Annotated in this window: 38 protein-coding genes, 1 CRISPR repeat array and 1 riboswitch (1 of these 40 running past the window's edge); of the genes, 20 read left to right on the top strand and 18 right to left on the bottom strand. The window is 57.8% G+C overall.

The features are described from left to right. The 9 genes from ABD819_RS13580 to ABD819_RS13540 all read left to right on the top strand — a co-directional run. A partial coding sequence (locus ABD819_RS13580; RefSeq protein WP_345125211.1) for an RHS repeat-associated core domain-containing protein occupies nt 1-1,134 on the top strand: 1,134 nt, incomplete at its 5' end. A gap of 1 nt (nt 1,135) precedes the next feature. Next, entirely contained in the window at nt 1,136-1,651 is a 516-nt protein-coding gene (locus ABD819_RS13575) for a HEAT repeat domain-containing protein (RefSeq protein ID WP_345125208.1), read from the top strand. A gap of 110 nt (nt 1,652-1,761) precedes the next feature. Continuing rightward, nucleotides 1,762-4,134 carry an RHS repeat-associated core domain-containing protein gene (locus ABD819_RS13570; RefSeq protein WP_345125206.1) on the top strand — a complete coding sequence of 791 codons (2,373 nt, stop codon included), beginning with the start codon at nt 1,762-1,764 and terminating at the stop codon, nt 4,132-4,134. After that, a complete protein-coding gene (locus tag ABD819_RS13565) occupies nt 4,131-4,529 on the top strand; it encodes a hypothetical protein (protein WP_345125205.1) in 399 nt (132 codons plus the stop codon). Before ABD819_RS13570 ends, ABD819_RS13565 begins: the two co-directional genes overlap by 4 nt. Before the next feature lie 13 nt (nt 4,530-4,542). Beyond that, nucleotides 4,543-5,091, top strand: a complete 549-nt coding sequence (locus ABD819_RS13560) for a hypothetical protein (RefSeq protein WP_345125204.1) — start codon at nt 4,543-4,545, stop codon at nt 5,089-5,091. 82 nt (nt 5,092-5,173) lie between these two features. Continuing rightward, a complete protein-coding gene (locus ABD819_RS13555) occupies nt 5,174-5,452 on the top strand; it encodes a DEAD/DEAH box helicase family protein (protein WP_345125202.1) in 279 nt (92 codons plus the stop codon). A gap of 118 nt (nt 5,453-5,570) precedes the next feature. Further along, nucleotides 5,571-6,455: an ATP-dependent DNA helicase gene (locus ABD819_RS13550; RefSeq protein ID WP_345125200.1), complete on the top strand. Its 885-nt coding sequence runs from the start codon at nt 5,571-5,573 to the stop codon at nt 6,453-6,455. 96 nt (nt 6,456-6,551) lie between these two features. Beyond that, entirely contained in the window at nt 6,552-7,703 is a 1,152-nt protein-coding gene (locus tag ABD819_RS13545) for a hypothetical protein (RefSeq protein ID WP_345125199.1), read from the top strand. Between the two features lie 526 nt (nt 7,704-8,229). Next, entirely contained in the window at nt 8,230-9,282 is a 1,053-nt protein-coding gene (locus tag ABD819_RS13540) for a tyrosine-type recombinase/integrase (RefSeq protein WP_345125198.1), read from the top strand. A gap of 136 nt (nt 9,283-9,418) precedes the next feature. Further along, a CRISPR array of direct repeats spans nt 9,419-15,681; the repeat unit is 37 nt; unit sequence GTTTCAATCCGTCTTCTTGTCGGAATAGCTCAGGAGC. A 197-nt stretch (nt 15,682-15,878) separates the two neighbouring features. Here ABD819_RS13540 and cas4 read toward each other — a convergent pair. From cas4 to ABD819_RS13495, 9 genes are all read right to left on the bottom strand, one after another. Beyond that, nucleotides 15,879-16,451 (bottom strand): CRISPR-associated protein Cas4, encoded by a 573-nt coding sequence (cas4, locus tag ABD819_RS13535; protein ID WP_345125196.1) that lies wholly within the window; start codon nt 16,449-16,451, stop codon nt 15,879-15,881. A 26-nt stretch (nt 16,452-16,477) separates the two neighbouring features. Continuing rightward, nucleotides 16,478-16,768 (bottom strand): CRISPR-associated endonuclease Cas2, encoded by a 291-nt coding sequence (gene cas2, locus ABD819_RS13530; protein ID WP_345125194.1) that lies wholly within the window; start codon nt 16,766-16,768, stop codon nt 16,478-16,480. Between the two features lie 3 nt (nt 16,769-16,771). Next, a complete protein-coding gene (cas1, locus tag ABD819_RS13525) occupies nt 16,772-17,785 on the bottom strand; it encodes a CRISPR-associated endonuclease Cas1 (protein ID WP_345125193.1) in 1,014 nt (337 codons plus the stop codon). 55 nt (nt 17,786-17,840) lie between these two features. Then, nucleotides 17,841-18,518 carry a CRISPR-associated endonuclease Cas6 gene (locus tag ABD819_RS13520; protein ID WP_345125191.1) on the bottom strand — a complete coding sequence of 226 codons (678 nt, stop codon included), beginning with the start codon at nt 18,516-18,518 and terminating at the stop codon, nt 17,841-17,843. Then, on the bottom strand, nt 18,508-20,961 hold the full coding sequence (cas3, locus tag ABD819_RS13515) for a CRISPR-associated helicase Cas3' (protein WP_345125189.1): 2,454 nt from the start codon (nt 20,959-20,961) through the stop codon (nt 18,508-18,510). Before cas3 ends, ABD819_RS13520 begins: the two co-directional genes overlap by 11 nt. Then, complete coding sequence (gene cas5, locus ABD819_RS13510) at nt 20,958-21,725, bottom strand: CRISPR-associated protein Cas5 (protein WP_345125188.1); 768 nt, start codon at nt 21,723-21,725, stop codon at nt 20,958-20,960. The genes cas3 and cas5 overlap by 4 nt, the downstream gene beginning before the upstream one ends. After that, a complete protein-coding gene (gene cas7b, locus ABD819_RS13505) occupies nt 21,725-22,723 on the bottom strand; it encodes a type I-B CRISPR-associated protein Cas7/Csh2 (RefSeq protein WP_345125186.1) in 999 nt (332 codons plus the stop codon). Before cas7b ends, cas5 begins: the two co-directional genes overlap by 1 nt. 27 nt (nt 22,724-22,750) lie before the next feature. Beyond that, entirely contained in the window at nt 22,751-24,697 is a 1,947-nt protein-coding gene (locus ABD819_RS13500; RefSeq protein ID WP_345125185.1) for a TM1802 family CRISPR-associated protein, read from the bottom strand. Between the two features lie 61 nt (nt 24,698-24,758). Then, the gene (locus ABD819_RS13495) at nt 24,759-25,652 is read right to left on the bottom strand and encodes a helix-turn-helix transcriptional regulator (protein ID WP_345125183.1); all 894 of its coding nucleotides are present in this window, start codon (nt 25,650-25,652) and stop codon (nt 24,759-24,761) included. 361 nt (nt 25,653-26,013) lie between these two features. Between ABD819_RS13495 and ABD819_RS13490 the strand changes: the two genes are divergently transcribed. The 11 genes from ABD819_RS13490 to moeB all read left to right on the top strand — a co-directional run bounded on the left by ABD819_RS13490 (nt 26,014) and on the right by moeB (nt 37,180). Continuing rightward, nucleotides 26,014-26,964: an Abi family protein gene (locus ABD819_RS13490; protein WP_345125182.1), complete on the top strand. Its 951-nt coding sequence runs from the start codon at nt 26,014-26,016 to the stop codon at nt 26,962-26,964. Nucleotides 26,965-27,032: 68 nt separating this feature from the next. Continuing rightward, nucleotides 27,033-27,431 (top strand): hypothetical protein, encoded by a 399-nt coding sequence (locus ABD819_RS13485; RefSeq protein ID WP_345125181.1) that lies wholly within the window; start codon nt 27,033-27,035, stop codon nt 27,429-27,431. A 206-nt stretch (nt 27,432-27,637) separates the two neighbouring features. After that, nucleotides 27,638-28,177, top strand: a complete 540-nt coding sequence (locus tag ABD819_RS13480) for a hypothetical protein (RefSeq protein ID WP_345125179.1) — start codon at nt 27,638-27,640, stop codon at nt 28,175-28,177. 863 nt (nt 28,178-29,040) lie between these two features. Then, entirely contained in the window at nt 29,041-30,045 is a 1,005-nt protein-coding gene (locus ABD819_RS13475; protein ID WP_345125178.1) for a replication initiation protein, read from the top strand. 255 nt (nt 30,046-30,300) lie between these two features. Beyond that, nucleotides 30,301-30,397: riboswitch (TPP riboswitch) on the top strand. Nucleotides 30,398-30,474: 77 nt separating this feature from the next. After that, nucleotides 30,475-30,678 (top strand): sulfur carrier protein ThiS, encoded by a 204-nt coding sequence (gene thiS / locus ABD819_RS13470; protein ID WP_345125177.1) that lies wholly within the window; start codon nt 30,475-30,477, stop codon nt 30,676-30,678. A 22-nt stretch (nt 30,679-30,700) separates the two neighbouring features. After that, entirely contained in the window at nt 30,701-32,575 is a 1,875-nt protein-coding gene (gene thiC / locus ABD819_RS13465) for a phosphomethylpyrimidine synthase ThiC (RefSeq protein WP_345125175.1), read from the top strand. A gap of 128 nt (nt 32,576-32,703) precedes the next feature. Then, nucleotides 32,704-33,459: a bifunctional hydroxymethylpyrimidine kinase/phosphomethylpyrimidine kinase gene (gene thiD, locus ABD819_RS13460; protein WP_345125174.1), complete on the top strand. Its 756-nt coding sequence runs from the start codon at nt 32,704-32,706 to the stop codon at nt 33,457-33,459. Between the two features lie 10 nt (nt 33,460-33,469). Next, entirely contained in the window at nt 33,470-34,093 is a 624-nt protein-coding gene (locus tag ABD819_RS13455; RefSeq protein WP_345125171.1) for a thiamine phosphate synthase, read from the top strand. A 9-nt stretch (nt 34,094-34,102) separates the two neighbouring features. Next, a complete protein-coding gene (locus tag ABD819_RS13450; RefSeq protein ID WP_345125169.1) occupies nt 34,103-34,885 on the top strand; it encodes a thiazole synthase in 783 nt (260 codons plus the stop codon). A 79-nt stretch (nt 34,886-34,964) separates the two neighbouring features. Further along, complete coding sequence (gene thiH / locus ABD819_RS13445; RefSeq protein ID WP_345125167.1) at nt 34,965-36,086, top strand: 2-iminoacetate synthase ThiH; 1,122 nt, start codon at nt 34,965-34,967, stop codon at nt 36,084-36,086. Beyond that, nucleotides 36,053-37,180 (top strand): molybdopterin-synthase adenylyltransferase MoeB, encoded by a 1,128-nt coding sequence (moeB, locus tag ABD819_RS13440; protein WP_345125166.1) that lies wholly within the window; start codon nt 36,053-36,055, stop codon nt 37,178-37,180. Before thiH ends, moeB begins: the two co-directional genes overlap by 34 nt. Here the strand turns inward: moeB and ABD819_RS13435 are convergent. From ABD819_RS13435 to ABD819_RS13395, 9 genes are all read right to left on the bottom strand, one after another. Next, entirely contained in the window at nt 37,166-37,774 is a 609-nt protein-coding gene (locus tag ABD819_RS13435; RefSeq protein WP_345125164.1) for a thiamine phosphate synthase, read from the bottom strand. The genes moeB and ABD819_RS13435 overlap by 15 nt on opposite strands. A gap of 423 nt (nt 37,775-38,197) precedes the next feature. Further along, nucleotides 38,198-39,988 (bottom strand): DUF885 domain-containing protein, encoded by a 1,791-nt coding sequence (locus ABD819_RS13430; protein WP_345125162.1) that lies wholly within the window; start codon nt 39,986-39,988, stop codon nt 38,198-38,200. 153 nt (nt 39,989-40,141) lie between these two features. Then, entirely contained in the window at nt 40,142-40,459 is a 318-nt protein-coding gene (locus ABD819_RS13425; RefSeq protein ID WP_345125160.1) for a hypothetical protein, read from the bottom strand. A gap of 60 nt (nt 40,460-40,519) precedes the next feature. Then, nucleotides 40,520-41,134 (bottom strand): hypothetical protein, encoded by a 615-nt coding sequence (locus ABD819_RS13420; RefSeq protein ID WP_345125157.1) that lies wholly within the window; start codon nt 41,132-41,134, stop codon nt 40,520-40,522. A 51-nt stretch (nt 41,135-41,185) separates the two neighbouring features. Further along, nucleotides 41,186-41,587: a hypothetical protein gene (locus ABD819_RS13415; RefSeq protein WP_345125155.1), complete on the bottom strand. Its 402-nt coding sequence runs from the start codon at nt 41,585-41,587 to the stop codon at nt 41,186-41,188. A gap of 44 nt (nt 41,588-41,631) precedes the next feature. Then, nucleotides 41,632-41,769, bottom strand: coding sequence for a hypothetical protein (locus ABD819_RS13410; protein WP_345125154.1), 138 nt, complete (start codon nt 41,767-41,769; stop codon nt 41,632-41,634). Nucleotides 41,770-41,925: 156 nt separating this feature from the next. Next, nucleotides 41,926-42,315, bottom strand: coding sequence for a hypothetical protein (locus ABD819_RS13405; protein WP_345125153.1), 390 nt, complete (start codon nt 42,313-42,315; stop codon nt 41,926-41,928). A gap of 18 nt (nt 42,316-42,333) precedes the next feature. After that, nucleotides 42,334-42,618, bottom strand: a complete 285-nt coding sequence (locus ABD819_RS13400) for a hypothetical protein (protein WP_345125150.1) — start codon at nt 42,616-42,618, stop codon at nt 42,334-42,336. 422 nt (nt 42,619-43,040) lie between these two features. Then, nucleotides 43,041-43,240, bottom strand: the 3' portion of a protein-coding gene (locus tag ABD819_RS13395) for a hypothetical protein (protein ID WP_345125148.1). Its footprint extends 157 nt past the window's final position; only the last 200 of its 357 coding nucleotides appear in the window; its start codon lies beyond the right edge, outside the window; it ends in the stop codon at nt 43,041-43,043.

Here is a 43,240-nt window from a genome sequence, read left to right as displayed (position 1 = left end):
GTGCTCTCCTTCAACGAGGATTCGGTGCTGGTGGACCAGCGCACGGTGCAGCTGAGCGCCGCCGCGCTCAACAACTACGAGCCGCTGCAAACCGGGCCGCTGGTGGTGCAGCAGAACGGCTACGTGAGCGTGTACGTGGGCAACGAGAGCGCCGTGGACGTGTACTTCGACGACGTGCGCGTCGAGCACCGCCAGGGCCTGCAGGTGCAGGAAAACCAGTACGACCCCTTCGGCCAGGACCTGGCCGGGGTGAGCGGGGCCGCCCCCGGCCTGCGCCTGAAAAACTTCTACCAGTTCAACGGCAAGGAAAACCAACTTGACCTGGGACTGAACTGGAACCATCAGGATTGGCGCTTCTACGACTACCAGATTGGAAGATGGCACGTCGTGGACCCGGAGATTGAGAACGCACAAGAAAGTTGGACGCCCTATTCATTTGGATTCGACAATGCCGTGCGGTATGCCGACGCGGATGGCCGGTGGCCAGGACCGGGAGGGGTAACAAAAGAGCAAGTAAGCACGGGTGTCCACACGGCCCTTGACGTGGTTGGGTTGGTTCCCGGCTTGGGCGAAGTTGCGGACGGACTCAATGCAGTCGGTTATTTGCTAGAGGGCAACAAAACCGACGCCGCTCTTAGCGCGGCGGCAATGATTCCTTTTGCGGGCATGGCCGCCACCGGGGCCAAATTTCTACGTACCGCCGATAAGATTGCCACTGCTGCAAATCATGCTGATGAGGCAGTTGCTCTTGCAAAAAAAGGAGAGGATTTGTTTGTCGGAAGTTATAGCCAATCTTCCAAAGCAAATAGAGTTTCAGGATTAAATAAAACGCACACTCCTCATCACGCTGTCCAAAACGCAGTTAGTCCGTCTAGTCGTGGTAGTGGTCCTACTATCAACCTGAAACATGACATTCACGCCAAAACTGCGACTAATGGTAAGCCAAGAAGGGATGTTAGTGGTGCACTGAAGCAAAATTCAAACAACACAAATAGTCTTCGTGTGCACTTAGCCGCCGACGTTCGGGAATTACGCGGGCTGCTGAAAGAAGCGGGGTATGAAACTAAAACCGTAAATGCTCAATTAACAGAACTGATTAGACAAAATAAAGCAACTGGTAATTTTGCTAAGTGACATGACCAATGCAGTAGCTCTTGATTTTCTACGGCAACATCAACCAATGCCGGACGACGATAGTTTAGAAAAAAATCCTCAGTTGATGAAGGATTTTGAAGAGGTTAGGAGGTATTTTCTTGATTACCCTGACCCTCGTTGTGTCAAACTGTTCTTAAATGCATTTGGTGGCTGGAATGGTTTTGGTATGTACCAAACAGTAGAACAAGTCTTTTATAAGATGAATGAACAGTTCGTTATAGACGAGCTACAAAAAAATTTAAGAAATGTATCGAGATTGAAAGACTGCACGTTGTATTGGAATATTCAACAATGCATAGTCTTTCCTGACCGTGCTCTTTTTGACCCTTTGACACAATTTATTAAACATCCACTTCCTGAAATTCGTCATGCGTTGGTTTACGCACTTAGTCAAATTGAAGGAGACGATGTTACCAAACACCTCAAAGAGTGGTTGGCAATTGAGGACGACGATGGCGTCACAGAGGCTTTGGAAGAAGTGATAAACGAGCTTTAACTTCTGTTTATAGATATTATCGCTCTGAAAGGCCATTCCCCGCAAACAAGTGCTCAGTGGTTCCTTGATTTCTTACCACCCCCCGGCAGACCTGGCGCGGGCGCGACGGGGTGCAGCGGGCCTACGGCTACGCCTACGACCCGCTCAACCGCCTGCTGCAGGGCGACTTCGTGGCCCGGGCCGGCGGGGCGCCGAGCACCACGGGCGCGTGGACGGCCGAGCTGGACAACTACCGGATGGCGTTCGTTTCCTACGACGACAACGGCAATATCACTACCCTGCGCCGCCGGGGCCTGCTGGCTAATGCCACCCACGCCACGGCCAAGCAGTTCGGGCCGGTCGACCAGCTCACGTATGCCTACGCCGGCAACCGGCTGCAAGCCGTGGACGACGCGGTGCGCACCAACCAGCTGCCGCGCCCGTTGAATTACAACGGCGCGCCGGCCTCGCTGGCGGGCGACTTCCAGGAAGGCGGCACGCACCTCAACCAGGAATACCTGTACGACGCCAACGGCAACCTGACCCAGGACCGCAACAAGGGCATCACGGGCATCGCCTACAACCACCTGAACCTGCCCCGGCTCATTCACTTCGGCATCGGGGCGGACTCGCTGGTGTTCCGCTACACGGCCGGCGGGCAGAAAGTGGCCAAGCTGGTGTACCAGACCGGCAAGCCGACGCAGCGCACCGACTACCTCGGGCCGTTCCAGTACGAGGGCGACTCGCTGCGCTTCTTCCCCCACGCCGAGGGCCGGGTGCTGCGCTTCGTCAGCTACGACGGGGCGCGGCAGCCGACCACGCGCTACGAGCGCGAGTTCACCTTCAAGGACCATTTGGGTAACCTGCGCCTGGCCTACCGCCTGGGGCAGGTGCGCACCTACCGGGCCGGCCTCGAACCGGCCGATGCGCCGCGCGAAACCCAGCAGTTTGATTCGCTGAGCGTGAGCGCGCCCATTGCCTTTGCCACGGCCCGGGCGCACACGAGCGGCTACGTGGCCCGGCTCACGGCCGGCGGGGCGGCCCCGCAGCCGCTGGGGCCGCTCACGCAGTTTGCCGTGCAGAAGGGCGACACGGTGCGCGCCACGGCCTTCGGGCTCTACCCGCAGGCGACCAGCAACCAGTCGTTCGCCTTCTCGCTGGCCGGCTTCATCGCCTCGCTGCTCCAACCGGCCCCGGCCGGCACGCCCCCGGGCCGGGACGGCGCGCGGCGCGGCGGGCTGCCGCTGCTGCAGGTGGGGCTGAGCTCGGCCACGCTGCTGGCGCTGAACCAGCTGCCGGGCGGGGTGCCCAAGGGCTACCTGCGGGTGCTCTCCTTCAACGAGGATTCGGTGCTGGTGGACCAGCGCACGGTGCAGCTGAGCGCCGCCGCGCTCAACAACTACGAGCCGCTGCAAACCGGGCCGCTGGTGGTGCAGCAGAACGGCTACGTGACGGCCTACGTGGGCAACGAGAGCAACGCCGACGTCTTCTTCGACGACGTGAGCATCGAGCACCGCCAGGGCCTGCAGGTGCAGGAAAACCAGTACGACCCCTTCGGCCTGGACCTGGCCGGGGTGAGCGGGGCTGCGCCCGGCCTGCGGCTGAAGAACTTCTACCAGTTCAACGGCAAGGAAAACCAAAGTGATTTAGGACTTAATTGGAACGACCACGGCTGGCGTAATTATGACCCAGCCTTAGGAAGATGGCACGTTGTAGACTGGTTGGCTGAAAAAGCTACTAACCTCACTCCCTATCGTTTCGGTTTTAATAATCCTGTGCGATTCTTCGACCCCCTAGGTCTATGGGAAACCACCGAAGGAGGATATACAACCAATGACAGAAAAGATATTGAGCGGTTTACGACTTATTTACAAGCCGAAAATGCTATTGGGGGAAAGCCGACTATTGACCAAACTAACGGTTTTGTGGAAGAAGAAATGGGAGGTGGCACGGGCCGGCTTAGTAACGGCAGTGTGCTCGCTGGCGGCTTCGGCATGGTGAGCTACCGTTCCGGGTACAAGCACGGAGAGTGGATGGCAGACGGGAAATCTCTGTTTAAATCGTGGAAGGGCATCCAAAACGAGTTGACTCCGGCTGCAAAAGAGGGTGAAGCGTTGAACAATTGGAGCGCAGGTCTTAATGCTGCCGGAATGTCGGTGGACGTGCACGAGGGCTTGTGGAAAAGCGCAGCCAACGCGGGCGGGTTGGCCAGTCAAACCGAGCAGGCCCTGCGCCTAGTCAAATGGGCTGGGTACGTAGGCAAAGGATTAGGTGGATTAAGTGCCACTATCTCAGGAACAAAGTACCTAAGGAAGCGCACTGTTGGTAACTTTCTTATTTTCGCAGTTGATATGGCATTGATAGGTGCTGGGCCAATTGGTGGAATAGCGAGTGGTCTACTTGAAGCCTCAGGTGCAAAGGATGCTGTAGGCGCTGCTTTGGATGAGCGGTTAGAATATGACAGCTTCATGTCTCAAATCAGTCAAAATAAGGCAAAGCCATGACCGTCAAAAACTACATAGAGTTGATATTGTCGGCTTCTTATTGGCGATACCGCCGGCAACATGAAGACCACACGATAAGTATTTTTTGGGTTAAACTGGTATTTGCTTTTCTTTTTCCAATGTGGGGCCTGTTACTCACCAGCTTACTTTTTCAAAAAGTAGATGTTATGCAATCTTTCCGGGAAGAGATGTCGCAGATACAGACTGCTTTTTTTATTATATTATGGCTGGCAGGGTGGTGGGTTTTACATAGATTTATACAAGCTAACCCATCCATTTACACCTTAGAACTAGAACCAGAAAACTATCGCACGGGTAACATATACGCGATTCTGCTGCTGACCTCCAGCGTTGGGATGTTCGGCTATACCCTTACGACTTTAGGCAATATGTGACGAACGAGAGATAATGAGAGAACTTCTGGTACTCAGACTCTCGGCCTCGTATTGGTGCTTTCGCCGATACAACCACACCGGGCACCTGCTGAGCACCCACCAGCAGCTGCCGGGCGAGGCCCAGCTCGCCCCCATTGCCGCGCTCGCCTACAACGAGCTGGGGCAGCTCACGCGCAAGACTCTGGGGGCGGGCGCCCTGGCCCAGCAGGTGGACTACGGCTACAACGTGCGCGGCTGGCTCACGCACCTAAACGACGCGGCCCTGAGCCAAGCCGGGGACCTGTTCGGGCTGGAGCTGTGCTACGAGCAGGGCTTCACCGGCGGCTACGGGCAGCACAACGGCAACCTGACGGGGCAGCGGTGGCGCAGCCGGCGCGACGGCACGGAGCGGGACTACGGCTACGCCTACGACCCGTTGAGCCGGTTGTTGCAGGGCGACTACGTGGCCCGCGCCGGCACGGGCCCGGGCGGGGCGTGGACGGCAGAGGGCGGCAACTACCGCCTCCGGCTCCATCCCGGAAAGCCTCAAAAAGGATGGAACAGTCGGTCACCCGGTTCTTGACGACTGTTGGCAGAACGCCTGCCGCCAGTAAAGTAATCCGACTGCCACACATTTAGTAATGACTTCCTGATTTCATCTGACCATGATTGACTTTCGCAAACGCCTCGATGCCAAGCAGCTCGAAAAGAAGCTGCACCCGGTTGAAATCTACGAGTCGCTGGACCGCAAGAGCGACAAAGGCCCGTTGCGGCCGGCCCAGCACGCGGTGCTTAGCACGTGGTTTGAGACGTTGCGCGAGCAGCGCGACCTTATCGTGAAGTTGCACACGGGGCAGGGCAAGACCTTGGTGGGTCTGTTGCTGCTGCAATCGCGCCTGAACGAAGGCAAGGGCCCGGCCCTCTACCTGTGCCCCAATAGTTAACCTGGCCGAGCAGACCCGGGAGCAAGCCGGCGAATTTGGTTTCAAGCACTGCGACATTGGGCCGGACAACGTCATCCCCGCCGATTTCTGGGACGGCAAGGCCGTCCTGATTACCCACGTGCAGCGCCTCTTCAACGGCCGCTCCCTCTTCGGGCTGGGCCGGCAGGCCGCCGCCATCGGGGCCATCGTGCTCGACGATTCCCACGCCTGCATCGAAACCATCCGGCAAGCCTTCACCGTGCTGGTGAAGCGGGACAAAGCGGAAAAGCTCTACCAGGAACTGTTTGCTCTGTTTGAGGAGGATTTGCAGGACCAGGGCCTGGCGCGGGTGGCCGAAATCCGCAACGGCGATGCCGAGGTGCTGCTGGCCGTGCCCTACTGGGCCTGGCAAGACCGACTGGAGCAGGTGGCCACGCTGCTGGCCGGCCACAAAGACGACGCCGAGCTCAGGTTCACCTGGAGCCTGCTGCGCGACGCCCTCCGGGACTGCCAGTGCCTGGTGTCGGGCACGGCCATCGAAATCGTGCCCCACCACCCGCCCATGGATGTATTCGGCTCGTTCGACCGCGCCAAGCTGCGCGTATTCATGTCGGCCACGACCAACGACGACTCCTTCTTCATCAAGGGGCTGGGTCTGGCCATCGGCACGGTCACCCACCCGCTGCTGTACGCCAAGGAGAAATGGTCGGGCGAGAAGATGTTACTCGACCCCTACCAACTCGACGACCGGCTAAGCCGCGCTAACCTGGTGGCTGCCTTTGCCGCCCCCCGGCCGGGGCGTACCTACGGCGTGGTGGCCCTGGTGCCCAGCTTTACCTACGCCGAAACCTGGAAAACCCACGGAGCCGACGTCCTCACGGCCGCCACCCTCGACCCGCAGCTCAAGGCCCTGAAAGCCGGCCAGGGCGAAAAGACCTTCGTCATTACCAACCGCTACGACGGCATCGACCTGCCCGACAACGCCTGCCGCATCCTCGTGCTCGATTCCAAGCCGTTTGCCTAAACCCTGAGCGACCGGTACCAGGAAGAATGCCGGGCCGAAAGCGACCTGATTGCCATCAAGACGGCCCAGAAAATCGAGCAGGGCCTCGGGCGCGGGGTGCGCGGCGAGAAAGACTACTGCGTCATCGTCATCACCGGCCCCGACCTTATCAACACGCTGCGCAACCCCCGGTTCCGGCGTTTCTTCTCGGCCCAGACCCAGCAGCAAATCAACATCGGGCTCACCATCACCAAAATGGCCGCCGAAGATGCCACGTCGGGCGATGGCTTTCAGGTCATCAACGAAGTCATCAAGCAGTGCCTGGGCCGGGACGAAGGCTGGAAATCGTATTACGCCGACCAAATGGACGAAGCCCCGGCCGACCACCCCGACGAGCGGGTGCTCTACGTCCTGGAGCTGGAACGCAAAGCCGAAGAAAGCTACCGCCGCGGCGACGTGGCCAAAGCCGTCGCCTGCCTGCAAACCATTCTCAACAAGCACCTGACCGGGGCCGATGCCAGCGAGCGGGGCTGGTACCTCCAGGAAATGGCCCGGCTGCGGTACGCCTCCGACAAAGCCGAATCCAACGCCATGCAGGTGGCGGCCCACCGGCAAAACCAGCTGCTGCTCAAGCCCCGACACGGCATGGTCGTCACCAAGCTGGCCATCAATCAAAGCCAGGCCGAAGCCGCCCGCCGCTGGCTCGCCGCCTTCGCCCACCACACCGATTGCCGCATCCGCGTCGATGAGCTGCTCAACAACCTCACCTTCGGCACCAAGGCCGACAAGTTCGAAAAAGCCCTCCACGACCTTGGCGAACTGCTCGGCTTCAGCAGCGCCCGCCCCGACAAGCAGTGGGGGGCCGGCCCCGATAACCTTTGGGGCGTGGGCGAAAACGAGTACGTGCTCATCGAGTGCAAAAACGAGGTGAAGGAAGACCGCAACGAAATTCACAAAGCCGAAACCGGCCAGATGAACAACGCCCTGGCCTGGTTCGACCGCGAGTACCACACCATGCAGGTCACGCCCCTGATGGTCATCCCCACCAAAAACGTAGCCAAGGAAGCCGGCTTCAGCAAAGAAGTGGGCGTGGTGCGCAAAGGCAGCTTGAAAAAGCTGCGCGAAAACGTGCGCAGCTACCTCAACTCGTTCAAAGAACACGACTTGCAGAGCCTGACGGACCGGCAGGTATTTGCAGCTTTGGAAACTCACAAGCTGACAAAGGAGGCCGTGAAGGCAGAGTACCGGGAGGCGGTATACCAACGCTAATGCACCCCTTGTCCGCAAATCGAATCGCTCGTTTTGCTGGACAAGCTGGCGCGGAGGGTTAGTTGGTGGAAACGCGGGGCAAATCCAGGGGAAACGGTTCAGAAAACGTGTTCAGCAATCAAAGTACAGCAACGGGTATCTTCGTAATGAGCAACCTGTACTTGTACCATGCATATCAGTGACTCCTGCCTCTCGGCCCGCGACTAGAAATTGCATCCCGATGCCTCGTTGAAGACAGTCGGGTACTGGTCCGCCAAGAGAAATATTGTGCATGGACATCTGGTTGTTCCTAATGCAGCAGAAGCAAGTGCCCTGATAACGAAAATACCCGTTCCTCAATGGCGAGTATTTTACTTTTCTGTATGTTGCCTTTTAACTTATGATAATCTTTACTTATCATAACTTATATTTGCAAGCCAGGAGGGAAGCTTTTCGACCGTTTTTGACACCTATTATATAGGTGTACAGAACCGGTCCGGTTGGGCTCCCGAATCCAGGCGTTCCAAAAGCCCGCTGCACGTACTCCATGAGCGAAGACCTTTCCATCGTTCCGGCAGCAACCGCCAACCAGTCGGTCAGCGCTCAACTGGCCCGGGCCTCCGCCAAAGTCGCGGGCTTTCTGGAAACCGGCTTGCAGGGCGCCGCGAATACCGAACGGGCCTACACGTCCGACCTGAAAAGCTACATGGCCTTTTGTGCGCAGCACGACTTGCAGGCGTTGCCGGCCGACGTGGAGACGCTGACCGAGTATGTGGCCTTCCTGGCTTCCGAGAAACCCGAACCAGAGCCGGGGGGCGGTCGGGGAAAAAAGAAGGGTCAACAACCGCTCACCCGGCCGCACGCCCTGGCCACCATCAAGCGCCACCTGGCCGCCATCCGCAAAGCCCATCAGCTCGCCGGCCACCGGCTGCCGGCGACGCTCGATGCGCTCAACATCGTGATGGAAGGCATTGCCCGCACCCTGGGCAAGCGGCAGGACCAGGCTCCCGCGTTTACCGTCGAGGAGCTGAAACAGGCTATCCGCCGCATCGACCTGGAAACGGCGGCCGGGCTGCGCGACCGGGCGCTGCTGCTGCTCGGCTTCGCCGGGGCCTTCCGGCGCTCGGAGCTGGTGGACCTCAACATCGAGCAGCTGGAATTTACCGAGCGGGCCTTGCTCGTGCACCTGGCCAAAAGCAAAACCAACCAGTACGGCGCGGTCGAGGATAAAGCCATTTTCTACGCGCCCACGCTGGACTTCTGCCCCGTGCGCGGCCTGCGGGCCTGGCTCACCCTGCTGGGCCGGACGACCGGGCCGCTGTTTGTGAAAATTCCGCGGGCTGCTCCGGGCCAGTTGGCTGTTCCGTCGGAGAAGCGGCTCTCCGACATCTCCATCAATAAGCTGGTGCAAAAACGCCTCGGGCCGGGCTATTCGGCGCACTCCTTGCGCGTCTCCTTCGTGACCGTGGCCGTGCTCAACGGGCAATCCCACAAGGCGATTAAGAACCAAACCAAGCAGAAAACGGACGCTATGATTGAGCGCTATACGCAGCTTAATAATGTGGTTTCTTATAATGCTGCGCAGGCGTTGGGGTTGTAACGGCAAATAATGGTCTTGCTACGGTTTCTCCTTTTTTCCATGCAGACACCCCCCGACATCCTAAACCCTAAACAGGTTCCTTGTCGGAATAGCTCAGGAGCCCCGCCGAACTTGCCGCCCTCTTTGGTGAGGTCGGGTTTCAATCCGTCTTCTTGTCGGAATAGCTCAGGAGCCCACCCCGGCCGCCGCCGAGAGCGCCTTTAAAATCCGGTTTCAATCCGTCTTCTTGTCGGAATAGCTCAGGAGCAGGTCGGCTAGCGTCTTTTCGCGGGTTAATTCAATGGGTTTCAATCCGTCTTCTTGTCGGAATAGCTCAGGAGCCCTACTGGCTGCGGGCCGCCTACGTGCGCTTTCTGGTTTCAATCCGTCTTCTTGTCGGAATAGCTCAGGAGCCTCCCCGATGGCTATTCCCGCATCCGCAGCGGCAAGTTTCAATCCGTCTTCTTGTCGGAATAGCTCAGGAGCAGAATACGGGGCTGAGCGGCGGCTATCTGTCGTCTTTTGTTTCAATCCGTCTTCTTGTCGGAATAGCTCAGGAGCATTTCGGGCATGATTGTGTGGGCTGAAATGGTTAATGTTTCAATCCGTCTTCTTGTCGGAATAGCTCAGGAGCCCCGACGATGCGTTCTGGGACCTGCTGGCCGGCTGGTTTCAATCCGTCTTCTTGTCGGAATAGCTCAGGAGCACCACTTTGGGCCGGTGGCTTGCGCGGCGTAAGAAAGTTTCAATCCGTCTTCTTGTCGGAATAGCTCAGGAGCGCTGCATTCGCCTACGCTTGCGCCTCTGGATGCCTCGGTTTCAATCCGTCTTCTTGTCGGAATAGCTCAGGAGCGGATGGCTGGGCCTTCACCCGCAGGGCCAGGGCCGTGTTTCAATCCGTCTTCTTGTCGGAATAGCTCAGGAGCGTTGGTTACGCTGTTGCTGTAGCCGGCCGCTAGCTGGTTTCAATCCGTCTTCTTGTCGGAATAGCTCAGGAGCATTCACTTAGCCAGCATCTACGAACGTAGCGACCATACGTTTCAATCCGTCTTCTTGTCGGAATAGCTCAGGAGCTTTATAGTATATTCGCATTGCGAGTGGACAAAATGGGTTTCAATCCGTCTTCTTGTCGGAATAGCTCAGGAGCTGCTCTCCTCAAGCACTCATGTAATGGCCTGCGCCAGTTTCAATCCGTCTTCTTGTCGGAATAGCTCAGGAGCGCTGGACCGCAGCAGCTACAACGACGAAGCCGCGCTAGTTTCAATCCGTCTTCTTGTCGGAATAGCTCAGGAGCTGCAACCGTGAAAACCAGGCCCACAAGCGCGAATTGGTTTCAATCCGTCTTCTTGTCGGAATAGCTCAGGAGCGCTATGCTGCCGACCCGAATTATTTCAAAAAAGTAGGTTTCAATCCGTCTTCTTGTCGGAATAGCTCAGGAGCAATGTCAAACGTATGGGACCGCTCATTCGGTCCAGATTGTTTCAATCCGTCTTCTTGTCGGAATAGCTCAGGAGCAGGAAGCCGACCCGTATCCGCTCGGGCTTGTTGACAAGTTTCAATCCGTCTTCTTGTCGGAATAGCTCAGGAGCACATGTTCCCGGCGAATGGCGCGGCGGCGTTCAGCATGTTTCAATCCGTCTTCTTGTCGGAATAGCTCAGGAGCGATGGTGCTTGCTATTCGCGCCTATTCGATGCGTGGGTTTCAATCCGTCTTCTTGTCGGAATAGCTCAGGAGCATGGCCAGGTAGGCCCCCGGCGGCTGCCAAATGCTGTTTCAATCCGTCTTCTTGTCGGAATAGCTCAGGAGCAATAGGCACCCGCAGGCCGACCCTGTAACCCCTCAAGTTTCAATCCGTCTTCTTGTCGGAATAGCTCAGGAGCATGAATGGGTTTGCCCTTGCGGGGTGCGAAGCTCGAGTTTCAATCCGTCTTCTTGTCGGAATAGCTCAGGAGCCAGGTTCTTTTTGCCCTTCACGTTCTGGTCCAGCGTGTTTCAATCCGTCTTCTTGTCGGAATAGCTCAGGAGCGCCGGCCGCCGTCCAGGCCGCGTCAAAGCGGGCCGCGTTTCAATCCGTCTTCTTGTCGGAATAGCTCAGGAGCGAGCCCGGCCTTGGTCACGTTTACGCCGTGGTTTTGGTTTCAATCCGTCTTCTTGTCGGAATAGCTCAGGAGCACTCGTACACTTCGCGGCCGGGGGTCAGCAGCTCCTGGTTTCAATCCGTCTTCTTGTCGGAATAGCTCAGGAGCATCGTCATCGACTCCGGCACCATCTCCCGCTTTGTTGTTTCAATCCGTCTTCTTGTCGGAATAGCTCAGGAGCGCAATGCTAGAGCAATGCTACCCGAAATCCTAGCAAGTTTCAATCCGTCTTCTTGTCGGAATAGCTCAGGAGCCTTTTGGGCGAACTATTTTTTTGGCCCTTTGTATCAGTTTCAATCCGTCTTCTTGTCGGAATAGCTCAGGAGCGATGAGCTGGATTTGCTGGCTCAGCACCGCCCGCTAGTTTCAATCCGTCTTCTTGTCGGAATAGCTCAGGAGCAGAAGTAGAGCATAGGTCAGGGGATGGGGGATGGGGTTTCAATCCGTCTTCTTGTCGGAATAGCTCAGGAGCACTATCGGCACCGTTGCCGGGGTTGTAGCGGCTCAGTTTCAATCCGTCTTCTTGTCGGAATAGCTCAGGAGCTCAGTAGCCGGGAAGGACAGGTGCGCCGCCGTCGCGGTTTCAATCCGTCTTCTTGTCGGAATAGCTCAGGAGCGTGATGCCGCGCACGGCCGCCGCGCCCTCCGTGCTGAGTTTCAATCCGTCTTCTTGTCGGAATAGCTCAGGAGCTGTTACAGAGAACAATACAAATGTAATGCATCATCTGGTTTCAATCCGTCTTCTTGTCGGAATAGCTCAGGAGCGATGGCGGCCACGATTGAGGCGCTGAAGCAGGAAGAGTTTCAATCCGTCTTCTTGTCGGAATAGCTCAGGAGCCCTTCCGCTATGCCACCGCAACACAATGGCTGATTGAGTTTCAATCCGTCTTCTTGTCGGAATAGCTCAGGAGCGCGCTCGCTCGTCGGACCGTCACGGCCGGATGTACAAGTTTCAATCCGTCTTCTTGTCGGAATAGCTCAGGAGCGAGGCGCGGGCGGCATTGCGTCAGGCCCTAATTGGAGTTTCAATCCGTCTTCTTGTCGGAATAGCTCAGGAGCAATTACGGCCCATTGCCGGTACTATGCGCCTGCTAGTTTCAATCCGTCTTCTTGTCGGAATAGCTCAGGAGCTCGAGGTAGATTTCGCCGCCCGCCGTGTACACGTCAGTTTCAATCCGTCTTCTTGTCGGAATAGCTCAGGAGCCTGGCGCGGGGGTTATCACCTTGGCCGTACTGGCCTTGTTTCAATCCGTCTTCTTGTCGGAATAGCTCAGGAGCTGAGGCCAACCCCGAGCTGGCCCAAACACTGTACAGGTTTCAATCCGTCTTCTTGTCGGAATAGCTCAGGAGCACGTCAGCGCCAGCACCGCCAAAAGCATCTACTTCGAGTTTCAATCCGTCTTCTTGTCGGAATAGCTCAGGAGCAATGATAGCGCGCTGATATATCATGTTGAACTGGTAGTTTCAATCCGTCTTCTTGTCGGAATAGCTCAGGAGCACCGATTGGATAACCGAAGCCGGAGCCGGTATTTTGTTTCAATCCGTCTTCTTGTCGGAATAGCTCAGGAGCTCCGGTGACGGTGGCAAGCGCGGCCAATAGTGTTTTGTTTCAATCCGTCTTCTTGTCGGAATAGCTCAGGAGCACAGCAGCGAGCGCGCCACGAAGGGCGAAATAAGCCGTTTCAATCCGTCTTCTTGTCGGAATAGCTCAGGAGCGTTCGATATTGCCGGGCCAAGACCCCCAAAAGCCCGGTTTCAATCCGTCTTCTTGTCGGAATAGCTCAGGAGCCGCTCCCCTATGCACCGGGTCATTACTGCATCCTGTGTTTCAATCCGTCTTCTTGTCGGAATAGCTCAGGAGCCCAAGGATAGCTTCGGGTGTAGCCCACGTATTTAAGTTTCAATCCGTCTTCTTGTCGGAATAGCTCAGGAGCAATGGACAACGAGGGTGTCGATAAGGCGCATGACGTGTTTCAATCCGTCTTCTTGTCGGAATAGCTCAGGAGCCTCGCCGGGGCTAACTCGTATTCTGCTTTCGATTAGTTTCAATCCGTCTTCTTGTCGGAATAGCTCAGGAGCTTGGGCTGTTGGTTGGCTGCCTCGCCGTTTATGTCGGTTTCAATCCGTCTTCTTGTCGGAATAGCTCAGGAGCGTTACAGCCCGGCCGCGATGGCGGCCCGCAACGTGACGTTTCAATCCGTCTTCTTGTCGGAATAGCTCAGGAGCATTATGGACAAGCCAATCCGGATTCAGCGCAAGCGCAGTTTCAATCCGTCTTCTTGTCGGAATAGCTCAGGAGCTGGCGATAGGTGGCCAGCGGGCGCTGGATTCACTAAGTTTCAATCCGTCTTCTTGTCGGAATAGCTCAGGAGCTGTATGAGCTGGTGAAGGACAAGCCGGTGAAGCTCGAGTTTCAATCCGTCTTCTTGTCGGAATAGCTCAGGAGCCTGCCTCTGGACCGGGGGCGGCTTTACGATGCCGGGTTTCAATCCGTCTTCTTGTCGGAATAGCTCAGGAGCTGCGCGCCCCGATGGTGGTCTCCATACTCGTACTTATGTTTCAATCCGTCTTCTTGTCGGAATAGCTCAGGAGCGGCGGCTGCGCGGCTGCCGGGCCATTGCTCACGCTACGTTTCAATCCGTCTTCTTGTCGGAATAGCTCAGGAGCTTAAATAAGAGGGTGAAGGCGTTCGGTGCGGGTTTGTTTCAATCCGTCTTCTTGTCGGAATAGCTCAGGAGCCGAAAGGGCAATTCGGATGACCGTGCGCTCTGGCCTGTTTCAATCCGTCTTCTTGTCGGAATAGCTCAGGAGCTGAGCAGTAGGGGCATGGTTACCAGGAAGGAATTTCGTTTCAATCCGTCTTCTTGTCGGAATAGCTCAGGAGCGCTCCGAATATCCATCGAGCCGGAAAAGACCTATACCAAATCCGTTTCAATCCGTCTTCTTGTCGGAATAGCTCAGGAGCATGTACAATAAAACCGCGCTCCTTCGCTCGGATAAGTTTCAATCCGTCTTCTTGTCGGAATAGCTCAGGAGCAGGGCCGCAACCAGGGGCGTATATAGGGGGCGATAAGGTTTCAATCCGTCTTCTTGTCGGAATAGCTCAGGAGCGCCTTTTACGCCCGGCGAGGAGCGGGTGGCAGGCCGGTTTCAATCCGTCTTCTTGTCGGAATAGCTCAGGAGCGCGTGGGCGTAAGAGATTCCTTGCGTTGGCATGAATGTTTCAATCCGTCTTCTTGTCGGAATAGCTCAGGAGCATCAATCCACGGCGCGAAGTCCACCAACCAGTATTGGTTTCAATCCGTCTTCTTGTCGGAATAGCTCAGGAGCACTGAACGCCAACGCCAAGCTCAGCACATCCGACAAGGTTTCAATCCGTCTTCTTGTCGGAATAGCTCAGGAGCAGGGCCTGACGGACGCGCAAAAGCGGGAGTTCGTGAGTTTCAATCCGTCTTCTTGTCGGAATAGCTCAGGAGCACAATAGCCCCGGCGCTACCAACGCCGGGGCTACATGTTTCAATCCGTCTTCTTGTCGGAATAGCTCAGGAGCTTCGGAGAAGGAGCGCAAGCGCCGGATGGGCATCGCGTTTCAATCCGTCTTCTTGTCGGAATAGCTCAGGAGCGTGTTCACCGACGACGCTGCACTTTACTCGGCTATGTTTCAATCCGTCTTCTTGTCGGAATAGCTCAGGAGCGAGGACGAAGCGACCTGCGTGGCTTCGGGCAACTTGTTTCAATCCGTCTTCTTGTCGGAATAGCTCAGGAGCGCAGCAGGCAGGCGGGCAGTCGCCAGCAGAGGCCGAGTTTCAATCCGTCTTCTTGTCGGAATAGCTCAGGAGCCTGATAGCAAGAATGTTGGTCGGATAGTAGTCATTATGTTTCAATCCGTCTTCTTGTCGGAATAGCTCAGGAGCTCGCCCGTGGGCTCAAGCTCACGGCCAAAGAATTGGTTTCAATCCGTCTTCTTGTCGGAATAGCTCAGGAGCACCATGCCCACCCTAACGACGAGCTTTACGGCGTCCTGTTTCAATCCGTCTTCTTGTCGGAATAGCTCAGGAGCGGGTATGAGCCGGTGAACAAGACCTGCTCGTTGGCAGTTTCAATCCGTCTTCTTGTCGGAATAGCTCAGGAGCACGGCCCGCAGGCGGATATCGCCCTGAATGGCTTCGGGTTTCAATCCGTCTTCTTGTCGGAATAGCTCAGGAGCGCCGGTTCGGGCGCGGGTTCGGCCGCTTGCTGCTTCAGTTTCAATCCGTCTTCTTGTCGGAATAGCTCAGGAGCCCGTCTCTAGACATAAGAGACTGATTTTTTGCAATTTGCTTGTAATCCTCATTTGCTCAAATTCATTGTTACGATAAGTCAAAGAACGTATATTCATCTTGCAAAGCGGAACATTCCGTAAAACCAGCTGACTGTTTACAAAGCAATTAAGCCCAAAATCAGCTGCTTGAGTCATAAATTACCACCCGGAGAACGCCTTAACGCGTACATATTTTCCGGTAAGTGCAAGTTACACAACGGCTTTTGTACTTCGTGGCTTTCGGATATAGGTTCTGTTCAATGATGTCCTGAACAGCGGCGGCGATGCGTTTCACGTCGTCCACGTTGGCGGGCGTAATCGGGACTTCCACCACCTTGTAGTTGCTACGGGTATAGACCAGGAAGCCCCGCGTCACCGGCTGGTCAAACGTGGCTTCAATAAGCCACGCGTAGCAGTATAACTGGGTTTGGTAAGTGCTGTATACCGTGTCCTTCCACTCGGCAAACTTATAATCCAGCGGGGCCAGCGTCCCATCGGCTAGTTGCAATACCTCATCGACACGGCCGCGCAGCATGTCATTGGTCAGGTATTGGTCGAGATGCTTACCCATCACGCCCAGCCGGCGGCGCAGGTAGTCCTTGTTCTGCTCCAACCGCTGGTCATGCAGGTGGCGCCCGCGCATGACTTTATAATCTTTGTCCTCCTGTTGGGGCACTCGTAGCACGTATTCGAAGTACGTGAACCGCGGGCAGTACAGATACTCAATCAGGTGCGAGGGCGTGAGCGACATGGCAAGTGAACCAGGAAAAGGGAAACTCAAAAAAACAGCGCCTGTATCTCGTCTGACACCAACGCCTTATCAAAAGCCTGGCCCAAGAGTACGGTTTGTTGCAGTTCGCTCTTATTCATGGGAAAGAGATAGACCTTGTCCACCTGCTCGTCTATCAACGCTTCGAGTTGCAGGGTGAGGGTGTCCTTTTGATTCGGTGTTAGCGTGCCCAGGAAACAGGAAAACTGCACCCGGTACAGCCCCGCCAGCAGGCAAGCCTTTGCCGCCTTGGTGCGGGCGCGGTCATTTTTAATATCGTAGAGGACCCAGGCAAGCATGGTTCAGGTTGTTTCGGGCAGCGGCGCACGACCGATGAGGGCATTTGCAAACTGATGGGCATCGGCCTGCAGGGTTACCCCGCGCAACAGGTTGCGGCCCCGATGACGAATGCTATCAGCGTCAAGAAAGCGACCAAATGACTCCACCAGCAGCGCCTTGCCCTCGGCATTGAGCGTCACGCCCTGGGCCAGCGGAGTGGTATGCGCCTGGTTCACCTTCTTGCCCGAAAACAGCCGAAACACCGTCTCGTCGGCCCAGGCGCGGTAGGGCTCGATGAAGTCGAACACCATGCTGAGCTGGTTGTAATCGTCGCGGTGCAGAAAGCCCAGGTACGGGTCCACGCCAGCTACCATCAGGGCCTTTTCCACCCGGCTGTATAGGATGCCGTAGGCATAGTTGAGGAAGGCGTTGAAGGCATCGGCCGCCGGCCGGCGGCTGCGCCCGGAAAACCGATAGTCGGGCGGCAGCACATAGCTCAGTGTCTCGAAGTAGAGGCGGCCGGCCGTGCCTTCCAGCCCCCGCAAGGTATCGGCCACGGCCGCCACCGTTGACGCTTCCTGGCGCTGAATTGATACAGCCAAGGCTTCAATACGGGTGATTTTATCGTTGAGAAAATCGGCATGCTGTGGCCGGTGCTTTTTCAGGTCTTTGATGAAGTCAACTTGGTTGCCCAGCTTCGCCAGCAACCAGCTTTTCACCCAGCGCAGTCCCTCCGCCGACAAGCTGGCTTCGAGCTGCGCCTTGCGGATTTTGGTGGTACTGCCCAGCTTGCTGTGCCAGATGCGGGCAATGGGGTCGCCATCGTGCTCCACGAACAGCAGGTCTACGTTGTGTTGCATCGCCAGCCGGATGGCATCGGTGCTTAGCGCCGAGCCAGTCGTCATCACAATTCCCGTCACCTTATGAGCTGCGAACTGCTTTTTCTCCACCACGCCCTGCTCATTCTTCTGACGAATCTCAAACGTCTCGTCCTTGACGTGCACGTAAGTGCCGTAGGTGTTGATGTGCAGGTGCATAGACAAACAAGAAGAAGGCACAAAATCAGCAGTGACGCGCTTCCAAGCGCAAGTGTCAATCCACCCGCTGCACGGCCCCGAAGCCCCTTGCGACGGATTTACCCAGCCCCAGGCCATCGGGCACGAGGACGTTGGCAATGAATTCGCCCCCGAAGCCCAGCATGGGTTGGTTTTTGAACTGTGTGACCACCGGCTCCCCCAGGGCCAGGTGCACGAGCAAGCGCGGCAAATCCGGGGCGTAAGCCCCGGCAGCCTTAAGCAGGGCCACCAGGTTGTTGGTGAGAATGCGGGTGAGCTGCGCGCGCTGCCCGGCCGGGTCCAGCTGCTGGTATTCGCGGTGGTTTTCCTGGTTCAGCGGCATCCAGCGCGTGGCGAAACGGTAGCGGTGCAGCTCAGCGCAGAACCCAATGGGGGCCGGCTGATGCACGATATGCTTAGCCTGCACTGCATAGTGCCGCCCGTCAATATCCAGCTCCCGGATGTGCAGAAACAGCTGCACCAGCAAATTAGCCCCGTCGCCCAATCCGACCAGCGTCGGCGTGCCGTCCAGCACCTTGTACTGCACCAGTGGGTACTGCTGCCGGTAAGTGCCATCCTCGTAGTGGTTGTGCAGCAAGGGCGAATGCGCTCGAAACAACTCCCCAAAGTAGCCCCGTAGCTTGTGCGCGTCGCGCGGCTGCAGATGGATTTCGGGGAAGGTAATGGTAGTCAGCGCCAAGGTATCAGAGCGCAAGGTGCTGGTTTTGGGGCTCGGCGTCACGCCGGAAGCCGGTGACGGGATGGTAGTACTCGGATAGCTCATGATGATTGACAACGTAAAGCCCCTCGCAGAGGCGATTGGATTCTCCCGCTTGCTCCAGCTCCTGCACTTTCAGTAAGTAGCCCGGCACGGAGACAATACGCTGATTGAAATCGCGCTTGTAAGGTTCAAATTCGGCCGGCGTGATTTGTTTGTACAGCAGTCGTTTAAACTGCACGCGCACTTCTTTTGCTTTCTCGTCCAACTCGATAAAGACGGACCGCGCCAACCCGTTATCGTTGATAATGCGAAACGACGAAACGGGACGTTTCTGGTCCTCGCGGTTATCATAGTTCAAGGCCTTCATGCTGGCAAAAATTGCTCTCGACTCGGCAAACCCGGTATTGGCGGCGGTAGCTTCGAAATAGCGACTGACCAGGGCCAGGTACTCCGGCTCAGGAATGGGCCGCTGCCCGTTGGCTGAAAACTCTTCCAAGGCACGGCGGGATTGCTGCGTGGTGATTTTATCGTAAATCTTCTCACAGTCTTCAAAATCCACGATATAAAGCGGTGATAAGGCGCGGGATACGTCATTTTCGCGGTTGATACGGCCCGCCACCTGTACGAGAGAGGCAATCGGGCCCAGGTCCCGGAAGCCCATGTCAAAATCCAGGTCTACCCCGGCTTCCACCACTTGCGTGGCCACGAGTAAGGGCTTTTTACCCGCCCGTAGGTCTGCCTTGATTTGGTGAATGATGCCCATCCGGCTGACCGGCACGACGTTGGTCGACAGATAATACAGCGGGTTGTCCAATTCTTGGTCAAGCAGGTATTCCTGCACCGCCTCGTATACCTGCACGGAACGCCGTACCAGATTACAAACCAGCAGGCCGGATTGGGTAGGCTGCCAATGCACCGAAAAAGCGTCCTCAATAAAGGCTGCCTCATCGGCTAGCGGCTGCGCAAGCAAGGACACCAGCTGCGTGCGCTGGAAAGTGGCAAAGACCCGCTCATAGTCCGGCAGCAGCTCCTGAACGACGGGCTCCAGCTCTTTTTCTGCCTTTAACAATACCTTGAAAGCCAACTGAAATGTGAGCGGCTTGGTAGCAGTCATCAGCAGCACGCGAGCGTTCAGGTACTTAGTCAGGTAATAGAATGCCGCGCCCACCAGCGGCAGTTGGCCTAGCTGCAAGGTCTGTACCTCGTCAAGAATGATAATGCTGCCGGCAAAGTGATTAAACTTAAGCAGCAGCTTATTGCGGTTGCCGATAAGCGTTTGCAACAGCTGCACGAACGAGGTAATAACCACGTCGCCCTGCCAGGTATCAACCAACATCCGTTGCTGATTGTAGGCAGCATTTTCTTCCGGTCCACCGGGGGTGCGCCGGTCCTTTAGTTGCTCTAGCGCATCGGCGTATTGGTAGTGCGCCAGTACGCGGGTCCCAAGCGTTTTCTCATATTCCGCAATGGCCTGCTCAATGATGTTGATAAAGGGCAGCCCGTAGATAATCTGCGGCAAGTAGCCCTCGCTGACCTGAATCTGGTCGCGCAGCCGAAGCGCAAAATCCAGTGCCGTCAATGTTTTGCCAATGCCCGTAGGGGCCGTCAGAGTAAAGAGCCGCTGCTGCTGAATTTCGGGTTGGTCGAGGGCCTGAAGCACCTGGCCGCGGACCCAGCCCCGTAGCTCATTCTGGGAAAGGGTGGCCAGGTCTGTTTCCGGTTGATAATGCGCCTTACCTAGCCGGTTTTCCACCGACTGCGTCAGCAATGACTGGCGCACATAGGGCACCGTATTGGAAGCATCCAGCTTATCGGCTTCAGTCAGCAGTGAAAAGGCGTAGTTCAACAGAAAATACCAGCGCGGACTCTGCGGCGCTTCATCTTCGCCTAAATAGCGGCTGATGAGCCGCTGAAAAGGCTTTTTATCCGGAAAAAAGAGGAAAGGGTGTACCTGGTCCAAACCTCCATCTGCCAGCGCCATCATCAGCTCCGCCTGTAAACTACTCAGTTGGCGAGTGAAAACGTCGGCATGCCCTTCTGTTGCCGTTACCAACTGGCGAAACTCGCTAAGGTCTGACAGGCTTTTGTGGTGATGCACCACCAGGTAACAGGCCAGCAGGCCAAGCCAGTCGCGGCCTTCACTGCGGTACCAGTTATACAGGGCGTAGGCCCCGAATTTGGCATGTTGCTTCAGCTCCGTTTCAAATGGCCCATCATCCAGTAGATAATGCTGGAAGTGGGGGGTGTATTTACCCAGGTCGTGGAGCTGGCAAATGCGCTCGACCAACTCGGCAACGGCCGCCGCTTCAGGGAAAGTATGCCCGGCAAAGAAGGCTTTTTTGGCCTTATCACCCACGCCGGCTACGTGGTGCCGCAGCATCTTAGACCCGTTGCGCTGACCGTTGTGCGTCGTGCTGTGCGAATAGTAGGTTTTCATTCCAGAAACAGCAGCCGCTGCGTTTCGCCGTATTCGTGAAGCTCCAGGTATTCACCTGTGACTTGTGCCCGGAGCGGCTGGCCATCGGTGCTGAACAGCACCCGATTCATCGCGACGAGCTCGCGCTGGTAATCGCCCATAAAATCAGCGGGCAGTAATTCTTCTTCCAGCGACAAGGCCACCCCGCCAGTCAGGGTAGATGGCAAGTGCTGGATGCGGTCGGTGGGCACGGTGGAATGAAATTCCTGCACTTCCTGGCTGGTAGTCGGGCGGGCTTGCTGGTGCAGCTGCACGTTTTCGAGCGTGGCCGAAAAGTTGGCGGTGCCGAGCGATAAGGCAAAATGAGGCCCTTTACCGGCCATCAACTGCCCAACCAGCTGGTCGAATACCGGCTGACCACTCACCGTAGGAGCCACATATACCCGGTAGCGCACCATATCACGGGTCAGGTCGTAGCCCGTGATGATTTCGAAGGGGAGTTGAATGTGGCCTTTCGAGCCATCCAGGTCACGGCTGGCCTCCACCTTTAAAAAATTGAGTCGGTGAAAGCTCTTCTTGAGAGGTGACCGCACCCCTACGCCCAAGCGCAGGTGCTGGCCCCCCAGCGCTTCGTAGTAGCTATCGCGAGGCAGGCCCAACATAGCCGCCAGCACACCCATGAGCGTAGTGCGCGGCGGTACGCTAAAGCTCATGGCAGTGTTGTTGGCGTAGTATTTTCGGAAGTGTGCCATCTTCCCCACCAGGTCAAACACCAGGACCTGCATCAGGCGCGGGGTTTGGGGTTGTCAAACGTCAGGCCCGCCCCGGTGCGCACGATGGCGTAATCCACTGCGTCGTTTTCGGCAATGGCGCGCGCCAGGGCTGACAGGTCGACCGTCAGGTCATCGAGACGGCGCACGGCTTTTTCATCGTCGGTTTTGGCCGTCGTTTGCACGTAGCCGCGTAGGTCGCCCAGCTGGCCATTAGCCACGCCGTCCTTATACACTACCTCCACATACAGCTTGGGATACTGATTGAGCTTTGAGCGGGTGGGCAGCGCGGGAATGCTGTCCCACAATGCCTGGCGGAATAGCGCAACGTCCTCGTCCGTCAGGCCAGAGGTCTGAGCAGCGTAGCGGTTAATGCTGCCATTAAATGCCAGTAGGCTGTAATGCACCCGGTAGTCCTTGCCGAAAGTGCCGTTATCATCATTCATTGTGGAAGCGATGGTACTCGAATCGACCAGCTTCACGCGGTTGAGGGAGTAGCCCCAGTTGAGCTGCACCGGCCCGGTGTAGGCCCGGTTAAACCCTTCGACGGCAAAGGCACTACCAAAGAGACGGATATCGACGAACTGTAGCTTCACCAGCTGCGCCAGTAGGTAGAGGCTTAAAGTCCGGTTCTCCTTGCTTTGCAGCTTTTTGAATACTTTATCCGGGGCCTTCTCGGCGTCTATCAGCTGCTGTAGTTGCGCCCGCAGCTCCGGTTTTTCCGCAAACATGCTGTCCATCTCGGCAGCATCCACCACCAATCGGCCCACCACTGCCTGCAACTTTGACGCAGGGCTGACCTTCGCCCCATCTTCGCCGTCCACGAAAATAGCGTGACCGGTGGCCTTCAGGTAGTCGCGGATATAGCGCTTTACCCGCGTGTCGGTCACCAGATTGGTGTCGGTGTCATAATCCATCCGAGGCTTGTTCTCCTGGTCGGGGTCGCCGTTGGGATTGCACTGCGTAGCGTCGTAAAGAAACAGAAAATCGGAGTTGCGTTGAAGTAAAGACATGAGGTGAAATTGGAAAAGTAGGAAAGATTATTTCGTGGCGAAAGTGTAGCCCGACAAGATGAAAAACAGGGCCTCCTCTGGTACCATCTTCCAATCATTCACCTCTTCAAAATAGCGGTGAAAGTTGGCCAGCAGGGGTTCCAGGAACCGATGCAGATTGAACTGCCGGGACTTATCGGCCAGGTCATTGCGCAGCCGTACGATGGCTTGCTTATCCATGCCCGAATAGTTCAGCTTGTTAAGCACTGGCTTAGATTCGTAGCCTTTGCGGAATTGCTCGTAAGCTACCGTATTCAGAGCCCGACCCAAATAAAACAGGGCTTTCTGTGCCGGCGTGTAGTTCGTGAGCTGGAAAAAGCCTTCTACTTTTTGCTGGTATTCTGAAAGGTCTTTTACTGGCTCTGCGTCCTCCGTTTCCGGCAGGGTTATTTGGGGTTCGTCCATGTCAGCTAGCAGGTGAAATTGGGTGAGAATAGAAAAGAGAGCGAGGTACTGGTATACCGAATTCCGAACCGCAAAATCAAATGCCTGCGCGGCCGTCAGCTTATCATTGGGATTGTTGTCGTATATGTTGCCGTAGGCCGCGTAGCGCCGGTAACGATGGCAAAGCACCAAGTCCCGGAAGTGCTCAAATAACGCCCGGCGGGCAATGGGCCGGCGCTCCAGAATTTGCTTGAACAATAGCAGCGCGGCGTTACGCTTTTCCTTGTCCTTCCGCACGGGTACTAGGCTGTACACCGTGAATAAGTTGAAGCGTAACGGACCCATTAAGTGCTCCCACGGTAGTTCAGGAGCCTGTCGCCATTCCGAATCCAGTTGCTGAAACGCGGCCAGTAACTGAGAAAAATAGGTTTGGCTGACATCCTCAATCAAGTTGATGGTCTTAAAGAAATTCCCATCCGATTCAAAGCCCAGGAAAGTAATCCAGTACACGTCCGGGTCTTCTTCCTCCAATTGGTCAATGGTGGCCGTCAGCTTCTTTTGAAACTGAAAAAGCATATCGGCTTTACGATTCAGGCGCGGCAACTTGCTTTCCACAGGGGTGTGGTCAGTGCTGAGCAACTTAGGTAGCAACAGGTGGTCGATGCCAGCGATGCGCACTTTGTAGCCATCAAGCAGCATCTTGGAGCCGCGTTCCAGCAGCACCTGAGCAGCATCACTCACCTGGTAGTTTTGGGCAAAATCGTTTTTGGCGAATAATGGCGCGTAGTGCAAGGTCGTTTTCACGAACATGCTGTTAAGGCTGTATCCTCTAGGAATGGCTAGTTGACTTACATCGTCATGATACTGGCCCGTGGCATGGCACAAACGGGCCGCGCCGCCCGCCGCCCGCAAGGGCTTGAAGCGCGCCCGGACAAATTCCGTATAGCCCGCTATGGCCCGCATTTCGCCGTCGACCAACTGAACAATAGGTGTGAAGTCCAGGATGCCCAACGCAGTTGCCTTAACCTGAGCATAGACCAGCACGACCTGTTGAGTTGCTGTCAGCTTCCGACCTTCAAGAAGTTGCCGCAGGGTGATTTCTCCCTTTTCATTTGCTACTAGCGGCAGGTATGCTTCACGCAGATGGAATAGCTGCCGCAGTACTTCGGCCAAGTCCGTATCCTGGAGGCCGGGGTACTTCGCCAACTCCGCCAGTAATTCTCCTTTATCGGCGGAGGCGTTCTTTCCAAAGAACGTTTTGGTGAACTGAACCAGGTTTTTACGCCCGTCTACACACACGTAAATAGATGGATTATTCCCCCCGGCTACTGCCAGATTGAACCAGTGCCGCACACTATCCGGCTCGTACTCTGAGAAGTCGCCAAGGCTCACCTCCCCGGCATCCAGGTCGAAGCAAACGGGCAGGCAGTAGCTGGTAATGGAATCACCTTTTTTATTTTCCGTCTCAACGGTGGGTATTCTGAGTAAGTCGTCCCACTCGCCCAAGTTGCGTTCGCCCTGCTGGCCCAGCTTTAATAAGGTTTGTAGCATAGAAGTTGTCCTTTGGTCAAATGTATATTGGTAGATGTGACAACTTGTGTCCACTCAAAACTCACCACCTTGCCCGCCCCACCTTCTCCCGCAAAAATTCCCGAAACTCCGTCGGCTCCACGACTTCCACTTCCGTCGGCAGGCCTAGCACAAAGCGGCCGATTCCCAGGTAACTGCGGACTTCGCCCCGAAACAGATAGCCCAGGTCCGACGCGGGCACCGGGTCGGGTAGCACATAGGAGCGGGCTGCGGCGTGTTCTTCTACCAGCAGGCGGTAAGCGCGGGCGGTGAGGCGTAGCGTCACCGTGAGCCAGGCCGGACCGGTCATGCCAAATACATCCAGATGCTCTTCCGAGGCGGGATGGTCGCATGGCGTAGCCAATACCTCAATGGCTTCGATGCGCCGGATTTTGTAAGTGCGCAGCTGGCCGCTCTCAACTTCCACCGCGTTTAGCTGGGCATAGTTATCCGTTAGGGCCAGGGGTTCCACTTCACGGTCGCGTACCGTGCCTGAGTTCGGCGATTGGTAGCGCAGCAGGCGCACCCGGCACCGGTCTTTTATAGCCGCGACCAGCTGCTGTACCACGCGCCCCTGGTGCATGTCCAGTAGTTCATCCGCCAGCGGAATCAGCTCAGACGTCAGATAGAGCTTGCGGCGCAGGCTTTCCCCCAGCGGGCTTTCCAAGTCAAGCGCCGCTAGTGCCTGGCGCATCACCCCAATTTCTTCCGGTGAAAAGTAGGACGGCTTATCGGGTTCAGCTTCGAAAATAAACTTGCGGCGTTGCCCATCCTCGTCAATGAAGTACCCGATTTCTTCCAGCAGGGCCAGATAGCGGGTAATGGTGCGCGGATGGCAGTCGAAAGCCTGTGCCAGCTCTGGTAAGGTGCGGCCCGGCTGCTGCTTGAGCAGGCGAATCAAGGTGAATACGCGCAGTAGCTTCGCTTGCTCAATCATATGCTGGTAGAATAAGACCCAATGATAAGCTAGCAGCACCCAATTGGCTTGCCCTGTTTCTTTGGAGTGGTATTAAAGACCGCAGCCAGCCGGTTTTTTGTTGTAGCCGTTACACAAAGGCAACGCCTTTTTAAAACAGAGTTGGAAGAAGGAATATATCGAAGCGGTGTTACCGGCTTTGACTGACTTTTTCGGCAAAAAGCCGTATCTTTGCCCTACAAAAAAAGTATCCGCCACATCGGTTCTGCCGGTGCTGTTTGGTTGGTACCGTAAAATTCTTCGGTCACAAGCTTCGGCTTGCTGTTTGACCGGAAGCCCACCCCACTGAGGGTGGGTTTTTTTTTGCCTACCGCTCTGCTCCATGCCGCCCCGCCCCATCCGCCACTTTACCAAGCCCGCTATTGACTTCACGCAGCAGCTGCAAAAGCTGCAGGCCCGGGGCCTGGTGGTAGCGGACGAGCCGCGGGCCCTGCGCTACCTGGCCAACATCAGCTACTACCGGCTCAGCGGCTATTGGGGTAGCTTCCTGGTGCCCGGTACCAGCCACTTTCAACCGGGCACCACGCTGGATGACATTCTGCACCGCTATCAGTTCGATAAGCAGCTGCGCCTACTGTGTCTGGAGGCTATTGAGCGGCTGGAAATTTCCTTCCGTACCCAACTCATCTATCACATCACCCGCTACACGGGCGATAACAACTGGTACGAGCAGGCCCGCTTTTTCAAGCGCGGGACGCCCGCCGAGCAAGCGGCGTCGGCCCGGCTACTCTCAACCATTCGGGGCGAGCTGGACCGGGCCAAAAGCAAAACCTTCATCGCCGACTACTACCGCTTCTACGACCAGCCCCGCAACCCGCCCGCCTGGATGGTGCTGGAGCTGCTTTCCTTCGGCACGCTCTACAACCTCTTCAATCAGTTCGTGGACACCATGCCCAAACTGGCCATTGCCAACCACTTCCATTTGGCCCTGACGGTGTTCAATTCCTGGATGCAGAGCATTAACGGCGTTCGCAACAAATGCGCGCACCACGACCGGCTGTGGGACATCTCCATGAAACCCATGCTCTCCAACCAGCGGGGGCATGCCGGGTACTGGCTCACGGAGCCCAATGTAACAGCCATCAATACCAAAATCTACTACACGCTTTCCATCTTCAACTTCCTAATGGTGCAGGTCAGCCAGACTTCCAGCTTTGGGCGGCGCATCGTGGCCCTGCTGCGCGAATACGACATCATTGCTTTGGGCCTGCACCAGCAGCACATGGGGTTCCCGGCCAGATGGGACCGGGAAATCATGTGGCTGGAGCCGTAAACACTCGCAAAATCAGCGTTACCTCCTCCTTCTATCTTTGCCATCATTTTAGTACTGCCCTGGTCTATATGATGTTTGATGGTGATTCCGCCGAACGATTTGAAGCCGATTTTCCCGCTTTCGATGCCACGCTGGGCGTGCCCTACGAGGATGCGCTACGCTTGGTGCGGGGCCATCTTCGCTCTTACGAGCCGACCGCTCTGCCGGGGCTGCTGGGCTGTTGCACGGACCTGAACGTGGCCATTGATGCGGAGCAGTTGCACCGGGTGTACTATGGCCCCTTGGTCAAGCAGGAACTAAAATTGATTCAGAACCTGCTGCGCGTATTTGGTTACCAGGCCAGCCTGCTGGGTTTCGATGTTGGACCAATACGAGGCAAGACGCGGTACATGCTCTTCCTGGCTACGCAGGGTCGACTGGACCGTTTCCAACGGGAGTTGGCCGACTTCGACGCGGAGGCACAGTAGAGTAAACTGGTTGAGTGGCCCTTCTTCCAATCGGGCGGATTTACACGGTAAGCCTTTCCCTGGTTACCCGGTGGCCACAAGAGTTGGAACAGAATTTCCCGTTAAGCACGGAGCGTACGGGAGTACTTGTCCACCGAGTAGCCAAACGAGTAGGCTTCGGTTCCCTGCTAATTTTAGGCTTCCCCTTCAGAATATACCCCCCAAGCATGGACCAGCTTCGCATGATAGAGTACCAGCCGCGCCACTGGCGCGTGGTGTATCCGGCGGTCGTGTTGCAGCATGAGACGCTGTTTCAGCAGGGCAAAGCGCTGCACACGGCCGCGCCCTTGGAAGCGGAACGCATTTACCGGCAAATCATGGCGGCCTGCGGGGAGCTGCACCTGGATGCGGTGTCGCATCTGGGGATGCTGCTCAACAACCGCACACCCGGCCTGGGCCTCACGTACCTGATGCAGGCATTTATGCAGGCCCGGCTATTGTTTCCCAAGGCCTTCGAGGAAGGCCGGGACATGCTGCTCTACGAATCTACGGGCAACGGCTTCGTGCTGACCGCCTACTATGCCATGGGTGTGGAGCTGCAAAAAGCAAAGAAATGGACCGAAGCGCTGGCCCTGTTCGAGTTTCTGGTGTTGATTAATCCAAAGGATAACCACGGGGCCGGGCGGTGGATTGCGGGCCTGAAGGAGCGGATAGCGGCTGCGGGCGGAAACCCGGACCCGGAAGCTATTTCGCTGGTCAGGCCCTAGGCGACCAGTAAACAAATAGGGGGAAATCGCCGACTCCGCAAGATTAGCTGAGAGCCAGTTAAGGTTCCGTTCGGTTAACTTTTGGACCAGACTTTTAATCAGGGAGCCGGCAAACCAAGAATATAAGCTTGCGGCTCGTGCTCTGCTACTTCGCTTGGACGCAATTCGGTTTGTGCTCTGTAGCCCTCGAAGCAGCAGTAACTGAGGCGTAACCTTCGTCAAATGTATCATTGTAGCACACTTCCGCTTCGCTGCACTCAGTGACGGGGCCGGTGCGAAGCACTGGTCAGTCGTTGGGATGGAAAGTTGTTGGCTGTTTAGTGTGGGCGGGCTAAAAGAAAGGTTTTGTCCGTTAAAATCGTTTTCGCAAGCCCTATAGTAGCCCTACTGGCCAGGGGTGCAACCTTGCAACCGGGTGCGACCGGTTAACGGACAAAACCTGTTAATTAGCGTGTTTTCTGTTAATAGTAGTAATAAATAGTAGAAAAATGCAATCACTGTTTTTTGCTATTTTATGCCTCCCTTTTTGTTGTTTTTCCTGATTTCCCTAGCGGCAGTGGTACAAAACCACCACCCTAAAAGCTACTTTTTTTTCGGAACAACAAATTTGTGGGTCTTTTTAGTATTTACTCTATTTGCAGGGTGCCGTAAGTATTTAATAGATAGATTCTTGTACCGATTTAGAAACAGGTTTTGTCCGTTAGCTAACAGGTTTTGTCTGCCAACTAACAGGTTTTGTACGCTGGCTAACAGGTTTTGTCCGTCCAACTAACAGGTTTTGTACGTCAATTAACAGGTGCTGATTTTTTACAGTTAATTTGGTCTTTCGTCTCTATCTTTGGTCTCCTACCCCACCCCACTTTATGCCTACCATTCCACAGTCTAATCAGAAGGCGGCCCCTGCTTCCCAGGCTACTGCCGTGGTAATTGTACCACCGGGCAATCCTGTTGAAATCCGGCAAAGCAATGCCATCACTACGGCCCGGTATGACATGACGGCGTTGGAGATGGACATCATCTTTGCCCTGCTCTCGCGGCTCAACAAAGATGATAAGCCGGGGACCATGTACCGCCTGCGGGTGCAGGAACTGGAGCAGCTTACCGGGCGGGAATGGAATTACCATCGGCTTGGGCCCGCGGTCGAGGCGCTGGTGGGCCGGTGCTACCATATCGAGGACGGTAACTCGTGGCTGAAGGTGACCATGCTGGCTTCGGCCGAATACATCAAAGGACACGGCGTTATCGAACTGGAAATATCGGAGAAGCTGCGGCCTTACCTCATTGACTTAAAAAACAACTTCACCAGCTACCGTCTGCAGTCCGTGCTCAGCCTGACCAGCAAGTACGCCAAGCGCGTCTACGAGCTGGCGTCGCAGTGGAAGGACATTGGGGCCACCAAAACCTATTCCCTGGACGAGTTCAAGTACATGCTCAGCCTGAAAGACCCAACGGGCAAGGAACCGGAACAGTACGTGCAGATTTCCAACCTGAAAAAGTTCGTGCTGGACATTGCCGTAGAGCAAATCAATGAGCATACTGATTTAACCATTTCCTATAAGCTGAACAAAGTTGGCCGCTCCTTCCAGAGTGTTTGCTTTTACGTCGTTCGGCAACAGCCGCAGCAGCTCCCGATTCCCTTTGAGCTCAGCGACGAGGATGCCCGCAAACAGACTGCACGTAAAAACCTTGAAGACCTGGGAATCAAGGACCCGGCGCTGGTCAAGCACATCCTCACCACGGAGACGGTACTGGTGGAACTATTTGCATTTATGTACAAGTACAAGACCGGCAAAATAAAGGCCACCAGCAATGCAGGAGGCCTTTTTCTCAAAATGTGCGGATTGGCGGGCAAAAGAACTATAACCTAATTGGAGCGCATCAAAAAGTGTGGGGCAATCGGGTTAAGCGGCCATCGGTAGGAGGGCACCAGCAGTAGTCAAGAGCCCAGTGGCCGCGACTGCCCCACACTTTTTGATGCGCTCCTTACACGACCATTTCCTTGTTTCACAAAGGGCTTACTGCAACGCATGCTGGCAAGAAGCCCGCAAGGATGTAAGTTCCCAAAGTCGACCCGCAGAAAGACACCGTTTGGAGATACCCGCTCCCGCGCCGTACTTTCGCAGAGTAAACTTTAGGGGTGTCCTGCTTGCCAGGACTGAGATGATACCCTTGGAACCTGAACAGGCTAGCACCTGCGGAGGGAAAAGTAACAGCGACTTCAATGGACCGTACGCGGCCCTGTTGTTGCGCCGACTATTGTTTACGGTTTGATTTTCTACCGCCTAATCCCTGGCTGTATGGTCTGCTATGTAAACGATTCGCCGCAACCGGTGCCGCCGGCCGGTACCCTGCTCCAGGTGCTCGCCGCCCTGGCGCTGGCCGAAACCCGCGGCATTGCCGTGGCCCTCAACGACCACGTAGTGCCCCGCGGGGCCTGGCCCGACCAACCCATCCAAGCACACGACCGGATTACGGTCATTCGCGCCACTCAGGGCGGTTGAGCTCCATTTATTCCCTCGTTCGATGAAGAAAAAAGACCAGGCCCCGCACCAGACGCTGGTGGAGCGCCAGCCCCTCACCGGCTCCCGCAAGATATACGTACCCGGCACGCTGCACGACATTCGGGTGGCCATGCGCGAAATCGTGCTCGCCGACACCGAGCGCAAGTTCGATTTCGTGAACCCCACCGAGACGAACGCGCCCGTGACGGTGTACGATACCAGCGGCCCCTACACCGACCCGAACGTGGCAATCGACCTGAAAAAAGGCCTGCCGCGCCTGCGCGAAAGCTGGATTCTGGAGCGCGGCGACGTGGAACGCCTGACCGGCACCACGTCCGACTACGGCCAGCAGCGCGCCGCCGACACCAGCCTCGACCACCTGCGCTTCGAGCACATCGCGGCCCCGCTGCGCGCCAGGCCCGGCTCCAACGTGAGCCAGATGCACTACGCCCGGCAGGGCCTCATCACGCCGGAGATGGAGTACATCGCCATTCGCGAAAACCAGCGCATCGACGAGCTGGCGGCCGACGACCCGCTGCGGGCCCAGCACCGCGGCCACAGCTTCGGGGCCAACACGCCGCAGGGCCACATCACGCCCGAATTTGTGCGGCAGGAAGTGGCCGCCGGCCGGGCCGTGATTCCCTCCAACATCAACCACCCCGAGAGCGAGCCGATGATTATCGGGCGCAACTTTTTGGTGAAAATCAATACCAACATCGGCAATTCGGCCGTGACTTCTTCAATTGAGGAAGAGGTGGATAAGGCCGTATGGAGCTGCCGCTGGGGCGGCGATACGCTGATGGATTTGAGCACCGGCAAAAACATCCACGAAACCCGCGAGTGGATTATCCGCAACTGCCCGGTGCCGGTGGGCACGGTGCCCATCTACCAGGCCCTGGAAAAGGTGAACGGCAAGGCCGAGGACCTGACCTGGGAGCTGTTCCGCGACACGCTGATTGAACAGGCCGAGCAGGGTGTGGACTACTTCACCATTCACGCGGGTGTGCTGCTGCGCTACGTGCCGATGACCGCCAAGCGCGTGACCGGCATCGTGTCGCGCGGGGGCTCGATTATGGCCAAATGGTGCCTGGCGCACCACCAGGAGAGCTTTCTGTACACGCACTTTGAGGAAATCTGCGAAATTATGAAGGCCTACGACGTGGCCTTCTCGCTGGGCGACGGCCTGCGCCCCGGCTCCATCGCCGATGCCAACGACGAAGCCCAGTTCGCGGAGCTGGAAACCCTGGGCGAGCTCACCAAAATTGCCTGGCAGCACGACGTGCAGGTGATGATTGAGGGCCCCGGCCACGTGCCCATGCACCTCATCAAGGAGAACATGGACAAGCAGCTGAAGGAGTGCCACGAGGCACCGTTTTACACGCTGGGGCCGCTGACCACGGACATCGCGCCCGGCTACGACCATATCACCTCGGCCATCGGCGCGGCCATGATTGGCTGGTTTGGCACCGCCATGCTCTGCTACGTGACGCCCAAGGAGCACCTGGGCCTGCCCAACAAGCAGGACGTGAAAGACGGCGTCATCGCCTACAAAATCGCGGCCCACGCCGCCGATTTGGCCAAGGGCCACCCGGGAGCGCAGTATCGCGACAACGCCCTGAGCAAAGCTCGCTTCGAGTTCCGCTGGGAAGACCAGTTCAACCTGGCCCTCGACCCCGACACGGCCCGCGCGTACCACGACGAAACCCTGCCGGCCGAAGGGGCCAAAGTGGCCCACTTCTGCTCGATGTGCGGCCCGCACTTCTGCTCGATGAAAATCACGCAGGAGGTGCGTGACTACGCGGCCAAGCAGGATATGACCGCCAGCGAAGTGCTGGCCAGCGGCATGGCGGAGAAGGCGCGCGAGTTTGTAAACAAGGGCAGCGAGATTTATCTATAAACTGTCGAAAAAGACCGTCATGCTGAGCGCAGCCGAAGCATCTCTACCGCGCAACTAATCAGTGCCGCTGCAACGAAGCGGTAGAGATGCTTCACTGCGTTCAGCATGACGGTCTAAAGTCCTAATTAATGCCCCAGCCCCCGCGTCCCTACGCCCTCAGCATTGCCGGTTTCGACCCAAGCGCGGGAGCGGGCCTGCTGGCGGATGTAAAAACGCTGGAAGCCAGCGGCGTGTACGGGCTGGGCGTCTGCACGGCGCTCACGGTGCAGAACGACGTGGCCTTTGAGCGCGTGGACTGGGTGCCGGCGGGGGTAATCCGGGACCAGATTCGCATCCTGTTGGCGCGGTTTCGAGTTGATTTTATCAAAATCGGGCTGGTCGAAAGCCTACCGGAACTGCTGGAGCTGGTGAGCTGGCTGCAGGGGCAGAATCCACGCCTGCAAATCGTGTGGGACCCCGTGCTGCAGGCCACGGCCGGCTACGAATTCCACCGCGAAACCGACCGCGAATTGGTTCAGGCATTGTGCGCCAAAATGGCCCTGATTACGCCTAACCGGCTCGAAATGCAACGATTGTGGCCCCACGAGTCGGCCGATACGGCGGCGGCACTCGTGAGTGCTTTTTGTCCGGTGCTGCTCAAAGGCGGGCACGCCGAAGGAACACACGCCACCGACCTGCTGCTGGCCGGCGGCGAGCGGCACGAATTCAGCGCCCCCCGGCTGCCCCAGGGCGAGAAGCACGGCAGCGGCTGCGTGCTGTCGGCGGCGGTGTTGGCCGGGCTGGCCAACGGGCAAAACCTGGTGGAAGCCTGCCGTGCGGGCAAGGCCTACACCACCGCTTTTCTGGCCAGCAACGACACGCGCCTGGGCTATCATTCAATATAATAATCCGACCATGAAAATCAACACGCTCCACTACATCACCACCAATCCCGCCGCGGCCGAGCTGGCCTGCCAGGGGGGCGTGCGCTGGGTGCAGCTCCGGGTGAAAAACCAGCCCTACGCTACGTGGAAGCAGTTGGCGCTGGACACCCAGGCCGTAGCCCGCCGCTACGGGGCCACGCTGCTCATCAACGACAACCCCCGCCTGGCCCAGGAAATCGGGGCCGACGGCGTGCACGTGGGCGCGGCCGACATGCCGCCCGCCGAGGCCCGCGAAATGCTGGGGGCGAAGTTTATCATCGGCGGCACGGCTAACACCTTTGCCGACGTGCAGCGGCTGGTCGCCGCCGGGGTCGATTACGTGGGGCTCGGCCCGTTTCGCTTCACTCGCACCAAGGAAAAACTCAGCCCGATTCTGGGCCTGGCGGGCTACGCCGAAATTCTCCACCAGTGCCGGGCCGCGGGCCTGACGGTGCCGATTATCGGCATTGGGGGCATCGTATTGGCCGATGTAGGGGCGCTGCGGGCTACTGGCCTGCATGGCATCGCCGTGTCAGGCAGCATCGGGCAGGCTGAAAATCCAGTGGCGGCGGCTCGGTTTTTTATGAACGAATTGGCGGCCGGGACCGCCGTTTAAGCAGACACTATGGCAACTCAACCACTGGTCATTGCGGACCGCACGTTCTCCTCACGCTTGTTCACCGGCACGGGTAAATTCAGCTCGTCATCGTTGATGGAAGAGGCCCTGCTGGCCTCCGGCTCCGAGCTGGTGACGGTGGCCCTGAAGCGGGTGAACGTGGCCGATGCCGGGGACGACATTTTGCGGCACCTGGCTCATCCGCAGTTTCAGCTGCTGCCCAATACCTCCGGCGTGCGCACGGCGAAGGAGGCCGTTTTTGCCGCCCAATTGGCCCGCGAGGCGCTCGAAACCAACTGGCTCAAGCTCGAAATTCACCCCGACCCTAAGTACCTGCTGCCCGACCCCATCGAAACCCTGAAAGCCGCCGAGGAACTGGTGAGGCTGGGTTTCGTGGTGCTGCCCTACATCCACGCCGACCCGGTGCTGTGCAAGCGCCTGGAAGAAGTGGGCGTGGCGGCCGTGATGCCCCTGGGCGCACCCATCGGCTCGAACAAAGGCTTGCTGACGCGGGAATTTCTGGAAATCATCATCGCTCAGAGCAAAGTGCCGGTGGTGGTCGATGCCGGTATTGGCGCGCCCTCGCACGCGGCGGCGGCCCTGGAAATGGGGGCCGCCGCCGTGTTGGTGAACACGGCCATTGCCGTAGCGGGCAATCCGGTGGCAATGGGCACCGCTTTCAAAATGGCGGTGGAAGCTGGGCGCATGGCCTACGAAGCCCGGCTGGCCGGGCCGGTGCTACACCGCGAAGCAGTGGCCAGCTCACCGCTCACCGCATTTCTGGATAGGTAGGTAATGATTAATGGTCAGCGGTTAATAAATAGAACTCGCTCATTAATCATCAATCATTGACCATTAATCACTAAAAAAAATGAGCTTCCAACCCGTTTTTGAAGCCCTCCCCTGGGACGCCGTGAAGGCCAGCATCTACGCCAAAACGGCGGCCGACGTGGAGCAGGCGCTGGCCGCGCCGCGCCGCACCCTGGAGGATTTCAAGGCCCTGATTTCACCCGCCGCCGGGCCGTACCTGGAGCAGATGGCCCAACGCAGCCACCAGCTCACGCGCCAGCGGTTCGGCAACACGGTGCAGCTGTACGTGCCGCTTTATTTATCGAACGAGTGCCAGAATATCTGCACCTACTGCGGCTTTAGCTTAGACAATAAAATTGCCCGCCGCACCCTGAGCAGCGTCGAGATGCTGCAGGAAGCCGCCGTGCTCAAGGAGTGGGGCTACGACCACGTGCTGCTGGTGACCGGTGAGGCCAACCAAACGGTGGGCGTGGAGTACCTGGAAAAAGCGCTGCGTACGCTGCGGCCGCACTTCGCGCACCTCTCCATTGAAGTACAGCCGCTGGACCAGGCCGACTACGAACGCCTCATTCCCGAGGGCCTGAATACCGTGCTGGTGTACCAGGAAACGTACCACCAGGACGACTACAAAAAGCACCATCCGAAGGGCAAGAAATCGAATTTCCACTACCGCCTGGATACGCCGGACCGGCTGGGCCGGGCCGGCATCCACAAAATGGGCCTCGGCGTGCTCATCGGGCTGGAGGACTGGCGCACCGATTCCTTTTACACCGCGCTGCACCTTGACTACCTGGAACGCACCTACTGGCAGACCAAGTTCAGCCTGTCCTTCCCGCGGCTGCGGCCCGCCGAAGGGCTTTTGCAACCCAAAGTGGAGATGAGCGACCGGGAGCTGGTGCAACTGATTTGCGCCTATCGCCTGCTGAACGAAGAAGTCGAGCTGTCAATTTCAACCCGCGAAAGCCCCGCCTTTCGCGACCACGTGGTGAAGCTGGGCATCACCAGCCTCAGCGCGGGCTCCAAAACCAACCCCGGCGGCTACGCGGTGGCGCCGGAGTCGCTGGAGCAGTTCGAAATTTCGGACGAGCGCAGTCCGGCCGAGGTGGCGGCCATGCTGCGCCGCCAGGGCTACGAACCCGTGTGGAAAGATTGGGACGCCACCCTCACCGCCCTGGCCCGGTGAGCGCCGCGCCGCTTTCGGCCGCCGAAACCACGCGCTACAGTCGCCACCTGCGGCTGCCTGAAATTGGCACGGCCGGCCAGCAAAAGCTGAAAGCCGCCCGGGTGCTGGTCGTGGGCTGTGGCGGCCTGGGTTGCCCGGTCCTGCAATACCTGGCCGCCGCGGGCGTGGGCACCCTCGGCTTGCTCGATTTTGATACCGTGGACGACAGCAACCTGCAGCGTCAGGTGCTCTACGCCACCGCCGACGTGGGCCGGCCCAAAGCCGTGGTGGCCGGCGAGAAGCTGGCCGCGCAAAATCCATTCATTGCCTTGAACATCCACCAGGCGCTGCTTTCCGCCGCCAATGCGCTGGTGCTGTTCGCCGGCTACGACCTCGTCGTGGATTGCTCCGATAATTTCGCCACCCGTTACCTCGTGAACGACGCCTGCCTACTCCTGGGCAAGCCGTTGGTGTTCGGGGCTATTTTTAAATTCGAGGGCCAGGTATCGGTGTTCCATTACCAACACGGCCCCACCTACCGCTGCCTGTACCCGACGCCGCCCGGGCCCGGCGACGCGCCGAGCTGTGCCGAGATAGGCGTATTGGGGGTGTTGCCGGGCCTGGTGGGCACCTTGCAAGCAGCGGAGGCCCTAAAAATTATTCTGGGACTGGGCGACGTGTTGGCCGGGCGCTTGCTGTTGGTCGATGCCCTGAGCATGCGCTTCCAGACCATTCACTTCCGGGCCGTGGCGGCCAACCAGCAGCTCACCGCGCTGGCCCCCGACTACCCTGCTTTCTGCGGCGCACCGCCGCTGCCAGCTGCCCCGGTGCGCGCGCCCGAAATCAGCGCCGGGGAGCTGAAAAAATGGCAATCGGACAACCGCCCGTTTGTGCTGCTCGATGTGCGCGAGCCGCACGAACACGCCCGGCGCAACATCGGGGGCCTTCCGATACCCTTGGGCCAACTGGCCGACCAACACCATCTCCTCCCCACCGACTTGCCGGTGGTGGTGCACTGCGCCAGCGGCGGGCGTAGCCAGCGGGCCGCTCAGCTGCTGCTCGCGCAGGGGTTTGACGAAGTGTATTCGCTCCGCAATGGGTTAGCCGACTATTGATTGCAGCCGGCCAACTGCCGCCACCGGGTCGGCACTTTGCCACACGGAACCCAGCACGGCGGCCCCCGCAAAACCAGCTTGGCGCACGGCCGCCAGCCGGTGCTCATCGATGCCCCCCAGGGCCATTACCTGCGGCCCGTACCCGGCACGGCCACGCAGGGCCGCCAGCGCTTTTGTCAGGGCTTCTATAGTGAAAGCAGCGGGATAATTCAGCTTGCTCAGACTGTCGAAAATAGGGCTCAGAAAGACGTAGTCGTAGTGCCGCCGGTGTTCCCGCAGCTCGGCCAGGTGGTGAAAAGAGGTAGACAAGGTTTGGCCGGGTAGCAGCAGGGGGCGCCGGCGGCAAGCCGCGCGGGCTGCGGCGGTTAAGTGCAGCCCACCCAACCGAAATTCCCGGACCAGCGAGGGCTGCCCGTGAACCACCACGCGCGTGAGGTGCCGGACTGGTAGACGGGCCAGGTAGTCGGCTATTGCCGCCGGCTCCCACGCCGGCTTGCGCAGGTGGAACCGGGCCAGCCCCGCAGCCAGCATTTCCCCGACCAATTCCGTCTCGTCAGCCACGGCCGCGGGTGGTGAAATAAGGAACAGTTTCATAGCAAACCCAAAGTACTGGCCTTGGTTAAAAGTTTGGTCCAAAAGTAAAACGGCGGGCTGGAAATCAGCTTCCATTGGACGATGGATAAGCCCTCTGCGTCAAATTAGCGGGGGTTTCCATGGTTTATCGGAGAAGTCGAACTTTCCTTGACAATGACGCAACGGCCAACTCTTCAGCGTGCCGTCATCTATTCAACGTAGGTCGAAGTGTTAGTAGTTGGCCCTGCTATATGCAGAATCGACGAGGGTACCGAACGGGTCAACAAGGTGGGGCCAGCAGGATACGTCGAGGCTCCACTTTCTGGTCCCATTCAAAACTAGTCAACCGCCACCTGCTGGCTGGGGCCGGCAAGGTGTACCTTTCTGGTCCCGCCATTGCGTCACCAACTGGTGGTATGCCCACCGAGATAGGCTATCAGGCGTTTAAGGCCGTAGTCCAACCGGGGATAGCATCAGTTCGCCTATGTACTTCACAGGGGCGCTGCCGTAGCTCAAAAACTGCTCGTGAAAACCTTTGAGGCCGAAAGCAGAACCCTGTTTGCGCATTATGGCTTCCCGCAAGGCCACAATTTCCATATATCCCGCGAAGTATGCGCTAAGCTGCCCGGAGGTGAGCGTGGCGCGCAGCCACTTGTTGCGGGCTTCCACTTCTTCTTGAAACCCTTCGCGGCGCAGCATGGCCACCCCGTCGGCTTCGTTCAAGTTGTTCGCCTGAATGCCGCGGTCGAGCAAGGTGTTTAAGGTCACGCGTAGGTTCCACTTGTCCCACATTAACCAGATTTCGTCGGAGTTGCTACCATAGCCGTTTTCCAACATCATGCGCTCGGCGTACACCCCCCAGCCCTCTACCATGGCGACGTTGCCAAAAAGGCTTTTCACCAGCGACGGCGCGCGGTTGGCGTACATGCGCTGGGTATAGTGGCCCGGAATGGCTTCGTGGATGTTGAGGATTTGCAGGGTGTAGTCGTTGTATTCGCGCAGGTAGCTTTCGGCCTGGCCCGGCGTCCACTCGGCTGGAATAGGCTCCACGTTGTAGTAGGTGTCGGCGCTGCGGTCGTAGGGGCCGGGCGACTCCACGCTCGCGGCCGTCCCTCTGCCGCGCATGTACGGCGGCGTTTCGCGCACCACCAGCGGCTTGCTGGGGTCCTGGGTCAGCAGGTTTTTCTCGTTCACAAAGGCTACCAGCGCCGGAATCTGGGCCCGTACGGCGTCGGCTACGCCCTCGCGGGTGGCGTGCTTCCGACTGAGCTGGTCGATGACCGCCGCAATCAGGGTCAGCGTGTCGGCCGGTGCGGGCTGGCCGGGCAGGTATTTGGGGTGAAGCCGGGCAGCCCGGCGGCCCATGTCGTGCAGCAGCGCCGTCTTGTGCTTCAGGGCCTGCTGGTACACCTCGTCGGCGGTAAACCGCGACTGCATGGTGTAGGCAAACTTCTGGTCGAACAGGGCCTTGCCAATGCGGAACGAGCGAAACTTGCCCGCCGCCAGCACGTCGGTTTTCAAAAAGTCCACGTAGCCCTGCATGGCTTGGCGAGTGGCAGCAATGCGGGCCGTGAACGTCTGCTTTTCGGCCGCGCTCAGGCCCGACTTGCGCACCGAGTCGGCCAGAGCCGGGCCCAGCACCGCCAGCCCGCCGGCCAGCTGTTTTATGGCCAGCTCAGTGTGCTCTTTGGTGGGCGTACTGATGTTGGCGCGGGCCGCGGCGTAGTACGCGGCCGCATGACTGATTTTATCGGAAATGTTGCGCAGGCGGCGGTCCAGGCGGTAGTAGCGGCCGTTGAGTAGGGGGGCCACGGCGGCGCCCAGGTTGTAGCTGGCCGGGTTCCACTGCCACTCGCGCAGCGTGTCGGCGGCCCATCGCCGGGCGCGCAGCTCGTTGCGCAGCAGGCGCAGGTCGAGCTGGTTGGCCGGCGAGAGACTACCGACCCGAAAGGAACCCAGTGTGGCCAGGTTGGCTTGGGCAAACTTATCGTCGCGCAGCCGCTGGGCCGCATCGGGAATCACCAGCAGCGAGTCGTACTTGTGGTAGCCTTTTCGAGCCGCCAATTCGGGCTCCAGGCGCCACAGGGCCAGCAGGAACTGATTCTTATAGGCGTCGAACCGGGCATCGGGACTAGGCGCGGCAGTCGCCAGTGCATGGCCGGTGGCCGACAGGGCCAGCAGCCCGCACACGACGGTGCTCAGGCCGTAGCGGAGAAGACGGAAGGGGATTCGCATCCGGAAAGGTAGGCTGATGGCGTTTGTATTCGACCACGTCACACCAATACGGTCTTCCATTCTCGTTTAACTTTTGTACCAAACTTTTAACCAAGGCCGAAGCTGCGAGAGCATCAAAAAGTGTGGGGCAGTGGTGGTCAACCGTCAATCAGCTTACCTTCCGGAGTTAAACTTTTTGGTAAAAGCGATGAGCAAATTGGCCGCCCCTCTCCCTCCTGCCTTGAATATTGCCCGACTGCCCCACACTTTTTGATGCTCTCCATAATTGAAGCCCTGGTAGGTCGGCGCGGAAAGCAGCTTGTAATGGGCCGCGTCGTCGCTGTGGCGGTTGTTTACCTGGATGGCATAGAAGTAGCCGGCCCAAATGATGGCGGTTACGAGGCCCGGCACGGGGTAGCGGGTGCTTTTCACTTCGGCACCGATGGCAATACGGCCGGCGCGGGTTTCAATGGCGGGGAGGTTGGGTAACATGGGGTACTGATTAAGGGGTGGGGCAAAAGCGGCCGGTCTGGTCAGGCCCGGCCGGTGGGCTTAGTCCTCGAACTGGCTATTATGGAGGTCGCCTAGCGCCTCGGCTTCGGCGTCCTGGTAGTCGTCCTCCGGGTAGTCGTGCTGCTCGTCGCCGGGGTGCTCCGGGTATTCCTCGTGGTCCTGGTTATCGTCGGCGTATTCGGGTATCCAGTCGTCCGGCCGATTGATAGCCGGGTTGTTGCCGTTGGCCTCGTGCGCGGCGTCGAGTTGGTCCGACCAGCGGCCCAACTCGTTCTCCTCCGGCACCGCTGCTGCGGCGGCTGGTGCCGGCGTGGGCTTGCGCGGCTCCAACTCGCGGCCGAAGAAATAGCCTAGCGTAATACCTGGGGCCTGTTTTTTGTACCAGTCCGGCATTTCGTCGGGCTGGCAGATAACGCCCAAATACCCGTCCGCGTGGAAATAGGCTTTCACCTCGGCCGGGCCAAAGCCGTTCATGTAGATATGAACGCGAGAACCAATTTCGGGCACCGCAAAATCAGCCGACCAAATCAGGTCGATGGGCAAGCTAAGCCGGGTGGGGTAGCCTATCCACTGCGGGCAAGGGGTCACGGAATTGAGCCACTGCGAGGGGCAAATTTCGGGCTGCTTCGGGGCGGGGGCGGGGGTAATCATCATGGCGGGGGCGGGTAAGTGAGTAGTGGAATAAAGCGGCTCCTGGTACCGGCGCTAAGCGGCCTGGGCTAACTGATGGGAGAAGACACAATGAGCGCGGGGGTGAACCTTGCGGCCGGTGCGCTTGGCGGGCTGCTCCGGCTCGGTCACCAGTCCTAGAAAACCGTCCGCGTGGCAATAGGCCAGCACCTTTACTGCGCCGGGGTGCTCGTCGCGCCGCTGCACCGTGGCCCCAATCGCGGGCACCGGCTGCTTGCCCGACCAATAGAGGCCACCGGGCAAAGCTGTAAGCCGGGGCGCTGCGGTAAAGGCCGGGGTGGGGGTAAGAAGCTGCTGCGCTTTGTCCTCGCGGGCCTGCTGCTGGGCGGCTTTCTTGGCGGCGTGGGCGGCGCGAACGATTACCAGACGGGCGGCGGGGATGCGGCGGGCGGGGCGGGTGGTGCGGATAGCTTTCATAATCGGGGCGGTTGGGGAGGAAATGAGAAGGGAGAAATAGTTGCCTAAAACCAGGGGTTCAAGTCCCACTCGGTCAGCTCGGCGGCGGCGGGGCTGGGGGACTGCTGCGGCTGGTCGTCGGCGGGGTCGTAACGGTCGGCGGCAACTTCTCCGGGGGCAAGTTCAAAAGCGTCGTAAAACATGGCTAAGGGGCTGGTTTTTTGTTCGTTGCTTATACTTCTTAAACGTAGAACGGCCCTACTTAGTTGCACTTTATACAATTATTGTTAGTTATTTATACAAAAATAATCTGTCCGCTTTGTTGTTGGTTGGCCCTTTTTTTCCCTACTGCCCCCTTTTCAGAATAGGAGGCCGGATTGGGCCGATGCGTAGGCTTTGCCCTGGCTCAGCACCACCGCTGCGGCGTGGTGTATGGGTTCGTGGTCCTGCACCCGGAAGAAGTGGCCGGCGTGGTACGGGTCGTAGCAAATCAGCTCGGTGGCCGTGGGCTGCGCGGCCGTGGTAAAGGTGCCGATGGCGTAGGCGTGGACGTTCTTCTGACGCTGGGTAAGCACCCGCTGCCGGCCGCTCTCAGACACTTTGAAGCTGACGCCGCGAAGCTGCACCGTGGCAAGGTGGGCCAGTACTAGCCCGCCGTACTGCACCGAAAACAGGCCGTTTTTCAGGTTGCGGTACACCTTCACCTGATGGCCTTCTAAGTCGATGGTGAGGGGGCGGGGGGCGGGCATGGCGGGACGGTTTGAGGCCTAAGCGTAGGCAAGGGCGCGGCGGCTTAGCTGCTGCTGCTGGCGGGCCTCGCTCACCTGACGGCGGGCCTCGCCTACCTGGCGTATCAGCGCGTCGATGGCATCCTGGGCACTCGCGGCCGTGGCGCTCAGCGGGTCGGGACCAATGGCCGGGCCGGCAACCTTCACGCGGTAGTAAGTCACTTCCCCGCCTCGGCCGCTGCCCTTCTCGAACATCAAAACCGAAACGATAAGAGTAGAAAATGCCTCGCGGGCCTTATTGCGGAAGTTGACAAAATCGCACATAAAACGCTGTTATTCTTGTTGTTTCTTATACTTGTTAAACGTATTTCGACCCCATTTGTTGCATTTTATACAATTATTTTATGTATTTTATGTATATGTAAACAACCAAAAAAGGCCCGTCCTGGATGGGATGGGCCTTGCGGTTGATGGGCGTGATGGTGGCTGCTGGCTTTTTTTCCCCTACTGCCCCTTCCTGTCTGAGTCGTCGGGGGCGGGTAGTATTGCTGTAGTAGAAGCAACCAGCAGGCGCGAATTCAGCAGTAATGCGCTACGCCGCCTCGGGAAGTAATCAGCCGGGGCTACGTGCGGGCGTTTTTTCGCGTGAAGGATAGAAAGGGTTCAGTCCGTAGGACCGGAGGCGCGGCCGTAGCCCTGAATAGCCTGGCCCAAAGGGACACGCCCACGTCGGGCTACAAGTAGCTTCATGCCTTCCCGAATTTTTTATCTGACGGCTGGCCCGGTTGTTTTGGGGCTGGAGCTTTTTTTTCTGCGGGTGCGGCCGGGACTGGTTCGGATGGCGCAGGGCGGTTCATCACCTCGTCCCGAATGAGTTTTACTAACTGGTCCTCGCTCACCCTCAACAACGCCGATAACCCCCAAAGCTCCGAAAGGGTCATGGTTT

Origin of the sequence: Hymenobacter antarcticus, assembly GCF_039539545.1 — a bacterium.
In the GTDB taxonomy this organism is placed as follows: Bacteria; Bacteroidota; Bacteroidia; order Cytophagales; family Hymenobacteraceae; genus Hymenobacter; species Hymenobacter antarcticus.
Note: the sequence above shows the minus strand (reverse complement) of the source record. Positions and strands in the feature narration are given on the sequence as shown.

Coding starts and splice junctions, on each gene's coding strand:
- ABD819_RS13575 (WP_345125208.1), top strand. CDS start 1,136: ATGACCAATGCAGTAGCTCTTGATTTTCTACGGCAACATCAACCAATG.
- ABD819_RS13565 (WP_345125205.1), top strand. CDS start 4,131: ATGACCGTCAAAAACTACATAGAGTTGATATTGTCGGCTTCTTATTGG.
- ABD819_RS13560 (WP_345125204.1), top strand. CDS start 4,543: ATGAGAGAACTTCTGGTACTCAGACTCTCGGCCTCGTATTGGTGCTTT.
- ABD819_RS13555 (WP_345125202.1), top strand. CDS start 5,174: ATGATTGACTTTCGCAAACGCCTCGATGCCAAGCAGCTCGAAAAGAAG.
- ABD819_RS13540 (WP_345125198.1), top strand. CDS start 8,230: ATGAGCGAAGACCTTTCCATCGTTCCGGCAGCAACCGCCAACCAGTCG.
- cas4 (WP_345125196.1), bottom strand. CDS start 16,451: ATGTCGCTCACGCCCTCGCACCTGATTGAGTATCTGTACTGCCCGCGG.
- cas2 (WP_345125194.1), bottom strand. CDS start 16,768: ATGCTTGCCTGGGTCCTCTACGATATTAAAAATGACCGCGCCCGCACC.
- cas1 (WP_345125193.1), bottom strand. CDS start 17,785: ATGCACCTGCACATCAACACCTACGGCACTTACGTGCACGTCAAGGAC.
- cas3 (WP_345125189.1), bottom strand. CDS start 20,961: ATGAAAACCTACTATTCGCACAGCACGACGCACAACGGTCAGCGCAAC.
- cas5 (WP_345125188.1), bottom strand. CDS start 21,725: ATGCAGGTCCTGGTGTTTGACCTGGTGGGGAAGATGGCACACTTCCGA.
- cas7b (WP_345125186.1), bottom strand. CDS start 22,723: ATGTCTTTACTTCAACGCAACTCCGATTTTCTGTTTCTTTACGACGCT.
- ABD819_RS13500 (WP_345125185.1), bottom strand. CDS start 24,697: ATGCTACAAACCTTATTAAAGCTGGGCCAGCAGGGCGAACGCAACTTG.
- ABD819_RS13495 (WP_345125183.1), bottom strand. CDS start 25,652: ATGATTGAGCAAGCGAAGCTACTGCGCGTATTCACCTTGATTCGCCTG.
- ABD819_RS13490 (WP_345125182.1), top strand. CDS start 26,014: ATGCCGCCCCGCCCCATCCGCCACTTTACCAAGCCCGCTATTGACTTC.
- ABD819_RS13485 (WP_345125181.1), top strand. CDS start 27,033: ATGATGTTTGATGGTGATTCCGCCGAACGATTTGAAGCCGATTTTCCC.
- ABD819_RS13480 (WP_345125179.1), top strand. CDS start 27,638: ATGGACCAGCTTCGCATGATAGAGTACCAGCCGCGCCACTGGCGCGTG.
- ABD819_RS13475 (WP_345125178.1), top strand. CDS start 29,041: ATGCCTACCATTCCACAGTCTAATCAGAAGGCGGCCCCTGCTTCCCAG.
- thiS (WP_345125177.1), top strand. CDS start 30,475: ATGGTCTGCTATGTAAACGATTCGCCGCAACCGGTGCCGCCGGCCGGT.
- thiC (WP_345125175.1), top strand. CDS start 30,701: ATGAAGAAAAAAGACCAGGCCCCGCACCAGACGCTGGTGGAGCGCCAG.
- thiD (WP_345125174.1), top strand. CDS start 32,704: ATGCCCCAGCCCCCGCGTCCCTACGCCCTCAGCATTGCCGGTTTCGAC.
- ABD819_RS13455 (WP_345125171.1), top strand. CDS start 33,470: ATGAAAATCAACACGCTCCACTACATCACCACCAATCCCGCCGCGGCC.
- ABD819_RS13450 (WP_345125169.1), top strand. CDS start 34,103: ATGGCAACTCAACCACTGGTCATTGCGGACCGCACGTTCTCCTCACGC.
- thiH (WP_345125167.1), top strand. CDS start 34,965: ATGAGCTTCCAACCCGTTTTTGAAGCCCTCCCCTGGGACGCCGTGAAG.
- ABD819_RS13435 (WP_345125164.1), bottom strand. CDS start 37,774: ATGAAACTGTTCCTTATTTCACCACCCGCGGCCGTGGCTGACGAGACG.
- ABD819_RS13430 (WP_345125162.1), bottom strand. CDS start 39,988: ATGCGAATCCCCTTCCGTCTTCTCCGCTACGGCCTGAGCACCGTCGTG.
- ABD819_RS13425 (WP_345125160.1), bottom strand. CDS start 40,459: ATGTTACCCAACCTCCCCGCCATTGAAACCCGCGCCGGCCGTATTGCC.
- ABD819_RS13420 (WP_345125157.1), bottom strand. CDS start 41,134: ATGATGATTACCCCCGCCCCCGCCCCGAAGCAGCCCGAAATTTGCCCC.
- ABD819_RS13415 (WP_345125155.1), bottom strand. CDS start 41,587: ATGAAAGCTATCCGCACCACCCGCCCCGCCCGCCGCATCCCCGCCGCC.
- ABD819_RS13410 (WP_345125154.1), bottom strand. CDS start 41,769: ATGTTTTACGACGCTTTTGAACTTGCCCCCGGAGAAGTTGCCGCCGAC.
- ABD819_RS13405 (WP_345125153.1), bottom strand. CDS start 42,315: ATGCCCGCCCCCCGCCCCCTCACCATCGACTTAGAAGGCCATCAGGTG.
- ABD819_RS13400 (WP_345125150.1), bottom strand. CDS start 42,618: ATGTGCGATTTTGTCAACTTCCGCAATAAGGCCCGCGAGGCATTTTCT.